The 56562-nt window shown below is 69.0% G+C and carries 53 protein-coding genes and 1 tRNA gene (1 of these 54 only partly in view); 30 read left to right on the plus strand and 24 right to left on the minus strand.

What is annotated here, in order from left to right; genetic code table 11:
* Positions 1-200 precede the first annotated feature (200 nt).
* The gene (locus tag AB0M22_RS05995; RefSeq protein ID WP_364721750.1) at positions 201-668 is read right to left on the minus strand and encodes a hypothetical protein; all 468 of its coding nucleotides are present in this window, start codon (positions 666-668) and stop codon (positions 201-203) included.
* 120 nt (positions 669-788) lie between these two features.
* On the opposite strand from AB0M22_RS05995, the gene AB0M22_RS06000 reads away from it, so the two are divergent.
* Together AB0M22_RS06000 and AB0M22_RS06005 are read left to right on the plus strand one after the other, a co-directional pair.
* Complete coding sequence (locus AB0M22_RS06000; protein WP_364721752.1) at positions 789-1172, plus strand: lipocalin-like domain-containing protein; 384 nt, start codon at positions 789-791, stop codon at positions 1170-1172.
* Between the two features lie 12 nt (positions 1173-1184).
* On the plus strand, positions 1185-1565 hold the full coding sequence (locus tag AB0M22_RS06005) for a hypothetical protein (RefSeq protein WP_364721754.1): 381 nt from the start codon (positions 1185-1187) through the stop codon (positions 1563-1565).
* Here the strand turns inward: AB0M22_RS06005 and AB0M22_RS06010 are convergent.
* Entirely contained in the window at positions 1552-2379 is an 828-nt protein-coding gene (locus AB0M22_RS06010; protein WP_364721756.1) for an amidohydrolase family protein, read from the minus strand. The genes AB0M22_RS06005 and AB0M22_RS06010 overlap by 14 nt on opposite strands.
* A gap of 373 nt (positions 2380-2752) precedes the next feature.
* On the opposite strand from AB0M22_RS06010, the gene AB0M22_RS06015 reads away from it, so the two are divergent.
* Positions 2753-4273 (plus strand): HAMP domain-containing sensor histidine kinase, encoded by a 1521-nt coding sequence (locus AB0M22_RS06015; protein ID WP_364721758.1) that lies wholly within the window; start codon positions 2753-2755, stop codon positions 4271-4273.
* Between the two features lie 48 nt (positions 4274-4321).
* Here the strand turns inward: AB0M22_RS06015 and AB0M22_RS06020 are convergent, their stop codons facing one another.
* From AB0M22_RS06020 to AB0M22_RS06030, 3 genes are all read right to left on the minus strand, one after another.
* Positions 4322-5113, minus strand: coding sequence for a PIG-L family deacetylase (locus tag AB0M22_RS06020; RefSeq protein WP_364721760.1), 792 nt, complete (start codon positions 5111-5113; stop codon positions 4322-4324).
* A 223-nt stretch (positions 5114-5336) separates the two neighbouring features.
* On the minus strand, positions 5337-6662 hold the full coding sequence (locus AB0M22_RS06025; protein ID WP_364721762.1) for a deoxyribodipyrimidine photo-lyase: 1326 nt from the start codon (positions 6660-6662) through the stop codon (positions 5337-5339).
* A gap of 122 nt (positions 6663-6784) precedes the next feature.
* Positions 6785-7402, minus strand: a complete 618-nt coding sequence (locus AB0M22_RS06030) for a lipocalin family protein (RefSeq protein ID WP_364721764.1) — start codon at positions 7400-7402, stop codon at positions 6785-6787.
* A gap of 87 nt (positions 7403-7489) precedes the next feature.
* On the opposite strand from AB0M22_RS06030, the gene AB0M22_RS06035 reads away from it, so the two are divergent.
* The 5 genes from AB0M22_RS06035 to AB0M22_RS06055 all read left to right on the plus strand — a co-directional run bounded on the left by AB0M22_RS06035 (position 7490) and on the right by AB0M22_RS06055 (position 12371).
* A complete protein-coding gene (locus AB0M22_RS06035) occupies positions 7490-7852 on the plus strand; it encodes a hypothetical protein (RefSeq protein WP_364721766.1) in 363 nt (120 codons plus the stop codon).
* Between the two features lie 90 nt (positions 7853-7942).
* Positions 7943-8788, plus strand: coding sequence for a MerR family transcriptional regulator (locus AB0M22_RS06040; protein WP_364721768.1), 846 nt, complete (start codon positions 7943-7945; stop codon positions 8786-8788).
* 291 nt (positions 8789-9079) lie between these two features.
* Positions 9080-10393 (plus strand): FAD-dependent oxidoreductase, encoded by a 1314-nt coding sequence (locus AB0M22_RS06045; RefSeq protein ID WP_364721770.1) that lies wholly within the window; start codon positions 9080-9082, stop codon positions 10391-10393.
* Complete coding sequence (locus tag AB0M22_RS06050; protein WP_364721772.1) at positions 10390-11118, plus strand: DUF1365 domain-containing protein; 729 nt, start codon at positions 10390-10392, stop codon at positions 11116-11118. Before AB0M22_RS06045 ends, AB0M22_RS06050 begins: the two co-directional genes overlap by 4 nt.
* Positions 11115-12371 (plus strand): cyclopropane-fatty-acyl-phospholipid synthase family protein, encoded by a 1257-nt coding sequence (locus tag AB0M22_RS06055; RefSeq protein WP_364721774.1) that lies wholly within the window; start codon positions 11115-11117, stop codon positions 12369-12371. The genes AB0M22_RS06050 and AB0M22_RS06055 overlap by 4 nt, the downstream gene beginning before the upstream one ends.
* Before the next feature lie 9 nt (positions 12372-12380).
* Here the strand turns inward: AB0M22_RS06055 and AB0M22_RS06060 are convergent, their stop codons facing one another.
* Positions 12381-13724, minus strand: coding sequence for a TIGR01777 family oxidoreductase (locus AB0M22_RS06060; protein WP_364721776.1), 1344 nt, complete (start codon positions 13722-13724; stop codon positions 12381-12383).
* Between the two features lie 86 nt (positions 13725-13810).
* Between AB0M22_RS06060 and AB0M22_RS06065 the strand changes: the two genes are divergently transcribed.
* Both AB0M22_RS06065 and AB0M22_RS06070 read left to right on the plus strand, forming a co-directional pair.
* Entirely contained in the window at positions 13811-14788 is a 978-nt protein-coding gene (locus AB0M22_RS06065) for an SDR family NAD(P)-dependent oxidoreductase (protein ID WP_364721778.1), read from the plus strand.
* Between the two features lie 86 nt (positions 14789-14874).
* Positions 14875-15681 (plus strand): nuclear transport factor 2 family protein, encoded by an 807-nt coding sequence (locus AB0M22_RS06070; RefSeq protein ID WP_364721780.1) that lies wholly within the window; start codon positions 14875-14877, stop codon positions 15679-15681.
* A gap of 54 nt (positions 15682-15735) precedes the next feature.
* Here AB0M22_RS06070 and AB0M22_RS06075 read toward each other — a convergent pair whose 3' ends face one another.
* Positions 15736-16632 (minus strand): sterol desaturase family protein, encoded by an 897-nt coding sequence (locus AB0M22_RS06075; protein WP_364721782.1) that lies wholly within the window; start codon positions 16630-16632, stop codon positions 15736-15738.
* 209 nt (positions 16633-16841) lie between these two features.
* Between AB0M22_RS06075 and AB0M22_RS06080 the strand changes: the two genes are divergently transcribed.
* From AB0M22_RS06080 to AB0M22_RS06090, 3 genes are all read left to right on the plus strand, one after another.
* A complete protein-coding gene (locus tag AB0M22_RS06080) occupies positions 16842-18005 on the plus strand; it encodes a histidine kinase (RefSeq protein WP_364723947.1) in 1164 nt (387 codons plus the stop codon).
* Positions 18002-18673, plus strand: coding sequence for a response regulator transcription factor (locus tag AB0M22_RS06085; protein ID WP_364721784.1), 672 nt, complete (start codon positions 18002-18004; stop codon positions 18671-18673). The genes AB0M22_RS06080 and AB0M22_RS06085 overlap by 4 nt, the downstream gene beginning before the upstream one ends.
* Before the next feature lie 122 nt (positions 18674-18795).
* Entirely contained in the window at positions 18796-19365 is a 570-nt protein-coding gene (locus AB0M22_RS06090; RefSeq protein ID WP_364721786.1) for a hypothetical protein, read from the plus strand.
* A gap of 56 nt (positions 19366-19421) precedes the next feature.
* Here the strand turns inward: AB0M22_RS06090 and AB0M22_RS06095 are convergent, their stop codons facing one another.
* Positions 19422-20225 carry a VOC family protein gene (locus tag AB0M22_RS06095; RefSeq protein ID WP_364721788.1) on the minus strand — a complete coding sequence of 268 codons (804 nt, stop codon included), beginning with the start codon at positions 20223-20225 and terminating at the stop codon, positions 19422-19424.
* Positions 20226-20428: 203 nt separating this feature from the next.
* On the opposite strand from AB0M22_RS06095, the gene AB0M22_RS06100 reads away from it, so the two are divergent.
* Entirely contained in the window at positions 20429-21691 is a 1263-nt protein-coding gene (locus tag AB0M22_RS06100) for an MFS transporter (RefSeq protein WP_364721790.1), read from the plus strand.
* A 2-nt stretch (positions 21692-21693) separates the two neighbouring features.
* Here the strand turns inward: AB0M22_RS06100 and AB0M22_RS06105 are convergent, their stop codons facing one another.
* Positions 21694-22314 carry an SDR family oxidoreductase gene (locus tag AB0M22_RS06105; RefSeq protein ID WP_364721792.1) on the minus strand — a complete coding sequence of 207 codons (621 nt, stop codon included), beginning with the start codon at positions 22312-22314 and terminating at the stop codon, positions 21694-21696.
* Positions 22315-22418: 104 nt separating this feature from the next.
* On the opposite strand from AB0M22_RS06105, the gene AB0M22_RS06110 reads away from it, so the two are divergent.
* Together AB0M22_RS06110 and AB0M22_RS06115 are read left to right on the plus strand one after the other, a co-directional pair.
* Entirely contained in the window at positions 22419-23114 is a 696-nt protein-coding gene (locus AB0M22_RS06110; protein WP_364721794.1) for a TetR/AcrR family transcriptional regulator C-terminal domain-containing protein, read from the plus strand.
* 89 nt (positions 23115-23203) lie between these two features.
* Positions 23204-23650, plus strand: coding sequence for a GNAT family N-acetyltransferase (locus AB0M22_RS06115; RefSeq protein WP_364721796.1), 447 nt, complete (start codon positions 23204-23206; stop codon positions 23648-23650).
* A gap of 59 nt (positions 23651-23709) precedes the next feature.
* On the opposite strand, the gene AB0M22_RS06120 is transcribed toward AB0M22_RS06115, so the two are convergent.
* A tRNA-Met gene (locus tag AB0M22_RS06120) sits at positions 23710-23783 on the minus strand.
* A 551-nt stretch (positions 23784-24334) separates the two neighbouring features.
* On the opposite strand from AB0M22_RS06120, the gene AB0M22_RS06125 reads away from it, so the two are divergent.
* Entirely contained in the window at positions 24335-24895 is a 561-nt protein-coding gene (locus tag AB0M22_RS06125) for a transglycosylase family protein (protein WP_364721798.1), read from the plus strand.
* Between the two features lie 268 nt (positions 24896-25163).
* On the opposite strand, the gene AB0M22_RS06130 is transcribed toward AB0M22_RS06125, so the two are convergent.
* Positions 25164-28166, minus strand: coding sequence for a UPF0182 family protein (locus AB0M22_RS06130; protein WP_364721800.1), 3003 nt, complete (start codon positions 28164-28166; stop codon positions 25164-25166).
* 225 nt (positions 28167-28391) lie between these two features.
* On the opposite strand from AB0M22_RS06130, the gene AB0M22_RS06135 reads away from it, so the two are divergent.
* Positions 28392-29000 (plus strand): PPA1309 family protein, encoded by a 609-nt coding sequence (locus AB0M22_RS06135; protein ID WP_364721802.1) that lies wholly within the window; start codon positions 28392-28394, stop codon positions 28998-29000.
* 6 nt (positions 29001-29006) lie between these two features.
* Here AB0M22_RS06135 and AB0M22_RS06140 read toward each other — a convergent pair whose 3' ends face one another.
* The gene (locus AB0M22_RS06140; protein ID WP_191093962.1) at positions 29007-30032 is read right to left on the minus strand and encodes a PDZ domain-containing protein; all 1026 of its coding nucleotides are present in this window, start codon (positions 30030-30032) and stop codon (positions 29007-29009) included.
* Between the two features lie 126 nt (positions 30033-30158).
* Between AB0M22_RS06140 and AB0M22_RS06145 the strand changes: the two genes are divergently transcribed.
* The 4 genes from AB0M22_RS06145 to AB0M22_RS06160 all read left to right on the plus strand — a co-directional run bounded on the left by AB0M22_RS06145 (position 30159) and on the right by AB0M22_RS06160 (position 34492).
* A complete protein-coding gene (locus tag AB0M22_RS06145) occupies positions 30159-31565 on the plus strand; it encodes a zinc-dependent metalloprotease (protein WP_364721805.1) in 1407 nt (468 codons plus the stop codon).
* Positions 31566-31651: 86 nt separating this feature from the next.
* Positions 31652-32557 (plus strand): hypothetical protein, encoded by a 906-nt coding sequence (locus AB0M22_RS06150; RefSeq protein ID WP_364721807.1) that lies wholly within the window; start codon positions 31652-31654, stop codon positions 32555-32557.
* A gap of 77 nt (positions 32558-32634) precedes the next feature.
* On the plus strand, positions 32635-33978 hold the full coding sequence (locus AB0M22_RS06155; RefSeq protein WP_364721809.1) for an AarF/UbiB family protein: 1344 nt from the start codon (positions 32635-32637) through the stop codon (positions 33976-33978).
* A gap of 94 nt (positions 33979-34072) precedes the next feature.
* Positions 34073-34492 (plus strand): SSI family serine proteinase inhibitor, encoded by a 420-nt coding sequence (locus AB0M22_RS06160; RefSeq protein WP_364721811.1) that lies wholly within the window; start codon positions 34073-34075, stop codon positions 34490-34492.
* Here the strand turns inward: AB0M22_RS06160 and AB0M22_RS06165 are convergent.
* Positions 34429-35781 carry a solute carrier family 23 protein gene (locus tag AB0M22_RS06165; RefSeq protein WP_364721813.1) on the minus strand — a complete coding sequence of 451 codons (1353 nt, stop codon included), beginning with the start codon at positions 35779-35781 and terminating at the stop codon, positions 34429-34431. The two genes, AB0M22_RS06160 and AB0M22_RS06165, sit on opposite strands and share 64 nt — an antisense overlap.
* Entirely contained in the window at positions 35772-36866 is a 1095-nt protein-coding gene (locus tag AB0M22_RS06170) for an aryl-sulfate sulfotransferase (protein WP_364721815.1), read from the minus strand. Before AB0M22_RS06170 ends, AB0M22_RS06165 begins: the two co-directional genes overlap by 10 nt.
* Positions 36867-37009: 143 nt before the next feature.
* Between AB0M22_RS06170 and AB0M22_RS06175 the strand changes: the two genes are divergently transcribed.
* Complete coding sequence (locus tag AB0M22_RS06175) at positions 37010-37618, plus strand: helix-turn-helix domain-containing protein (protein WP_364721817.1); 609 nt, start codon at positions 37010-37012, stop codon at positions 37616-37618.
* Between the two features lie 142 nt (positions 37619-37760).
* On the opposite strand, the gene AB0M22_RS06180 is transcribed toward AB0M22_RS06175, so the two are convergent.
* From AB0M22_RS06180 to AB0M22_RS06190, 3 genes are all read right to left on the minus strand, one after another.
* Complete coding sequence (locus AB0M22_RS06180) at positions 37761-38045, minus strand: WhiB family transcriptional regulator (RefSeq protein ID WP_317983923.1); 285 nt, start codon at positions 38043-38045, stop codon at positions 37761-37763.
* A gap of 178 nt (positions 38046-38223) precedes the next feature.
* On the minus strand, positions 38224-38556 hold the full coding sequence (locus AB0M22_RS06185) for a hypothetical protein (protein WP_364721819.1): 333 nt from the start codon (positions 38554-38556) through the stop codon (positions 38224-38226).
* A gap of 111 nt (positions 38557-38667) precedes the next feature.
* Positions 38668-40836, minus strand: coding sequence for an ATP-dependent DNA helicase UvrD2 (locus AB0M22_RS06190; RefSeq protein WP_364723950.1), 2169 nt, complete (start codon positions 40834-40836; stop codon positions 38668-38670).
* A 51-nt stretch (positions 40837-40887) separates the two neighbouring features.
* Here AB0M22_RS06190 and AB0M22_RS06195 point away from each other — a divergent pair, with 51 nt between their 5' ends.
* Positions 40888-42147 carry a low temperature requirement protein A gene (locus AB0M22_RS06195; RefSeq protein WP_364721821.1) on the plus strand — a complete coding sequence of 420 codons (1260 nt, stop codon included), beginning with the start codon at positions 40888-40890 and terminating at the stop codon, positions 42145-42147.
* On the opposite strand, the gene AB0M22_RS06200 is transcribed toward AB0M22_RS06195, so the two are convergent.
* Positions 42142-42594, minus strand: coding sequence for a MarR family transcriptional regulator (locus AB0M22_RS06200; RefSeq protein ID WP_364721823.1), 453 nt, complete (start codon positions 42592-42594; stop codon positions 42142-42144). The two genes, AB0M22_RS06195 and AB0M22_RS06200, sit on opposite strands and share 6 nt — an antisense overlap.
* Before the next feature lie 152 nt (positions 42595-42746).
* Positions 42747-43169 (minus strand): hypothetical protein, encoded by a 423-nt coding sequence (locus AB0M22_RS06205; RefSeq protein ID WP_364721825.1) that lies wholly within the window; start codon positions 43167-43169, stop codon positions 42747-42749.
* A gap of 121 nt (positions 43170-43290) precedes the next feature.
* Here AB0M22_RS06205 and AB0M22_RS06210 point away from each other — a divergent pair, with 121 nt between their 5' ends.
* Positions 43291-43521 (plus strand): mycoredoxin, encoded by a 231-nt coding sequence (locus AB0M22_RS06210; protein ID WP_150402880.1) that lies wholly within the window; start codon positions 43291-43293, stop codon positions 43519-43521.
* A gap of 59 nt (positions 43522-43580) precedes the next feature.
* Here the strand turns inward: AB0M22_RS06210 and nudC are convergent, their stop codons facing one another.
* Both nudC and AB0M22_RS06220 read right to left on the minus strand, forming a co-directional pair.
* On the minus strand, positions 43581-44483 hold the full coding sequence (gene nudC / locus AB0M22_RS06215) for an NAD(+) diphosphatase (RefSeq protein WP_364721827.1): 903 nt from the start codon (positions 44481-44483) through the stop codon (positions 43581-43583).
* 45 nt (positions 44484-44528) lie between these two features.
* The gene (locus tag AB0M22_RS06220; protein WP_150402518.1) at positions 44529-45584 is read right to left on the minus strand and encodes a potassium channel family protein; all 1056 of its coding nucleotides are present in this window, start codon (positions 45582-45584) and stop codon (positions 44529-44531) included.
* Between the two features lie 139 nt (positions 45585-45723).
* Between AB0M22_RS06220 and AB0M22_RS06225 the strand changes: the two genes are divergently transcribed.
* The gene (locus AB0M22_RS06225) at positions 45724-46140 is read left to right on the plus strand and encodes a hypothetical protein (protein WP_364721830.1); all 417 of its coding nucleotides are present in this window, start codon (positions 45724-45726) and stop codon (positions 46138-46140) included.
* Here AB0M22_RS06225 and AB0M22_RS06230 read toward each other — a convergent pair.
* Genes AB0M22_RS06230 through AB0M22_RS06240 form a run of 3 tightly spaced genes read right to left on the minus strand, consistent with a single transcriptional unit; the run spans position 46094 to position 53993 of the window.
* A complete protein-coding gene (locus AB0M22_RS06230; RefSeq protein WP_364721832.1) occupies positions 46094-50011 on the minus strand; it encodes a UvrD-helicase domain-containing protein in 3918 nt (1305 codons plus the stop codon). The genes AB0M22_RS06225 and AB0M22_RS06230 overlap by 47 nt on opposite strands.
* Positions 50008-50193 (minus strand): hypothetical protein, encoded by a 186-nt coding sequence (locus AB0M22_RS06235; RefSeq protein ID WP_364721834.1) that lies wholly within the window; start codon positions 50191-50193, stop codon positions 50008-50010. The genes AB0M22_RS06230 and AB0M22_RS06235 overlap by 4 nt, the downstream gene beginning before the upstream one ends.
* Positions 50190-53993 (minus strand): ATP-dependent DNA helicase, encoded by a 3804-nt coding sequence (locus AB0M22_RS06240; protein ID WP_364723953.1) that lies wholly within the window; start codon positions 53991-53993, stop codon positions 50190-50192. The genes AB0M22_RS06235 and AB0M22_RS06240 overlap by 4 nt, the downstream gene beginning before the upstream one ends.
* 95 nt (positions 53994-54088) lie before the next feature.
* Between AB0M22_RS06240 and AB0M22_RS06245 the strand changes: the two genes are divergently transcribed.
* The 4 genes from AB0M22_RS06245 to AB0M22_RS06260 form a co-directional block, all read left to right on the plus strand.
* Entirely contained in the window at positions 54089-54862 is a 774-nt protein-coding gene (locus AB0M22_RS06245) for an alpha/beta fold hydrolase (protein WP_364721836.1), read from the plus strand.
* Between the two features lie 4 nt (positions 54863-54866).
* Complete coding sequence (locus AB0M22_RS06250) at positions 54867-55163, plus strand: MGMT family protein (RefSeq protein ID WP_150402513.1); 297 nt, start codon at positions 54867-54869, stop codon at positions 55161-55163.
* 40 nt (positions 55164-55203) lie between these two features.
* Positions 55204-55947, plus strand: a complete 744-nt coding sequence (locus AB0M22_RS06255) for a VOC family protein (protein WP_364721839.1) — start codon at positions 55204-55206, stop codon at positions 55945-55947.
* A gap of 112 nt (positions 55948-56059) precedes the next feature.
* Positions 56060-56562, plus strand: the start of a protein-coding gene (locus AB0M22_RS06260) for an NTP transferase domain-containing protein (protein WP_364721841.1). The gene runs 1237 nt beyond the window's last position; only the first 503 of its 1740 coding nucleotides appear in the window; its start codon is at positions 56060-56062; the stop codon falls past the right edge of the window.

Genomic DNA, 56562 nt, shown 5'->3' on the forward strand with positions numbered 1-56562 from the left:
GGTCAACGCCTTCGCGATCACCTTCGCCGACCGCTGGCCCAACGCACAAACCTACTGAGAGAAACCGCCGGAAACACCCTTAGCGAGACAGTCCCACTGTCGATGAAATCTGCACCCGCACTCGGGATTTGCACTTGGAATTGGGCCAGAAAGCCGGTGCGGATCCTGAGAGAGGGTGCGGATCTGGTCGCTGTGGCGGGTCAGTAGAGGATGCTGTAGACGGCGGAGAGGATGAAGCCGTGGGTGCCGGTTTCGCAGTCGACGGTGCCTTGGTAGCCGACGCCGCAGGTGGTGTTGGCGAAGGTTACTTTGTGGCCTTCGGGGAGGATTTTGGCGCCGTTGGGGTGGGTGAAGGTGGGGCGGTCGGCGGTGACGAAGTGGGCGGGTTCGATGATGGAGGCGCGGATTTGGTTGGTGCCGGCGGGGGCGTCGAGGGAGACGGCGTCGCAGCCTACGGGGCCACTGTTCCAGTGAAAGGCGCAGTTGCGGCCGTCGGGGGTGCGGAAGTAGAGGCCGCCGCTGTGTTCGGCGTCGGTGGCGAGGTACTGCGTGTAGTCGACCGGTGTCCATTCGTCGAGGTCGCCGGGTTGCGCGGTGGCGGGGCTCGCGGTGAGGGCCAGCGCGGCGGCGAGTGCCGGTAGGACGAGTAGCTGGGTGCGGTCGAACATGATGGGCCTCCCTAGTCGGCGTCCTGCGGACCTTGCAGGGCAGCGCGGTTGCGGCGCCGGTTAAGTGGACTTTCGCGACGGCGGACGGCGACGTTAACTGGCGGGCAGCATGATGGACCCATGCGTGCGACGGATCTGGTCGGGACCTGGGAACTGGCGTCCTATCTCGACACCGATGAGCAGGGTGTGATCAGCGAAGGGCCGCTGGGCGATGCGCCGCGCGGGCTGCTCATCTACGGCGTAGACGAGCACATGTCGGTGAGCATGATGCGCACCGGCGACGCCGACCCGCGGTACAAGGGATACGCGGGGACGTGGCGGATCACCGATGGGAAGATGGTGCACGGGATCACCGTGTGCACCAATCCCGAGTGGGCGGGCACCGAACAGGTGCGTGAGATGTCGCTGGCCGGCGACGCTTTGACGCTGACCGGGATCGTGCACGTGGGCGGACGTACGCTACGTCGAGCGCTGACCTGGCGACGCATCCCCGCAACCGTGTGAGGAGCCGTCACGATGACCCGGATCGCCCTCGCGGCGCTGCTGACCTTGACCGTCGCGGGATCACTAGCCGTCGGCACTACAACCGCTGTCGCAGAACAGCTTCGGCCCGAACGATTCTCGCTCACCGTCCGCCCGACCGTCCGCGAGACCGGCACCACCTTCACCGTCGACGGCACCGGCTGGGCACACGACGCCACCGTGCACATCTACGTCGACGGCTGGACCCGCGCACCGAGCACCCGCAGCTGGGGCCAGGCCTACACCGACGCCCGCGGCAGCTTCCACCTCAGCCGCTTCGAACCGTTCGACCCCGGCGAACAGGGCAAACTCCAGCTGTCCGTGGTAGATCCGGACACCGGCCATCGGAGCACGACCCCGATCAGCCTGCGCTGACCTCGTCCAACCGGAACACCCGGCGCGCGTTGCCGGACAGGAACAACTCGCGAACCTCGTCGTCCAACTCCAGCTCATCGAGTCCGGCGAGCGCGCGATCCGGCATGATCATCGGGAAGTTGGTGCCGAACAAGACCTTCTCCCGACCGTGCTGCTTCAGGTAGGCCACCAACTCGGGCGGGTATCGACGCACGGCGTAGGCCGAGGTATCGATGTGGACATTCGGGTATTTCGTTGCGACCGCGATCATTTCGGTGGTCCACGGGTAGCCGATGTGGCCGCCGACGATGACCAGTTCGGGGAAGTCCAGGGCCACGTCATCCAGGTACGGGATCGGCCGCCCGGTCTCCGAGCTGCGCAGCGGCCCGGTGTGCCCGACCTGGGTGCAGAACGGGATGCCGAGTTCGGCGCACTCGGCATAGAGCGGATAGTAGCGGCGGTCGTTGGGCGGCAGACCCCACAACCACGGCACGACGCGCAGTGCCTTCATCCCCAATTCGGTTACCGCACGGCGCAACTCGCGGACCGCGGCCATGGGCTTACGCAGATCCACCGACGCGACACCGACGAACCGGCCTGCGGATTCCGCGACGAACGCGGCGACCTCGTCATTGGAGATCAGCGCCCCCTCGGGCCCGTACCAGGCGCTGATCAACGCGGTGTGCACGCCGCCGGCGTCCATCGCGGCCACGGTCGCGGCGACCGGCGGCTGCTCGGTGGGCAGCGGCGCACCCCACCGGCGCAGCGAATCGAACATGTCGTGCTCCACCATCCGCATCGTCGGATGCTGCGCCCACGCATCGATGATCGTCATCGCACTCCCCGCCACTGATCGGTCGGCCAACGCAACTCACGCTAGCCAGACCGGGGGCGCGGCCCGCCGAGATTCGGCGAATTCACCCGCGCGATCGAAGTCGCGAAAAATTCGTGGGGTGACCGGCGCACCGAATGGGTACTTGTTCTCTACGCCGGATCAGCGCCGACCGGCTCGAGCCAACTGGCCCGGGTGTCCGCGGCGCAACGGCGCGGTGCGGACACCCCTGGCCGGGCGCTCACAGCAGATACCCAGCTCGCTCGCAGCTCGGCCAGCGGTAGCGCCGCGATCATGGGCTCATGATCGGCACACCTCTCGCGCGAAACGGGATCGGCGTTGGTCAGCCGCCGGGCGCACGGCAATCGAGCCGGACATGAACGCGCGCGCCAGGCTGTCGCGCCGGGTGGCGTCGGTCCCGCTCCGGATCGGACTGGTGATCGCGCTGCTCGTGCTCACCGCGTCGGCACTCATCGCCTCGGGAGCGGCGGTGACCTCGGCCCTGAGCCAATCGCTGACCCAGCGCACCGACGAGCAACTCTTCGACGCGGCCCGCGGCTGGGCGCAGCCGCGGCAGATGAAACAGGTGCGGACCAACGACGGTGCGCTGCAATGGGTTCCGGCCGATCTGCCCGGACCGCCGCCCCAGCCGCGATCGGTAGCCGAACAACCGCGCCGCTTCTTCGAGCTGCACAAGAGCGCAGGCGGCCAGGTGCTCTTCGAGGTACCCGGCGGCGGAAATGCCTCGGGCATACCGGATCTCAGCGCCCAGTCCGGTGACGCGCCGACGACGGTCGGCTCGGCCGACGACTCGTCCATGCACTGGCGGGTATTGACCACCTCGAACCAATTCGGCTCGACCACCATCGGCTTGCCGCTGACCGACAACCAGGAGACGGTCTCGCGCTTGATCTTCTTCGAGCTCGCCACCGGCACCATCGCGCTGGTCGCGCTGGGCGTGGTCGGTTATCTGGTGATCCAGCGCAGCCTGCGCCCGCTGCGCGAGGTGGAGGACACCGCGGCCGCCATCGCGGGCGGTGATCTGCATCGGCGAGTTCCGGTGCGCGGCGTGGACACCGAGGTCGATCATCTCGCCCGCTCGTTGAACGAGATGCTCGCCCAGATCCAATACGGCGTCGCGGCGACCGAGGCGTCGGAGGAGGCGGCCCGGCGCTCCGAGGCCAAGATGCGCCGGTTCATCGCCGACGCCAGCCATGAGCTGCGCACGCCGCTGACCACCATCCGCGGGTTCGCGGAGCTGTATCGGCAGGGTGCGAGCACCGACGCCGCCATGGTGGTCGGGCGGATCGAGTCCGAGGCCGAGCGGATGGGCTTGCTGGTCGAAGACCTGCTGCTGCTGGCCCGATTGGACGAAAAGCGCCCGCTGGAGCGCAAACCGGTGGATCTGCTGACGCTGGCCGGCGATGTCGTGCACAACGCGCAAGCCATGGCCGCCCGCCAAAAACCAACGCCCACTTCGCCCGAACGCCGCATCGGCGTGGTGGTGGACACGGGCGAGGGCACGATGGACGTGATCGGTGACGAACCACGTTTGCGTCAGGTGCTCACCAACCTGCTCGGCAACGCCGTCGCCCACACCCCGCCCGAGGCGGCGGTAATGGTGCGGCTCAAGCCCTTTCGGGACGAGGTCCGCGTCGATGTGATCGACTCCGGGCCCGGCTTGTCCCCCGATGCGGCTGCCCGGGTCTTCGAGCGCTTCTACCGCACGGATACCTCCAGGACCAGGGCGAGCGGCGGCAGCGGGCTCGGTCTGTCCATCGTGCACGCGCTGGTCGCGGCGCATGGCGGGCGGGTCACGGTGCACAGCGAACCGGGTGAAGGCGCGATCTTCACGGTCGTGCTGCCGCGCGCATTGGCAGTCGATGCGTCAACCTGACTGCTGCACCGTCGATCTCGATGACCGGACGCAGCGGCACGCATCAGGTCAACGACGGGCAGGCACGAAGATATCGTCGAGCGGGTCGCCCATCGGCCGTGCGCCCTCTTCGACGAACCACTCCCAGTGCATGACCCGGCCCAGGACCGGCGTCGGCAGCCGCAGCAGAACTTTGGCGATCGCGGCGAAGGTGCTCGATCCCTCGACGATCGAACGATGCGCGGCGACAGCCGCTTTGCGTTGAGCCGCGAACCGGCGCACATCGATGCGGTGGGTGATCTCGGAGCCCGCGCTGTAGAGCGAGCCGATGTCGGCGATGCCGACCCGGACCCGCAGGAACTCGAGGAACCGCACTATGCGAGCGGCATTTTCGCGCGGCATGGTGGCATCGAGCACCCGCGGCACGCCGGCCAGTTCGGCGGCGCGGATGCCGACCTCGTGCACTCGCACGTGATCGCGATGTCCGTAACCACCGTTGCGGTCGTAGCTCAGCAGGATTTCGGCGTTCTCCTCGCGCAGGATCGCGGCCAGCCGTTCGGCGGCCTCGTCCAGCTCGGCCCGCAGAAACCGCATGCGGTCCGGCGGATCCGCGAACAGCACGGCACCGTGGCCGCTGTCCGCGTACCCGAGATGCACCACCCTGGCGACGCCCAACGCCGCGGCACTCGCCTCCAACTCGTTCAGCCGCAAGGCTTTCCGGCCGTCGAGCGCGGCCATGTGCCCGTCGGTGGCCACGACGATCACCGTCCGGTGCCCGGCCGCGGCCGCGGCCGCCAAGGTCCCGCCGGTCAGCAGAGTTTCGTCATCCGGGTGCGCGTGGAACGCGACAACGGTTGCCATCGGACCAGTCTGGCACCCGGTGGCAAGCTCAGCCGCCCAGGACGAGCAGGAACAGCGCTTTCTGCAATGTGTCCAATACGCGACCGATGGTGATCGCGAAATCGACGGTGCCCAGCATGACAGGCCCCTTTCCTCGAGCACGGCAAAGCCTCGATGCATCGATTCAAGACCCGGCGGCCGGGATTAGGAAGGGCAACGCTTCATCTGCGGCGAAATCGGTGCGCTACATGCCGACGCACTCGATGATCGGCGCGGGATAATCGGCGGGATCGACGTTCTCGCGCCACGGGGTGTGCACCGCGGCACCGGGAATGTGCGCCAGCTCGGGCAGCCAGCGGCGCACGTATTCGCCGTCCGGGTCGTAGCGCTTGGCCTGGCGCAGCGGGTTGAGCACCCGGTTCGGCCGGGTATCGGTGCCGGTGCCTGCCACCCACTGCCAGTTGAGCTGGTTGTTCGCCAGGTCCGCGTCGACCAGCCAGCGCAGGAAGTGTTCGGCGCCGACGCGCCAGTCCACCCGCAGCGATTTGGCCAGGAAGCTGGCGGCGATCAGCCTGGCGCGTCCCGGCATCCAGCCTTCGGCGAGCAATTGCCGCATGGCCGCGTCGATGACCGGGTAGCCGGTGCGGCCGTCCTTCCAGGCTTCGACGGCTTGGGGATCATCGCGCCACGTGATCGACCGTGGCCGATAGTCCGACCACGCCGCGTCCGGCCGGGCGGCGAGCAGTTGGTGATGGAAGTCGCGCCACGCCAGCTGCCGGGCGAAGGCGTGACCGCCCGGCGTCGACATGTCGACCCGATTCACCAGGTCCACCGGCGACACGCAACCGAAGTGCAGATATGGCGACAGATGCGAGGTGGCGTCGGCGGCGAGGTCGTCGTTGTTCTCTTCATATCCCTCGATCGGTCCGGAAAGCCAGTCCCGCAGCAACTTTCGCCCGGTCGTCTCGCCGCCGACGGCGAGCTGCGGCGAGGTCGGACCCGCGCAGAGCTGCTCGGCGTCCGGCAGCGGATCGCTGTCCACCGGCGGCATGGTCAGCTCGCGCGGCTTGCCGAACGGTTTGCGCTGATGCGTCTCGGCCCAGCGCCGGAAGTACGGGGTGAAGACGGCGAAATGGTCTCTCCCGGTGGATGGTACGAGTTCCGCGGGATCGGCGGCCGTGATCGAGGAAGCATGGGTGTGCAGCAGGCAACCGCGCTGATCGAGCCGTTCCCGCAAAGCTTGTTCACGCTTGCTGGAATACCGGCTTACGTCGGCGGCGATGTGCACGCTGTCGGCATGCACTTGCGCCGCAACCCGTTCCACCTCCGTGACCACATCGCCGCGGCGCACCACCAGGCGGCCACCGATCGCGCGTAGCTCGGCGTCCAGCTCGCTCAGCGCGGCGGCGAGGAAGCGGGCCCGGTTCGGGGACGCGAAACGACCCGCCGCGATGGCGTCGTCGACGACGAAAAGCGGTACCACCGAGGCGCCTTCGCGATGCGCCGCCCGGAGCACGGGGTTGTCGTGCACCCGCAGGTCACGGGTGAACAGAGCGATGGTGACGGTCATCTACTCCTCTTCACAGGGTGGGTCGACTACCTCTCGGCGTCCATGAGGGCGGCGCCACGGCACCGTCGGGCGGCTCAAGCCCGGCACCGTCGACGCGACCCTCACAGGCGCCGCAGGCGTGGTCAGAGTGTGCAGAGCGGGGCGATATCCGCTAGACCACCGGTGGTCGGCGAGGTCAGGTAGAAGCACGGATCCTGGCCTGCGGCAACGATTCCCGCGCGCACCTCCTGCCATGCGGCCGCGTCGAGCATCGGCGCGCGAGCGAGGACGAAGCCGGAGGTCCGGCCGGGATCGGTGACCAGCGCCCACGAGTAGTCCGGGCCGAGGGCGGTCACGATGTAGTTGGTCGGCCCGTCGATCCGCTCCTGCGTGGGCACGCCGGGGAAGCTGACGTGCAGCTGCGCGCCGGTCATCCGGTCGTTGATCGTTGCGGTGCCGGTGATTTCGTTGTTCATGTTCGACCAGGTGGTGCAGGTGTTGCGCACCGAGACGTTGCCCTGCGGGTCGAGTGCATAGTTCGCCTGGGTATCGCGGGCGCAGACCAGGTTGAAGTACTGCGGCACCGCCGCGAGCTGATTCCAGGTGCCGAGGTACCGGTTCAGGTCGAGCGAGGACACCGGCGCGGGCGCGGCGACCGGGGTGGGGGCTGCTTGGGCGCTACCTGTCGCCAGCAGTGCGACGGCCGATCCGGCCAGAGCAACCAGCAGGCGAACGGGAAACCGCTTCGTTCGAGATGTCACGCGAACTCCTCGGAAATCGACGATACTGGCCATGCTAACCGATAACGATGCATGATTGATGCAGACCCCCGATTTCAAGGAGAACCCGTGACCTTCCCCTGGCTGCCCCGGCTCGCAGGCGCGCTGACCGCGGGATACGGCGTCGCGGTCGCGGCCCGGCCCGCGGTCATGCTCGGACCGTGCGGCTGGTCCGACGACGACCCCGCCCTGCGCGCGGTGGCCAGGATGGTGGCGATGCGCGACGTCGCGTCCGGTCTGGCCATGCTGGCGGCCCCGACCACGAACGCGCTCCGGCTGGCCATCGCCGCCCGAGTCACGGCCGATCTGTCCGATGCCACGGTGCTCGGGCTCGCGCTGCGCGGGCGACCACAGCGCGGCAAGGCGATCGCCGTCGCGGCGGGCTGGGGCCTGCTGTGCGGCGCCACCGCGGCCACCACCGTGCGGAGCTGATCGCCGTGGCCCGGGCGCCGGACACCCCGCGCGACGCGCGACCGCCCGGGCATGGCGAACCAGGCGAACCGGAACAGGCAGAATAGGGCGATGTCCGCCGGTTCCGCTCCCGTTTCCGACGCGGCCGGCTACACGGTCCGCGCGGTCGCCGAGCGCCTCGGCATCCCCACCGCGACCCTGCGGAGCTGGAACCGCCGCTACAACATCGGCCCGCCGCAGCACCGGCCCGGCAAGCACCGGCTCTACACCGAGGCCGACATCGCGCTGCTCGGACAGATGCTGACGCTCATCCAGGATGGCGCGAGCCCGGCGGGTGCGGCGGCCGCGGTGCGTGGACCGACGCCTCGGCTGGGCGACCGATTCCCCCTGCTCGCCGCGGCATTCACGCTCGAGACGCGCGCGGTCTCCGATTATCTGGAGGCGCATTTCCGCGCCTACGGCGTGGTGGACACGTGGGATCGGTTGTGCCGCCCGGCATTCGGCGACATCGTCGCCCGCCAAGGCGCGGGCGAGGGCTGCATCGATGTCGAGCACATGCTGTCCTGGTGCATCACCTCGGTGCTGCATCGCACCAATCCACCGCCCGACGCACCCGCCCCGCTGCCGGTGGTGCTGGCCTGCACCAGCGGCGAGACGCACGCCCTTCCGCTCGAGGTGCTGCGCGCGGCCCTGGCCGAGCGCGACGTCAGCGCGCACATGCTCGGCGCGGACGTGCCGACCGGCGCATTGACCGACAGCCTCGCGCGACAGGATCGGCCCGCCGCGGTGATGCTGTGGTCGCAGCAGGAATCGACGGCGCTGAGCTCGGCGGTGCGGGCCTGCCTCGACGCGGGGTCGCGGGTGCTCGTCGGCGGACCGGGCTGGGATGCGGTGATCCTGCCCGAGGCGGCCGAACGGGTCGCGAGCCTCGCGGACGCCGTCGATCTCCTGAGCTGACCCGGCCGCGCGTATCCACGCCGGAGCCGAATTCTCTCTGCGCGAGCAATCCGCCGATGACACCGAGGCGAAGTCCTTCCCGAGGTCGACGACACCCTGACGGCCTGCGGTCGTGCCACCGCTGTCCGTGAGACGGATCGTACGTTGCCCTTGCCATGAAACGATGCATAATCGAGGCAACACACGAAACGGCACGGCGTGGCGGAACAGGCAACGCCGGCCCGGTCGCTTGACCGCGGTGGCAATCCGCCAGCCACCCACCTGCGGGTGACCGGCGACGAGGAGGAACACATGGGCGAGCACACCGAGCCGGGCGTCCGGCGGGTCGCGGTGATCGGCAGCGGCGTGGCCGGGCTGACCGCGGCCTGGGTGCTGTCGGGGTCCGCCGAGGTGACGCTCTACGAGGCCGACCACCGGCTCGGCGGTCATGCCGATACGCACGAGGTCGCCGGCCGCGACGGCCGGTCGATCGGCGTGGACACCGGGTTCATCGTGCACAACGACCGCACCTATCCGACGCTGCTGCGGCTGTTCGGCGAGCTGGGCATCGCGACGCAGGAATCGGATATGAGCATGTCGGTGCGCTGCGATGGCTGCGGCCTGGAATACGCGGGCGCGCGCGGCGCCGGCGGATTGTTCGCCGCGCCGCGGTCGTTGGCGCGTGGACGCTATCTGCGCCTGCTCACCGAGGTGCCGCGATTCCATCGCCTGGCCCGCGCCGAACTGGCGCACGAAACCGAAACCGGCCGTACCTTAGCGGAATTCGTGTTCGCGAACGGCTTCTCCGACTACTTCGTCACGCACTTCCTCACCCCGCTCGTCGCGGCGGTGTGGTCCTGCGATCCGGGCACCGCGCTGCAATATCCGGCGCGGTACCTGTTCACCTTCCTCGACCATCACGGCATGCTGACGGTGTTCGACTCCCCCACCTGGCGCACCGTCGTCGGCGGTTCGGCCACCTACGTTCGCGCGGTCGCCGAGCGACTCGACACCGTGCGGGTCGGCACCCCGGTGCGGGCCGTGCACCGGCTCCCCGACGGCGTCGCGGTGCGCGACGACACGGACGAGGTGACAGTGTTCGATGCCGTGGTCATCGCCACCCATCCGGATCAGGCGCTGCGAATGCTCGCCGAGCCGACCGAGGCGGAAGCCGAAATCCTTTCCGCCGTGCCGTATTCGGTGAATCACACGGTGCTGCACACCGACGTGTCGGTGCTGCCGCGCGCCGCTCGGGCTCGGGCGTCCTGGAACTACCGGCTGCCGTCCTGCACAGCGCAGACGGATCGAGTGCTGGTCAGCTACGACCTGACCCGGTTGCAGCGGCTCGACGACGAGCCGCGATTCCTGGTCACCCTCGGCGACGGGGATCGGGTCGATCCGGAGCTGGTCATCGATCGGATGGTCTATCAGCATCCGCGCTACACCCCGAGTTCGGTGGCGGCGCAGCGCAGGCTCGGCGAGATCGGTGATGCGCGAGTGGCATTCGCCGGCGCGTATCACGGCTGGGGGTTCCACGAGGACGGCGCGCTGTCCGGGTTGCGCGCCGCCGAACGACTCGGTGCGCGATGGACGGCCAAACCTGTTGCGGCAGTGCGTACCTCGTGAATACGACCGCGCAGATCGTTCGCACGCGGATCCACCACGTGCGCCTCACGCCGTTGCGGCACGAGTTCGACTACCGCAGCTACAGCTGGCTGGTCGATCTCGACGACATGCCGAGACTGCCGCGCTGGTTGCGCCCACTCGCCGGGTTCCGCGCGGCCGATCATCTCGGCGATCCGGACCGCACCTTGCGCGAGAACATCGACGGTTACCTCGCCGAACAGGGCATCGACCTACATGGCGGCCGCGTGCTGATGCTCACGAACGCGCGGGTGTTCGGTTACGTGTTCAACCCGCTGACCCTGTTCTGGTGCCGCGACGACAGCGGCGACCTGGTCTGCGTCATCGCCGAGGTGCACAACACCTACGGCGGACGGCACCGCTACCTGGTGCGCACCGACGCCCGCGGCGTCGCGGCCACGGAGAAGAGCTTCTACGTCTCCCCGTTCAACGAGGTCCGCGGCGAATACCGGATGCGCCTGCCCGAACCCACCGATCGGCTGCGGGTCGCCATCACCCTCATCGATCACCAGCCGATTTTCGCCGCCTCGATGACCGGACGTTGCCATTCGGCCACCGTCCGTACCATCCTGCGCGCGACAGTGGCGGTACCCCTTGCCCCACTTGTGGTCTCGGCGCTCATTCGCTGGCACGGCGTGCAGCTCTGGGCGCGCGGCCTGCCTCTCGTTCCCCGGCCCGCCAAGCACTTCGAGGAGTATTCGCGGTGAGTATTCAAACGCATGTCACGGCACCATCCTCGTCGTATTGGCCCGATGTCGAGCGGGTGCCGTCCGGTACCCGTGCCTCGATCGCTGCGGCGGTGGCGGACCGGTTGTTCCGGCGGGCCGTCCGCACGCTGCCGATTCGGGTGGAGTATCCGGACGGGACGGTGCTCGGCAGCGGCGCGGAGGACGCGCCGCGGCTGATCCTGCACCGCCCGGCCGACTTCACCGCCCGGCTCGGAGTGGGCGGGCTGATCGGCTTCGGCGAGTCCTATATGGCGGGCGACTGGTCGGCACCCGATCCGGCCGCCACGCTGACCGTGTTCGCCGCGCACATCGACACACTCGTGCCCGCGCCGTTACGCGCGCTACGCCGGCTCTATGTCTCGAGGCACCCCGCCGCCGAACGCAACAGCGAGTCGAACAGCCGAAGCAATATCGCCCGGCACTACGACCTGTCGAACAATCTCTTCGAGCTGTTCCTGGACGAGACGCTGACCTACTCCAGCGCGTTGTTCCCGGCCACCGCGCCGCCGCCGCGCTGGGCCGATCTGGCCGCTGCTCAGCAGGCCAAGATCGATCGGATACTCGACCGCGCCGGTGTCGGTCCGGGCACTCGCCTGCTCGAAATCGGCACCGGCTGGGGCGAATTGGCTCTGCGCGCGGCCGCTCGCGGCGCGACGGTGCGTTCGGTGACGCTGTCCACGGAGCAGCGCGCGCTCGCGCTGAATCGCATTGCCGCCGCCGGGCTTTCCGAACAAGTCACCATCGATCTGCTCGATTATCGCCAGGTGACCGGCGAATTCGACGCGGTGGTCTCGGTGGAGATGATCGAGGCGGTCGGCTACGAGTACCTGGAGACGTTCTTCGAGACCATCGACCAGGTGCTGGCGCCCGGCGGCCGCGCGGTGATCCAGGCGATCACCATGCCGCACCACCGCATGCTGGCCACCCGCTACACCTACACCTGGGTGCAGAAGTACATCTTCCCCGGCGGCTTCCTGCCGTCCACCCGGCTGCTCGCCGACGTGGCCGGGCGGCGCACCGAACTCGTTGTCCGCGAACAACTGTCGATGGGCGAGCACTACGCGCACACGCTGCGGCTGTGGCAGCAGCGGTTCAACGCGCGCGCGGACCGGGTCGCGGAACTGGGCTTCGATCCGATCTTCCGGCGGATGTGGCGGTTGTATCTGGCGCACGCCGAGGCCGGATTCCGGTGCGGTTACCTCGATGTGCACCAGATCCTGCTCACCCGCTGACCGCGCGGGTCAGCGGCGCGCGCGGCCGAGCAGATGACGCAGCGCCGAGGCGAGATCCGGTGTGCGGAAACGATGTCCGGCCTTGTCCAGCACGGCGGGCACTACCCGCTGACTCGCGGCGGCCAATTCGCGCGCACCTTGTTCACCGAGCAGCAACGCCGGACCGAACTCGGGCACCGGGACCAACGCGGGCCTGCGCAGCACTCCGGCCAGGATGTGGGTGTATTCGCTGTTGCGAACGGGTTGCGGGGCAACGGCATTCACCGGACCGGACAGGGTGCTGTCCCACAGCGCGCGATGGTAGATGTCCACCAGGTCGTCGATGCCGATCCAGGACAGCCACTGCTCGCCGTCGCCGATCCGGCCGCCGAGGCCGGTCGCGAACAACGGCCGCAGCAGGCGCAGGGTGCCGCCGCGCGGCGATTGCACGATGCCGGTGCGGATCTTGACGACTCGGACCCCCTGTGCGGCGTCGGCGGCGGATTCCCACGCGTCGACCACGTCGGCGAGGAAACCGTCACCGCGCGAAGCGTCTTCGAGCAGTCGCTCGTCGCCGCGGTCGTAGCCGTAGTAACCGACCGCGGACGCGCTGACGAAGGTAGGAACTCCGGCGCGGGCGGCCAGTGCGGCGAGCCGCTCGGTCGGCCCGACGCGGCTGTCGAGGACGGCCTGCATGTGTTCGTCGGTGAAGCGGCCGGCGATCGACGCGCCTGCCAGATGCACCACCGCGTCCACCCCGTCGAGCAGGTCGGGCGCGGGATCGTCCGGGTTCCATTGCCGTTCACCGGGTTTCGGTGCGTGCCGGACCATGGAGAGCACGGTGTGCCCGCCGGTCGTCAGGAACGCGGTCAAGGCCGAGCCGACGAGTCCGGACGCGCCGGTCACCGCGATTGTCTTGGCCGTGAAGCCCGCTCGGGCCGCGTCGGCGTGGGCGGCCAGATCGTCGGCGAGCTGGCGGTAGCGGTAGTCGAACATCGGGCGCAGCACGAAGCCGGGCACCGGCGTCTCGACCCGGTCGAGCACCCGGGTGTGCGTGTCGTCGACGACCTCGAAGTCGTGAATATGCCGCCAGCGCAGCAGCAGGCCGGCGGGCAGCGAGCCGAGACCGTCGATCGCGATCTGATCGACGAATCGTTGCGGTGGGTCGTAGCGAGTGGGATCGTGTTCGGCCACCCAGCGCAGCCCGCCCGGCAGGCCGAGCACGGCCTTGCCGTCGGCCAGCGAGCTGGCCTCGGCGACCACCGACGCGGGCTGCCACGGCGGCGCGAGCCGCGCGAACGCGCCTGGCCGGGTGTGCCACTCGAAAACCTCGGACCGGGGTGCCGCGACGACGCTCGAACACTCGATGCCCATGCCTCGACTCTAGCGAGGTACCGGGCCAATGCAACGTTCATGCATCGTTATTCCCCTGCCATGCCGACACACAGGAGAATTGCTCCATGACCGATGCGTCCAGCACGCCCACGTTCCTCGACACGCTGCTCGACCGGACGATCGTGCCGGGTTACAGCCGTCTCGGTCTGAAGCTGCGCCGCCGCGGCTGGCCCGCGGACGACCCGCAGCCGGACGCCCTGCGCGGACGCACGGCGTTGGTCACCGGCTCGAATTCCGGTATCGGTAAGGCCATCGCGGCCGGATTGGCCGGGCTCGGCGGCACGGTGTTGCTCGCCGTGCGCGACCGCGAGCGTGGCGAACAAGCCTGCCGGGAGATTCGGGAAGCCGATCCGGCGGCCGACGTCTCCGTGACGGTGTGCGATGTGTCCGACCCGAGTTCGGTGCGGGCCTGCGCGAACGAACTCACCGATCGACTACCGAGCCTGGATGTGCTGATTCACAACGCGGGCCTGCTGCCGCCCCGGCGGATCGAGACCGCCGAGGGACACGAGATCACCTTGGCCACGCACGTCCTCGGCCCACTGCTGCTCACCGAGCGACTCGCCCCGCTGCTCGACGCCGCCGACGGATCGCGCGTCATCCTGATGTCCTCCGGCGGGATGTACGCCCAACCGCTCGCGGTCGACGATCCCGAATACCGGCAGGGCCGATACTCTGGCACCACCGCCTACGCGCGCACCAAACGCATGCAGGTCGCGCTGACTCCGTTGCTGGCCGAACACTATGCACCGCAGCGAATTTCGGTGCACAGCATGCACCCCGGCTGGGCCGACACCCCCGGCGTCACCTCGTCGCTCCCCGGCTTCCATAGACTCATGCGGCCGCTGCTGCGCACTCCCGAAGAGGGCGCCGACACCGCGATCTGGCTCGCCGCGACCGCCGCCACCCTGCCCGCCGGCCGGTTCTGGGCCGACCGAAAGGTGCGCCCCGAGCACTACCTGCGCCGCACGCACTACACCCCCGACGAGGCCTGGCGGCTCTGGCTGTTCTGCCGGGAAGCCGCCGGAATCACTGTCGGCTAGGCCGATCGGGCGGCCGCGGCCGCGGTCCGGCAATTGGAACTTGTTCTACCATGGGACGAGTCATCGTCGACATCGGAGGATTTGTCATGCCGCTGGAACCCTCGGCCGCCGAGCTGCTGACGGCCGTCCAGGCGTCCCCGCGCGCGGTCGCCGTGCACGACAAGTCCGCGTGGGTCGACCTTTTCACCGCCGACGCCGAGGTCAACGACCCGGTCGGCGCCCGACCGCACGTCGGCCGCACCGCCATCGAGGCCTTCTACGACACCTTCATCGGCCCCAACGGCATCGTCTTCCGGGTCGAGCGCGACATCGTCGCGCCGCCGACCGTGGTGCGCGATCTGACCATCGAGACCACGATGTCGACCGGCGCCAGGGTCTCGGTCCCGATGCACCTGCGCTACCAGCTGACCGAGCAGGACGGCGACTGGAAGATCGCGCACCTGGCCGCGCACTGGGAGCTGGGCCCGATGATCGTGCAGCTCTTGCGCACCGGACCCAGCGGAATCGGCGCCGCGCTGCGCCTCGGGCCGCAGCTGATCAGCAATCAGGGCTTCGACGGCGCACTCGGAATGCTGCGGGCGCTCGGCGGAATCGGCCGAACCGGCCGTCGGGTGACCTCACGACTGTTCGCCGCCGCGGGCAGCACCGACATCGTCCGGGTCCGCGGGCTGCTCGGCCACTACGCCGTCGTCGAATTGCCCGCAGGCACACAGGTTTCGGTGGAGGAGTTCACCAACCGGGCCCGAAACATGCGCTGGGGCAAACTGATCGCCGCCGGCCGCACGGTGACCGCGTCCGTCCGCTTCGGCGACACCCGCGGTGTCGCGTTCGTCGAATTCGCCGAGGGCTCGCCGAACATCGCCGGTCTGCGCTTCTTCCTCGACAACGCCTGAGATCTTCCACCGGACAAGCGAATCCGGGCGATGCCGAACATCGCCCGGTCACGCTCAGGTGAGCTGGACCGACTTGATCTGCGGTGCCGGTTCCGGCGCGGGTTCCCGGTGTTCGGTCCAGCCGGGCGGGCCGAAGACGTAGCCGAGGCGGCCGCGCCAGGTGTCGGCGCCGCGAACGTCGCGGACGAGTCCGGCGAGCTCGTGGTAGTTGACCTTGAGCGGGTTGTCGGTGCCGATGTTCTTGGTGAGGCCGTAGCGGATGGGTTCGGATTCCGCGGCGAAGCTGCCGAACATGCGGTCCCAGATGATCAGGATGCCGCCGTAGTTGCGATCGATGTAGGGCTGGTTGGAGCCGTGATGGATGCGGTGATGCGCGGGGGTGTTGAACAGGAACTCGATCGGGCGGCCCAGCGTGCGGACGCGCTGGGTGTGGATCGGGAACTGGTAGAGCAGGCCGATGCTCTGCAACAGGAAGATCATCCACACCGGGAAGCCGAGCAAAGCCGCTGGCACCCAAGCCATTCCGCGCAGGACATTGGCGACCGGGTGCACCCAGGGCAGGCGGATCGCGGTGGACAGGTTGAAGTGCTCACTGGAGTGGTGCACGCTGTGCGAGGTCCACAGCAGCCGGACCCGATGGTCGGCGCGATGCGCCCAGTAATAGCAGAAATCGGTGACCACCAGGCCGAGCACCCACACCCACCACGACGACGCGGACAGGTGCAGCGGCGTGATCGCGGCGGCCGCGACCACGGCGGAGAACGGAATCAGGTACTGCGTCAACGGTTTCGCGAGCCGGCCGAGGGTGAAGGTCGCGATGTTGGACGCGGTGTCGCGGCCCGATCCGCCGTTCTTCGGCCGGTCCGGATCGCGGCGATAGGCGATCCACTCCACCAGCATGAAAAACGCGAAGGCGGGCAACGCGTAGGTCAGCAGTTCCACTCGGTCCATGTGATCTCCTCGGATCGTCCGGCGTCGGATGTCGACGCTACGGGCGATGGCCTGCGCAAACATCGCGCCGCCGAGGGATTCGGCGTCCCCCGCGCGGGGGACGCGGTCGGCCGCGGCGGCGGGCAGAGTTGGCGGCAGCCCGGCGGCCGATCTCGCTAGGATCGCCGCGACGGCTCCGACAACCCGAAGGCGGTGGCGAACTGTTGGATGTGAGCAGGTCGCTGGCCCGCCAGTCGCTGGTGGTCGCGGCGGTGGCGGCGCTGATCGACGCCGTGGCGATCGGCGTGTGCGGGATCTTCGGCGTCGCGCCGTGGCAGACCGTCGCGGCGCTGGCGGGCATCGTGGTCGTCGATCTGGCCTTGGCCGCGCCGCCGCGCACAGCCGGTGTGGTGGCGGTGGCTCAGGTGCTGGTCCGGCTGGTGGTCACCGGCCTGCTGCAACGGCACGGCTTCGACGGGCAGTTCTCCGGTGTCGGGCTGCTGGTCGCCGGGTATCGCACCGGCGCGTGGCTCGCCGGGCCGAAATCGGTGCTGACCATGCTCGTGTTGTGCGGCGGTGTCGCGGCCGCGCATCTGTTCGCGCGCGATCACGCCGGGCACGATTGGCGACTGCTGATCGCCTCGACGATGGCGGCGGGCTGCGTGCCGTGGCTGGTCGGCCGGTACACCGCGGCGCGCGGGGCCTACATCGCCGACTTGGAGCAACGGGAACGATTGCGCAGGCAGGAACATCAGGTCGCGGTGGAGCGGGCGGTAACCGACGAGCGGGCGGCGATCGCGCGGGACCTGCACGATGTGATCTCCCATCACGTCAGCGCCATCGGCATCCACGCGGGTGCGGCGCGAATGGCCATGGCGGACACCGCGAATGGCGCGGCGACCCGGTCGCTGGCCGCGGTGGAGTCGAGCAGCCGGGCCGCGATGGTGGATCTGCGGCGACAGCTCGATCTGCTGCACGGGCGCGACGACGAGGGACAGCGGCAGCCCGGGCTGGCCGATATCGATGGGCTGGTCGAACACGTACGGGCTGCCGGGTTGAATGTCGAAGTGGCCGTGCGAGGTTCGGTGATCGAGTTGCCGGAGTCGTTGGACGTCACGGTGTATCGGATCGTGCAGGAGATGCTGACCAACGCCTTGCGCCACGGAGACGGCGAACATGCCCGGCTCGCGGTGGACTACCAGCCGAATCGGGTGGTTTTGCGGGCGACCAATCCGATTCCGCCGATACCGTCGGTCAGCGATACCACGGTGCCGCGTGGGCTCGGCGGAATCCGGCGGCGCACCGAGCTCTACGACGGTGAACTCGACTACGGTCCCGATGCGGCCGGAACCTCGTGGCACACCACGGTTTCCGTGCCGATCGGCGGGTCGTGAGCATGCCGATCCGGGTGCTGATCGCGGACGATCACAGCATGTTCCGCTCCGGGCTGCGGGCGGTGCTCGACAGCCAGGCCGATCTCGACTGCGTCGCCGAGGTCAGCGACGGGCGCACGGCCATCGCCGAAACCGCAAGGCTGCGACCGGATGTCGCGATCCTCGACGTGCGGATGCCCAAGCTGGACGGGCTCGCCGCCACCGAAGCTATCGTTGCCGCGGGCGGCACGCATGTCCTGGTGCTCACCACCTATGACAGCGATGCCAATCTCTATCGCGCGTTGCAGGCGGGCGCGAGCGGATTTCTGCTGAAGAGCCTGCCGCCGGAAGAACTCGTCGCCGCCATTCGCATCGCGGCGCGGGGCGACGCTCTGATCGATCCGTCGATGACCCGCCGCCTGGCCGCCCGCTTCGCCACCACCCTCGCACCGCCGCACACCCCGCCCGAGGTCGAACACCTCACCGCGCGTGAGTTGGAAGTGTTGCTCTTGCTCGCCGACGCCCGCAGCAATGCCGAGATCGCCGCGCAGCTCGGTGTCGGAGAGGAAACCGTGAAAACCCACGTCTCCCGCGTCCTCGCCAAACTCGGTGTGCGCGACCGTATCCATGCGGTCGTCTACGCCCATCAGCACGGTCTGATTGCCCGTACACCGCCCGGTTATCGCTGATCAGCGGGCTGCGGCCACCCTGGAAAAGAACGCGGCACGCCAGGCCGAGGTCTGACCGGATCCGACCAATTGGACGTACGGTTAACCAGACTGGCTGGTCTTCTTCCATGGATGGAGCGCTTATGCGTAGGGATCGCCCCCGATTCGTGGTCCTGGTTGCCGCGTGTGCGGCTCTGGTTTTGTCCGGAGCCGGCGTCGCGGGCGCACAGGACGTCGGCGGTCAGGCGCCCGGCGCTCGTTCGATCGAGAAGCCCATGCAGCAGGCCCTGGTCCAGCAGGCACGGCAGCGGGCGGCGAGTGCTCGCGATCGCGCCGCGGCCGCCGAGCGCGCCCCGTCCCCCGGCGCGAAGACCGATCGCAAGGCGAAGGCAGGCAGCCCGCGCGCCACCATCCACACGGGGATCGACAGCGCGACGAAGGCCGCCGAGGCCGCCTCGACGGCCGCCACCGCCGCGCAGGCCGCGGCCGACGCCGCTCGGGCCGCCTTGGCCGCGGTGCTCGCCACCGAGGAGGCCACCGACAGCTTCCTCGGTGCCTTCGAAGCCGATCAAGCGGTGCGGGCCGCGGACAAGGCCGCCGCCGCGCCCGAGGACGTCGAACTGGCCAACGCCGCCGCGGCGGCGGAGAACAAAGCCGTCAAAGTGAGCACCCGACGAACCGATCTGGCCGTTCCCCCGATCAAGCGGCGATAAGAAAAGGGCCGGCGCCGAAACGCCAGCCCTTCCTTTATCTTTCGTCTTGATCCGGACTACGCGCCGGCCTGTGGTTCACCGACGGTCGACGGGTCGATGACGCCGAACGCCTCACCCTGCGGGCCTTGCAGAACGCTCATCCGGCCGAATGGGCTGTCGTGCACGCCCATCAGTACCGTCGCACCCAACTCGGTGGCCTTGGCGACGGACGCGTCGGTGTTGTCCACCTGGAACCAGGTCAGCCAGAACGACGGAGCGTCGCCGGGCGTCTTGCTCGCGTCGTTGACGCCGCCGACCGGCGCACCCTCCTGGGTCAGGCCGAAGGTGGAGTAGACGAAGTTCTCGCCGTCGCCGATTTCGGTGTAGTGCCAACCGAATACGGCCGCGTAGAACTCCTGGGCCTGCTTGTACTGATCGGTGTGCAGTTCGTTCCAGCAGTACGCGCCGTCCTCGTTGTAGATGCCGGCGCCGTTGTGTGCCTTGGCTTCCCACACGCCGAAGATCGCGCCGATCGGATCGGCGGCGATGCACATCCGGCCGACGTCGAGCACGTCGAACGGCGCCATCAGCACCGAACCGCCTGCCGCCGTGACCTTCTCGGCGGTCGCGTCGGCGCTGTCGGCGGCGAAGTAGGTGGTCCACACCGACGGCATGGCCATGCCGTCGGGCTTGGGCCCGATCCCCGCGGCCGGCCTGCCGTGACGTAGCGCCATCAGATAGCCGCCCGCGTCCGGCGGACTATCCAAGATTTCCCAGCCGAATAGGTCCGCGTAGAACTCACGGGCCCGCGCGGTGTCGTCGACCTGACTGTCGACCCAGCAGGGCGTTCCCTGCGGCCAGCTTCCGTCGTGAGTAGCCATATCCGTGGCCTCCTGACCTCGGTGTACTGAAGTGCGGCCGGACGCGGCCGGCACGCGGCCAAGTCAACCACCGCGCCTCCCCGGACAGGGCGGAATCGGCGTTCCGGACGGGCACGTTCCGGCAACGGACGGGCAAGCGACACGAACCGGACACACCACGCTGATTTGTTGCCGGAAGGGGGCTTGATCAGGAGTATGGCGGGATGACCACAACATCCGACGTCGGCCGGGAACGGCTGCGGCTGGACGAGCTTCCGGTTCGTCCCATTCATCGCAAGCTGGTCGCGCTGGTCGGTGCCGGACTGTTCTTCGATCTCTACGAACTGTTCCTCGCCGGGACGATCACCGGGGTGCTGAAGCAGGAGATGCACCTGTCCACGTTCCAGCTCAGCGGGATCCTCGCGTCGGCGTTCGCCGGGCAGTTCCTCGGCGCGCTGGTGATCGGCCGGTTGTCGGATGTGTTCGGGCGACGGCGCATGTTCATGGTGAATATCGCGTTGTACTCCGGGTTCACCCTGCTCGGCGCGTTCAGCCCGAACATCACCTTTCTGATGGCGACGCGATTCCTGGCGGGGCTCGGGATCGGCGCCGAGATGACGGTGTCGGACACCTATCTGTCGGAAGTGGTTCCGCCGCAGGTGCGTGGGCGGATGATCGCCATGGCCTACACGATCGGCTTCTGCGCGGTGCCGACCGTCGGGTTCCTCGCCAAGTGGCTGGTTCCGTTGCAGCCCTTCGGGATCGACGGCTGGCGGTGGCTGTTCGTGATCGGCGGGCTCGGCGCCGCGGTGGTGGTCGTCGCGCGGCGGGACATGCCGGAATCGCCGCATTGGCTTGCGCGGCAGGCGAACAAGACGAAGGGCCTGCCGTTCAGCGCGATCGTCAAGCCGCCGTACCGGGCCAAGACGACGCTGTTCTCCGCGGTGATGATCCTGCAAGTGTTCGGTTACTACGGGTTCGGCACGCTGGCCGTACTCGTGTTGGACCGCAAGGGATTCGAGGTGGTCACCTCGCTGAGTTACTTGGCCATCACCTATCTCGGCTATCCGCTGGGGTCGCTGCTGGCGATTCCGCTGATGGAGCGAATCGAACGCAAATATCTGGTCATGGGAACCGCGACCCTGATGGCGCTGTTCGGCCTGACCTTCGGCTTCGCCACCAGCGTGCCGCTGATCCTGTTGTCGGGCGGGTTGTTCACCATTGCCAGCAATGTCTTCTCCGACGCCATCCACGCGTATCTGCCGGAGTCGTTCCCGACCGCGGTGCGCGGCACCGCCTCCGGCGCGACCTATTCGCTGTCGAAGGTGAGTACCGCGCTGCTGCCGTTCCTGCTGCTGCCGCTGCTCGACCGGGCGAACGGGCCGGGGCTGGTGTTCTCGGTGATCACCGTCGCGCTGCTCACCATGGTCGCGCTGGTCTGGGTGTGGGGGCCGGTGACCGGTCGGCGGGCGCTGGACGAGGTGTGAGGTTATTGCGCGAGGGTCGGGGCGGCGTGTGACCAGCGGTGGCCGTCCAGTTCTTCGACGATGAAGCGGGCCACGTCGGTTACGGGCACTTTCCAACCGCCGCTCGGGGTTTCGCCGTCCTGGACGCGGTAGGTCGCGGTCGGCGGGTCGTCGGTCAGGCGGGTGGGGCGGACGAAGGTCCAGTCCACGGTGGATTCGCTGATGCGGGATTCCATCAGCCGCATGTCGCCGTAGAGCTCGTTCATCAGAGTTCGGGCGAGGCAGCGGTACCAGAGGGCGTGGTTCGGGTCGTCGCGGCGGACGCCGCTGGAGGTGATGGCGATCAGGCGGGGCACGCCCGCTGATTCCATCGCGGGAATGACGGCGCGCGCGGCGTCGGAATAGAGGCCGTTCGCGTGGCGACCCGCGGGGCCGATCGCGCTGATCACCGCGTCGTGACCGGCGACGACCGCGCGCACGCTGTCCGGGTCGCGGACGTCGGCGCGGGCCACGGTGAGCCGGTCGACCGGTGGCAGCTTTGCCGGGTCGCGGACCGCGGCGGTGACATCGTGGCCGGCGGCCAGCGCCTCGGTCACGATGGCTCGACCCGCCCGGCCTGCGGCACCGAAGATGATCACCTTCATGGGAACTCCTCTGCATAGTATTCACGATCAGTGATCGTAACGATCACTGATCGTTCAGAACGATGCTCGCGCCGAGCTCTGTTTGTCAAGCTAGGATTCGGCGCATGCCCGGCTCTCCCCGCCCCAATCCACGCACCAGTCCCGCGAAGGCTCCGCTGAGTCTCGACGCGATCGTGGCCGCGTCCCTCGACCTGGTCGACGAACTGGGCTGCGCCGCGGTGAGCATGCGCCGAGTGGCTCAGGTGCTCGATACCGGCTCGGCGTCGCTCTATGTCTATGTGCACGACCGGCGCGAGCTGATGCTGCTGACCCACGACCTCGCCGTGGCCGCCGTCGAACTGCCGGCCGAAGCGGACGGTGACTGGCGCGCCCGCCTGGAACTGCTCGTCGAACGCACCGTCGCCGCCCTCGCCACCCACCGTGACCTCGCCGCCGTCGCGTTCACCGAGGCCCCCACCGGCCCGCACATCCTGCGACTGGTCGAGGAGATGCTGCGCCTGCTCCGCGTCGGCGGGATCCAGGACGCCGCCTGCGCCTGGGCCGTCGACCTACTGGGCCAATACATCGCCTCAGCCGCCTTGGAAGCCGCCGCACGGACAGCAACCGACGAACCCGCCGAATCCCTGGCCGACACGACCGCTCGCCTCGACGCCGTCTACCAAGCCCTCCCCGCCGACGACTACCCCACGATCCGCGAACTCGCCCCGCTGCTGACGGTGGGCGGCAGTGCGCGAGAGACGTGGAAGCTGCGGGTCATCTTGGATGGGATCCTGGCGCGCGGCGCGAACGAGGTCACCTAGCCATCACCCGCGCGCTGAGCAGTGGTCTGGCGGAGTTGAGGCGAAGTGGACCTCGGCCGGGGCGGTGCGGCGGCGCTAGCGTCGGTTCCGTGACCGAGATTCGTGAAATCAGTGCAGATCAGACCAAGTTGGCGGCGGCGACACTGCTCGAGCTGCGACCCCGGTGGGGCACGGTGGACGCGCTGATCGACTTCGTCGACACCGACCTGCGGCCGCGCGGCTACCGACTCGTCGGGGTGTTCACCGGGAAGGACGACTCGGCGGTCTTGGTGCTGGGTTTCCGCGAGGCATGGCACAGCGCGTGGGGACATCATCTGTACGTAGACGACCTGATCACCGCGTCCACCGCCCGTGGTCACGGCTACGCCGATCTACTGATGGCCTGGGCCAAGCAGGAAGCTCTGCGCCTGAACTGCGAATCCGTCCACCTCGACTCCGGCGTCGGCCCCGACCGCGCCGCCGCCCACCGCCTCTACATGCGCCACCACCTGCACATCACCGCCCACCACTTCACCGTGCAGATGGACAGTCACTGAGCGGACTCAGAGAAAAGAAGAACGGCCCGGAACTGTGCGTTCCGGGCCGTTCTTCGTTGTAGCGGGGACAGGATTTGAACCTGCGACCTCTGGGTTATGAGCCCAGCGAGCTACCGAGCTGCTCCACCCCGCGTCGGTAAACACAACATTACACACGGGTTCGCGTGGACGCCAAATCGGCTGGTCAACGGCGGATTCGAGACCCTTGGACACTGGCTTGGACGTGGGCCCCACGGGCCGGGAATCGGACCTGGAGAGCAGGGTCACACAAGCCCGGAGGCGGCAGAGTGAGCGCGCGGCGGCCGGATTCGCGATGCGGATGGGCCTATCACCGTCCGCGGCAACCGGTTAAACGTGATCCGGGTCACAATATCGTAGTGATCTCGAACACATAACGTTGCTATAACAGACCGTCCAGAATGCGTGTCGGCAGCATTTGCGACCTGCACAAAGGGCCATATTCGGGTTATTCGCATCATGGAATGCGAGTGTTATCAAGACGTGATCTGCCGAGATTTCTTCGTTACCGTGCGTTCACGGCCCGGATCATCCGTGAAGGGCTCGAACTCGAACCGTTCGAATACCGGCGACCCTGCCCCGCGGTTCGAGGATCCCCGACAACCTGGGGGCAGGGACCGGCGGCTATTTCGCCGAGTTGGTAGGCGCAGGGAGGGAAATGCACTTATGACTGAGAACCGGAAGTTCAACGCCCGCGCCCTCGGCTTTGCCGCTGTTACCGGCGCCCTTGTTGCCGTCCCGTTCGCACTCTCCACCGCGACCGCATCGGCCGCGCCTGCCCACAACTGGGACGGCGTCGCGCAGTGCGAGAGCGGCGGCAACTGGGGCATCGCCACCGGCAACGGCTACTACGGCGGCCTGCAGTTCTCGCAGAGCACCTGGGCCGCCAACGGTGGCCACGGCTCCGCCAACAACGCCAGCAAGGAAGAGCAGATCCGGGTCGCGGAGAACGTGCTCGCCACGCAGGGCCAAGGCGCCTGGCCGGTGTGCGGCCAGTACCTGAAGCCGGGCACCTCCGAGCCGGAGCCCCAGGCCGTGCAGGAGCCGGAGCAGGCTCCCGAGGCCGCCGCACCCGCCCTCCCCGCCGTCCCCGGCAGCCCCAAGGCCATGGTCGAGCAGGCCAAGTCCGTCGGCAGCGACCTGGCCAAGCAGCACGGCCTGGACGCGCAGTTCCAGCAGATCCTGGACCAGAACAGCTCGCTGATCGAGTCGATCGCCGGCCGCTGAGTTCTCGGCCGAACTCGAATCGGCGCTGCTGTCCCGCACGGGGTGGCAGCGCCGATTCGTTTATGCAGACCGCTGTATGGCGATGCCGCCTTCGACATCCAGCAAACATTCCGGACGCAAACATCCCCGAATTAGTTTGCTACGAAGTTCTGCGCACCAGGTACTACAACTACGTCATCAATAGCCTTCCGGGACGTAATTGCCTTTACCGTAACGAAATACGCCGCCATCTCCGTGATGGCGGCGTATTTCGTTCAGTTGCTTACGGCTAGCGCCCTGCGTCCTGGTACGCCTTGACCGCAGCGTCCAGCTCGTCGAGTGCCCGACCGAAGTCCTGGAAGTTGCCTGTGCGCATGGCATTTCGCACGTTTTCGATCTTCTGGTTCAGCGCTGCCGCCGCGGCGTCCTTGGCCGCGGACGAACCGGTCGGCGGCGGGGTGGTGCCCGGGTTCGGCGGCTGCGTCTCGGGGTTCGGCGGCGGGGTGCTCTGATCCACCGGCGGCGGCACGCTACCCGGGCGAGGCCGGATACCCGAGTCGCCGCCGAACGGCGTCGCCAGCGCCCCGCTTCCGGGCAGCACCTGGTTCAACGCTTCGGCCAGTGTGGACGCGTAGCCGACTTTCACGCTTCCCGCGTTGTCCCGATAACTGACCAGCACGCGCAGCAACTGCGGGAAGGTCGCGGTGTTCGCTCCGGTATTGCGTTCGTTGTAGAACGGCTCCACGTAGAGGATGCCGCCGTCGGCGATCGGCAGGGTCAGCAGGTTGCCGTATTTGATCTTGTTCGAGTTGGACAGCAGCGTTTTCTCCCGGGAAACCTCCGGTGCCGTCGTCATTCGGTTCTGCGTCTGCTGTGGGCCGAGCGTCTGCGTGTCGGTCGGCAATTGCAGGATCGTGAACTTCCCGTAATCGTCCGGATCCGACCGCACCGAGATGTACGCCGACAGGAACTGCCGGTTGTAGCCGACCATCGCGCTGGTCAGATTGAAGACGGGCTTGTTCCCGCCTTTCGGGTCACCGAGCAGCACGTAGTAGGGCGGCTGGTTGGCGGGTGCCCCACCGTCGATCGTCGGGTCGGCCGCCACCGACCAGAACGCGTTGTTGGTGAAGAACTCTCGCGGGTCGTCGACGTGGTACTTCGTCAACATCTCGCGCTGAACCTTGAACAGATCTTCTGGATAGCGGAAGTGCGCGCGCAGCTCCGGGCTGATCGCACTCTCCGGCTCTACCGCCCCCGGGAATACGCCGCGCCACGCCTTCAGCACCGGATCCTTCGAGTCCACCTCGTACAGCTTCACCGTGCCGTCGTAGGCATCCACGGTCGCCTTCACTGAGTTGCGGATGTAACTGACCTGCTTACGCGGCAGCAGCCTGCCGGTCTTCTTGTCGATGCTGTCCTCGACGCCGTCCAGCGAGGTCTTCTGCGCGTACGGGTAGTCGTCCAGCGTGGTGTAGGCGTCGACGATCCACTGGATCCGCCCGTTGACCACCGCCGGGTAGGCGTTGCCGTCGGTGGTCAGCCACGGCGCGACCTTCTGCACCCGGTCGCGCGGATCGCGGTTGAAGATGATCTTGGAGTCGTCGCCGATGGCCGAGGAGAACAGGATGTTGCGCTCGGCGTACTTGGCGGCGAAGGCGAGCCGGTTGAACCAGTTGCCGATCGGCACGCCGCCCTGGCCGTCATAGGTGAATTGCGCGGTGTCGGAATCGTATTCGCGCGGACGCTGGGCGTCCTTCGCGCCGACGATCGCGTAGTCGGGGCTGGCCTGCGAGATCACCTCGCCGAAGTAGATGCGCGGCTGGTCGACCTTGATCCGCTGCTTGTCCTTCGGCGTGAACAGGTCGCTGACCACGAAGATCGGGTAGCCGCTATCGCTGCTGCCACCGGTAGCGTTCGGGTCGTCGGTCTGTGCCTTGTTCACCCGGTTCGCGGGAGCGGCGACGAAACCGTTGCCGTGCGTGTAGACCGTGTGCTGGTTGATCCAGTCCTTCTGGTTACCGCTCAACGCGGCCGGCGACAGCTCGCGGGCCGCGACGATGTAGTCCTGCACATCGCCGTCGAGGTTGTAGCGGTCGATGTCCAGCGACTCCGGGAAGCCGTAGAAGTTCTTCAGCTGGCGCAGCTGAGTGAACGTGGGCGACAAGATGTTCGGGTCGAGCAACCGGGCATTGCCGATGGTCTGCGCGTCGACCGGAACCTGAAGCGGGCTCTTGTTGCTCTCGCCCTTGTAGTCCTGATACGTGATCTTGTCGTCGGTGATGCCGAACGCCTGCCTGGTCGCGGCGATATTGCGCTGGATGTATTCGCTTTCCTTGTCCGCGGCGTTCGGGCGCACGGAGAACTGCTCGACCACCAGCGGCCAGACCGCGCCGACCAGGATCGAGGACAACACCAGCAGCGCGGCGGCCATGGCGGGCACCCGCAGATCGCGCAGCACGATGCCGGCGAAGAAGGCGAGCGCGCAGATCACCGCGATGGACAACAGGATCAGCTTGGCCGGCAGCACCGCGTTGATATCGGTGAACGAGCCACCGGTGAAGGTGGGCTCCTTGCGGCTGCTCATCAGCAACTCGTAGCGGTCGAACCAGTACGCGATCGCCTTGAGCAACACGAAAAGCCCGGCGATGACGGCCAACTGGATGCGCGCGGCGCGGGTCAGCGTGCCCTCGCGGCCGCTGAGCCGCAGCCCGCCGAAGACGTAGTGCGTCACCAGGCTGGCGAAGAACGCGATGACCACCGCGACGAACAACCAGTTCAGGATCGTCCGGTAGAACGGCAGCTCGAACGCGTAGAAGCTGACGTCGAGATGGAACTGCGGGTCCTGCTGGCCGAACGAGCTGCTGTTCAGGAACAGATTGACGGTGATCCAATTCGATTGCGCCACCAGGCCGGACAGCAGGCCGAGCAGCACCGGGATGCCGACGCCGAACAGCCGCAGCCTGCTCATCACCGTGGTGCGGTAGCGCGCGATCGGATCGTTCGGACCGGCCACCGGCACGAACACCGGCCGGGATCGATAGGCGAGCAGCAACGCCAGCCACACGACCACACCGACGAAGAGGGCGACGCCGAGGAACAACAGGATCCGGGTCCGCAACACCGTGAGATACACGTTGCGGAAACCGACCTCGCCGAACCACAACCAGTTCGTATAGGTGTCGGTCAGTCGTGGACCGAGTAGCAGCAACGCCGCGAGGGCGATGGCCGCCAGCAGCAGTACGCGGCTGCGTCGGGAAAGCGAAGGTAAGCCGGTGGGGGGCCGCATGCCCACGATGCCACTCTCCAAGGTCCGGCGGCACTCGCGCCGATACGTCCGGCCGAGATGCCGCAGTCCGATGTTGCGGGTGGTCCTTTCGGACCGTTCGGCCCCACTCTACGGAATCGGACACCGATGACACGCCCTGCCTATAGTTCGACGCCGCAAAACTTCCGTGTGGTGGTCAGCGAAGTGTGAAGCAGCGGGTTTGTGGATTGCCCGCGCGGTTCGTTTGATTGGATGTTCACCGTGACCCCCGCAGATCTGCACGCCGAACTCGTCCTCGCCCGCTCCGTCCGCGAGGTCGCCGAATTCGTCGACGCCGAAGGATGGGGCAGACCGCCGCAGATGTTCGCGCTGGTGCCCACCGCCGACCTGGTCGCGGCCCAGCCCGAGCTGGTCGACGAGGTCGACGAGGCGGCCGAGCTGACTCCCGTTGCCCAGGAACTGTTTCCGGACGACATCACCGGCGGCTCGGTGGCCCTCGACGACTTCCTCGCGACCACCAGCTGGCCGCCCGCCGTGCAGGGCTGCGTGCTGGTGCAGGAGATCGTGGTGCTGCCGCCGGACGCCGAATCCACCCTGGACGAGGCGCTGGTGCCGCTGCTCGCCGATCACGAGGCGGCCGACGCCGCCGCGCGCGCCGCCGCCGAGGCGCACCCGGATCGGCGCGAGGCCCGCCTGTTCGCGGCGGTGCTGCGCGAGGGCGCGTCGCTGTGCCTGTTGCAGCTGCGTCCGGCGGAGGACGCCGACGACTTCGGCGATATGGAGCTGCGCACCTACCCGAACCTGGCGCCCAACCTCATCGACGCACTGCACGCGACGCTGGAGTGGTCCGGGCTCGACTGATCCGGGTCAGCCGCAGCTGACGGGTTCCTTGCCCGCGTTGATGTCGTTGAGCGATTGCACCGCGCCGGTGAGGTTTTCGACCTTCACCAGGCGCAGGCCGTCGGGCGTGCGCTGCTTGGCCTCGTTGCAGTTGGCGGCGGGGACCATGAAGGTCTCCGCGCCGGCCTCGCGCGCGGCCATCATCTTGTACTGGATGCCGCCGATCGGTCCGACCTTGCCGTCCTGATCGATGGTGCCGGTGCCCGCGACGAACTTGCCGCCGTCCAGCTCGCCGGGGGTGAGCTTGTCGATCAGCGCGAGGCTGAACATCAGCCCGGCGGACGGGCCGCCGATGTCGGCGAGGTTGAAGTCCACCTGCAACGGCGGGCGCGCGCCCTCGCCCGGGGTCACGCCGAGGTAGCCCTTGTCCTTGTCGTCGGGCCGGGCGCCGAGGGTCACCTGCACGGTCTGCTCGGCGCTCTCCCGGCGCAGCTGCACGGTCAGCTGAGCGCCGGGCGGCTGCGCCGATACGGCCGTCACCACGTCTTTCGGCGCGGCGATCGGTGCGCCGTTGATGCTGATGATCTCGTCGCCGGCCTTCAGCGCGTCCTTGGCCGGGCCGTCCTCGGCCACCTTGCGCAGCAGCACCACGGTCGGCATGTTCAGGTAGTGCAGCGAGGCGACCTCGGCGTTGCTCTCGGAATCCTTGAAGTCCTGCTGGTTGGACTTGTCGATCTCGTCCCGCGACACCCCGGGCGGGTAGACCTCGGCGCGCGGCACCAGGCCGTGCTTGCCGCTCACCCAGAAGCCGAACGCCTCGAAGATGCTCAACCCGTCGCGCACCGACACGGTGGTCATGTTGAGGTGGCCGGTGGTCTGGTCCACCTCGGCGCCGCGGACGTCCACGACCTCCTTGCCGTCGACCTTGCCGAGCGTGTTGAAGGTGGGGCCGGGGCCGAGTGCGACGAACGGCACAGTGAGCACGGTGCCGAGCGCGCCGAGCACGAGCACCGGGATCAGAGCGGCCACCAGGGTGAGGATCCGACGATTCACCTGGACCACAGTAGTGATGGCCGCCGCGCGCGGACGGCAGAGGCGGACATTCGGCGCTCCCGCGCGTCCCCGGTTTCGCGCCGCGCGAACATCAACTGCCTGCACTACACGCGTAACGTGAAGCATATGAGTGACGTCCCCTTCGGATTTTCGAACCGCGACGACGACGACCGCAAGCGCGGTGACGAGCCGGGCGGTCCCGAGTCGAACAACCCGTTCGGAGTGGGTGGACCCGGCGGCGGTTTCGATCCGTCACAGCTCGGCCAGATGCTGACCTCGCTCGGTCAGATGCTCAGCGGCATCGGACAGCCGGGCTCGGCGCAGTCCGGCCCGGTGAACTACGACGTCGCCAAGCGATTGGCCCGCCAGCAGCTCGGTGCGAGCGTGACCCCGGTGTCGGCGAAGACCGCGAGCGCGGTCACCGACGCCGCGCACCTCGCCGAGCTGTGGCTCGACGGCGCGACCACGCTGCCCGCGGGCGCGAGCAAGACCGTCGCGTGGACCGCCAACGACTGGATCGAAGAGACCCTGTCCACCTGGCAGCGGCTGTGCGACCCGGTGGCCCAGCAGATCTCGGGCATGTGGACCGCGTCGCTGCCCGAGGAAGCCAAGGAGTTCGCGGCGCCGATGGTCGGCATGCTCGGGCAGATGGGCGGGCTCGCCTTCGGTTCGCAGCTCGGCCAGGCGCTCGGCCAGCTCGCCAAGGAGGTGCTGACCTCCACCGATATCGGCCTGCCGCTCGGTCCGTCCGGCACCGCCGCCCTGCTGCCCGCGGCGATCGCGGACTTCAGCGCGGGCCTGGAGCAGCCGGAGAGCGAGATCATGGTGTTCCTCGCGGCCAGGGAGGCCGCGCATCAGCGGCTGTTCGGGCACGTGCCGTGGCTGCGCCAGCAGGTGCTGGCCGCGGTCGAGGACTACGCGCGCGGCATCCGGATGGACTTCTCCGCGCTGGAGGAGGCCGCCCAGGGCATCGATCCGTCGGCGCTGACCGATCCGGGCAAGCTCGAGGAGATCCTGTCCCAGGGCGCGTTCGAGCCGCAGACCACGCCGGAGCAGAAGCAGGCGCTGGAACGGCTGGAGACCTTGCTCGCGCTGATCGAGGGCTGGGTGGAGGTCGTGGTCACCGATGCCGTCGGCGATCGGCTGCCCGGTGCGGGCGCGCTGGCCGAGACGTTGCGCCGGCGCCGCGCCACCGGCGGACCCGCCGAGCAGACCTTCGCGACCCTGGTCGGGCTGGAGCTGCGGCCGCGCAAGCTGCGCGAGGCCGCGGCGCTGTGGCGCAGGCTCACCAGCGACGCGGGCATGGAGAAGCGCGACGGCGTCTGGGCACACCCGGACCTGCTGCCCGACTCCAACGACCTGGACTCCCCCGCCGGCTTCATCGACTCGGTGATCGGCGGCGGCACCACCGCGTTCGACGATCCGCTGGCGCAGTTGGCGGAGACCGAGGCGCGGGAGAAGGCCGAACGCGACAAGGCAGGCGGCGAGCAGTCCGGTCCCGACCTGGGTAAGGACAGCGGCACGTCCGCCTGATTGTCCTGTTGGTGGCGACGAATCCCTGTGGATAACTACGGGATTCGTCGCTTTTTCACTTTTCCGGTTTCCGCATACTGCCCGGCATGACATCACTGTGCCGTGGTCCGATGCTGCCCCCGCAGCTCACCGTGCTGGTGCGCCCGTCCGGCGTCGTGCAACTCGGCTGGCATCCCGAGACCGCGGTGCTCCTCGACGCCGCCGGGCTCGACGCCGACACCGTGCTCGCCTTCCTGCGCCTGCTGGACGGAACCCAGACCCGGCCTCAGATCGTCTGGCGCGCAGGCGAATGCGGCATCGAGCCGGACCACGCGATGGCGCTGCTCGACGTGCTGGACGAGGCCGGGCTGCTCGACCACCCCGACGATCGCAGCGGGCGGATCCGGTCGGTGCGGGTGCACGGGCTCGGCCCGCTGTCCGACGCGATCGCCACCGGCGTGCGCAAACTCGGTATCCGGCCGAGCCGTTCGCGCGACTATCGGCCGCACGCGGCGCCGGTGTCGGGCTGGCGGGCCGACCTGGTGGTGCTGGCCGACACGATGGTCACCGATCCGCGCCTGATCGACGATCTGGTGCAGCACCGGATCGCGCATCTGCCGGTGCGGATCCGCGACGGTCGCGGGGTGATCGGCCCGCTCGTGCTGCCCGGCGCGACCAGCTGCCTGCGCTGCGCCGATCTGCTGCGCGCGGATCACGACGCGGACTGGCCGCATCTGGCCGCGCAGTTGCTGGGGCGGGTCGGGCACGCCTCGCCGGCCAAGATCGCGGCCATCGCCGCCCTCGCGGTCAGTGAGGTGGACGACATCCTCGCGCTGTCCACCCGCCGGTCACTGGCCACCCTGGACACGACGCTCGAGTTCGATCCGGCCGCGCACCGGCTCGGCCGGCGGCAGTGGCCGCGGCACGCGGACTGCGGCTGCCGGCGAATTCCGGCCGGGCTCAGCGCATGTCGAGCCCGCCCGCGCAGCGCGGCGCCGGCGCGGGACAAGTGATCGGGGTCACTCCCCTCGGCGGCGTCGATTCAAGATTGCCATGGCTAAGCACCGGCATCTTCCGCCATGATGGGTACGTGTCTGAGATTGTGCGCCGCCGCTCATCCCGTAACGCCAAGTTGGCCAAGATTCCGCTCGGCATCGCCGGTCGGGCCGCCGTGGGGTTCGGGAAGAAGCTGGCCGGCGGCGACAAGTCCGAGATCAACGCACAGCTGAACCAAAAGGCCGCTGAGCAGCTGTTCACCGTGCTCGGTGAGCTCAAGGGCGGCGCGATGAAGTTCGGGCAGGCGCTCAGCGTGATGGAGGCCGCGGTCCCCGAGGAGTTCGGCGAGCACTACCGCGAGGCGCTGACCAAGTTGCAGGCCGCCGCGCCGCCGATGCCGGCCGAGACCGTGCACCGGGTGCTGGACCAGCAGCTGGGCACCCAGTGGCGGCAGCGGTTCCAGGAGTTCGACGACACTCCGGCCGCGTCGGCCAGCATCGGCCAGGTGCACAAGGCGGTGTGGTCGGACGGGCGCACGGTCGCGGTGAAGGTGCAGTACCCCGGCGCGGACGAGGCGCTGCGCGCCGACCTCAAGACGCTGAACCGGATGACCGGACTGCTTGCCTCGGTCATCCCCGGCGCCGACGTGAAGCCGATCCTCGCCGAGATCACCGAACGCACCGAGGAGGAGCTGGACTACCGCAACGAGGCGACCAACCAGCGTGCCTTCGCCAAGGGCTTCGACGGGCACCAGGAGATCGTGGTGCCCAAGGTGGTGGCCAGCGCGCCGAAGGTGATCGTCACCGAATGGCTGGACGGCACCGCGGTGTCCTCGATCATCAAGGCCGGCGCCGAGGATCCGGAGGGCACTCGGGATCTGCGCAACCGGGTCGCGGGCCTGATGGGCCGCTTCCACTTCTCCTCCCCCGAGACCGTCGGCCTGCTGCACGCCGACCCGCACCCGGGCAACTTCATGATGCTGGCCGACGGCAAGCTCGCCGTCATCGACTTCGGCGCCTGCGCGCCCATGCCGAACGGCTTCCCCGTCGTGCTCGGCCGGATGCTCGCGCTCTCGGTCGAGGAGCGGTTCGAGGAGCTCACCGAGCTCATGTACGACAACGGCTGGGTCATCCCCGGCCGCACGGTCACGCACCAGGAGATCGCCGACTACCTGCGGCCGTTCACCGATCCGATCAAGTCCGACTCGTTCCACTTCACCCGCCGGTGGATGCAGCGGGTCGCGGGCAAGGCCTCCGACATCTCCAGCCAGGAGATGAAAACCGCACGCGCCCTGCAACTCCCGGCCGAGTACGTGATGATCTTCCGGGTGCTCGGCGGTTCGGTCGGCATCCTGGCCCAGCTCGACGCCGAACTTCCCTTCATGGAACTGGTCCGCACCTGGATGCCGGGCTTCCGCGAGGAGCGCACCGCCAGCTGACCGAGCCGCATGACCCCAATTGCGGAGGGCGGGGCGATCGGTCGACTACCCTCGCCTGAGGTCGGATCGACTCCGTCTACGAAGGGTGATGGCCATGTCGTGCACCGGTCGGCTTATCGGTGTTTCGATCAGCGCGGCGGTTGTGTTCGGGGCATCGATGGTCGCGCCGGTCGGTGCGACGGCCGGGGTGGACGGGCAGTCCGTGGTGTCGCTATCGGTGGGGCCCGGGGTGTCGGTCGAGGTGGTGGACAAGCGGACCGTCAGCTTGATCTGCGCGCCCACGGTCGGCGGGACACATCCGAAGGCCGAGGAAGCCTGTAAGAACCTGGTGGCGGCGGACGGCAATATCCGGTCGCTGGCCGATTTCACCGTGCCGCCGCTCTGCTCGGACGACTTCGATCCGGTGGTCGCGACCATCGACGGGGTGTGGCGGGGCAAGCCGATCTCCGATCACGGCTTCTTCTCCAATGTCTGTGTGTTGCGGGCCACCACGGTGTCGGTATTCGACTTCTGACGCCGGCGGGTGGCGAACACCAGGTGCACGAGCACGCCGACGACGGCGGTCATCGTCACCCCGCTGCCGAGCAGCAGGCGTAGATCCGTGGGGAATCCGCGGTAGATGCCGGGGATGAGGATCGGGAGCAGACCTGCGGTCAAAGCCGCTGTGGCGGTGAGGAGTACGGGGTCGGAAGTCAGGTCGACCTCGCGGAACATGCCGAGGCCCGCGGTGATGATCATGGCGAAGGTGATCGCCGCGGTACCGCCGATGACCGGGCCCGGCAGCGAATTCACCAGGCGGCCGATCGGCGCGAGGAAGGCCGCGACGATCAGCAGCGCGCCGGTGATGGTCGTGACGTAGCGGCTGCGGATGTTGGTGAGACGGATCAGGCCGATGTTCTCGCCGCTGGTGACCATGGTCGGCCCGCCGAAAAGTCCGGACAGCAGCGAAGTTACGGCGTCCCCACGTATAGTGCGGCCGACGGTGATCGGGGTGTCGATCTGCTTGTCCACGATCTTCGCGTTGAGCACGGTCTGGCCGGTCGCTTCGGCCATCGAACCAATGCTGAACACCAGCAACGGAATTGCCGCGAGCAGATCGAAATGCGGTGTGCCGAACAGGAACAGGTCGGGCGCCTGAGCGAGCGCCGAACCCGATTGCAGATGGAACTGCCCCAGGCTCGCCGCGACCGCGCTGCCGACCGCCATGCCGAGCAGCACGGACAACCGCCGCCAGCCGGTCGGCAGCACTCGATAGGCGAGCACGGTCGCCGCAATGGTGATGGCGGCCAAGCCAACCGAACGCACCGGCGACGGATCGTCGGGCGTGGTGATCAGATTGCCCGCGACCTTCACCAGGTTGATCCCGATGACCACGATCATGCTGGCGATGACCACGGCGGGCAGGCGGGTGACCAGCCGCCGGGCCAGCGGCACCAGCACGATCCCGGCCAGCGCGGTGATGATCACCGCGCCGCTCGCGGTGGCCGGATCCGATTCCTGCGCGATCTGGATGAACAGCACGACGGCCGCACCACCGGGCAGCATGACGAACGGCAGACCCGCGCCGAGGCCGAACCGCCCACTGGATTGCAGAATCGTCCCGATACCGCTGAAAAGCAAAGTGGCGCAGAGCAAGGCGCGCGACTGCGAGTCGTCCAGATGCAGGCTGCGGCTGATCAGCAAGACCGAGGTGATCGGCGTCGCGACCATCACGACCAGATGCTGCACCGCCGACGCGAGGGCGCGGCCGGGCGGCGGGACCTCGTCGACCGGATGCACGGTCGGCCCATCCGTCACAGCCACGGAACGTCCGGATAGCGATAGGCGCGGAAGATGGCGTTGGAGATCCCCGGAAAGACCTGTGCGGTATCGGCATCCGGGTACTCGGTGAACGACGGCACCACGTATTCCCAGCAGATCCGTTGCGCCGGAGTCACTTCGAAGATACGACCGAACGCCGCCTCGGTGATCAGCGTGTTGCCGTTGGGCAGCCGCTGCGCGCCACCCATGAACGGGGTGAAGAACGCCTCGCGCGGGGAATCCTGGTAGCTCCATGCGATTTCGCCGGTGGCGCGGTCGATTTCGACGATCCGGCTGTAGGTGACCGACTCCCCGGTGCGGAAGGTGCCGTTGTCGAACAGCAGGATATTGCCGTCGCCGACCGGCGTCGCGTGATGCTGCTGAGCGACGGTCGAACGGTCGGCGAGGGTCGACACCGCGCCGGTCTGCCGATCGATGGTGATCACGGCGGACACGCTGCGCAGGCTCGCCACAATGGCGCCGTCGTCGAGCGGATGCACGCTGTTGATCAGCGGCCAATGCTCCCGCCAGTAATGCGGTTGCAGCGCAAAGTCTTCCGGCGTCAAATGCTCGACCGCACGCCACTCCCACAGCAGGCTGCCGTCCGGCGCGACCTCCCGGATGACGTCCGACCAGACGATCCCGTCGGCCTCGGTGCCGGGCACGCCGCCCTGAATGCGCGCCGCGGCGGCACCGGTCAACGGCTCGACCCCCGTATAGAGGATGCGCCCGTCGTCGTAATGATGCGCGTCATGATGCTGGAAGTCGTCGCGATGCTCCGAAAGCAGCGCGCCGTCCTGGTCATAACGCCCCATCGATCCGCCGCTGTACTTGCGCCACATCGCGAACAGCGGGGGTCGAGCCAGCGTCGCGCCGTTGTAGGCGAGCGATCCGTCGGCGAGCAGCCGCGCATGCCGGCCCGGCCGGTACGGCAGATTCCAGCGATGCACCACCTCGCCCGCGAGATCGACCAACTCGACCAGACCGCGCCCGGCCAACGGCGCATACAACGTGTAACCCGGCGACGCCGACGCCGCATCGATACCGATCAGCCCGGTACCCCGGCGCTTGAGGGTGTTCTGCTCCACCGATCCTCCTGAATATTCAGCTCCACTGAATATTCAGTACGCTAGAAGGCCCTGGAAGCATTGCGATCACCGTGATGTAAACACGAGGATTCAGTACCCGGCTGCTGAGAAGGTGCTGAAGCAACGAGAGAGGTTTTGGGTAGGTGCATCAGAACGGAAGCGACGACCAGGCGCGCTGGCCCGGGCTCGGCAACGTCGTGCACGACCGCAGGCGGGCGGCGCGATTGACGCTGGCTCAGCTGGCTGCGAAGACCGAATTGTCGCAGTCGTTTCTGAGCCAACTGGAAAACGGGCGGACCAACACGAGCCTGCGCTCGCTGCAACGCATCGCGGACGCGCTCAGCACCACGGCGACGGAACTCTTGGCGGCGGCCGACAGCACGCCGGGCTCGGCGATCGTGCGGGCCGGCGAGGGCGCGCTCGAACAGGCCGAGCAGAACAACGACGGTTCGGTGCGCTCGCTGGTCCACGGACCGCGGGATCTGCGCGCACTCGAGTTCACCGGTGGAACCGGGCGGAGCGAGCGCGAATTCACGCATGAGAACGATGAATTGATCTATGTGGTCTCCGGGACCATCACGGTCGCCGCCAACGGCGAGCAGGTGACGCTGTCCACCGGAGACTCCTATTACTGCCCGTCGGGCGTGCGCCACCGCTGGTGGGCGCACGCCGACGACACCAGAACACTACTGCTCGCCGTTGCCGACGGGCTGACGGTCCGCCGGGCACCCCACGGGCCACGACGAACCTGATTTTCCTTGCACGACAACGCAAACGAGCCGCTCACCGGGCGACGGTGAGCGGTTCGTCTGCTTTCTCGTTCGTTGGCTCGGCCCGTGTCAGGACCAACCGAATCGAGCACATCGACCGGAGGGAGGGAAGTCACTCCCGGTTTCATGCCGGGACCGCGACCTTGCGCGGACGTCCGCGCGGGCGCTTACGGGCGATGACGACCCCCTGGTCGAAGATCTCGCCACCCCAGACACCCCACGGCTCACGCCGATCCATGGCCGCGGTCAAGCAGCCCTTCCGGATGGGGCAGCTGGCGCACAGCGCCTTGGCCTGCTCCAACTGGTTGGGGCTCTCGGCGAACCAGAGATCGGGATCTCCGGCTCGACAAGGCACGGACTTGTTGCCCTCCCGGGTCCGAGTGGTCGGCGCCACGGTTCCGCATGTCACGTCAGTAGTGGCCGGTGGCCATTCCTGGGCGGTGAACACGTCGTTCTCCTTCAGCTCGTTGCAGCGGTTCGTTGTGTTGTCCGCGAAACCGGGGCCGGCTGGCTGAAGGGCCGAAAAAAGATTGGCCACGGTTTCGCGTCGTGCGATCCGTGGCCAGGAGGTCTGGGAGGGAAGTTCCCTACCTAGGTATTCGACATCTCTGTCGAGTCCTGATCACGATCGCTTGGTATGCGGGACGGAGGCGTGTTGCCTGCAGGTCCGCCGGCTCATAACCGGCAGCTGCGGCGACGTTGACGTCTGCCGTTTCGACGACAGACGGGTGCCAGCCACCCGCACTGGGCTTGTCCAAAATGGCGGTGCACATCGGGGCATGCGTGGGCGCGAGTTGCGCCTGCGTGCCGTACACACCGATTTCGGACAGACCGATCCCCTGCAAGGCGAGGATCCCCCGGGAGGCCGACATGGGTGAATTCACCGCAACGTCGATCGCATTGAAGAATTTGATGTTCACGTCTGCCTCCCTCCTAACTCGTTGTGTGTGTTTGAACTCTGCGCGCCGGGATAACCTCCCGGTGCGTAAAACCCACCATAGGCAAGTTCGCCGGGTGGTACAACCTATTTTCTACCTGCGGTTTTGGGGTCTTGCGCGCAACCGCGAAGCGATGATCGCGAGCACCTCGCCGCCGTACTGTTCGAGCTTCTTCTGCCCGATGCCCGCGATCGAGCCCAGCGCAGCGTCGTCACCTGGGAGTTGTTCGGCGATCGCGGTCAACGTGGTGTCGGTGAACACCACGAATTCGCGCACCTGCAACGCCTCCGCCTTCTCCGCGCGCCACTCCTGCAAGGCGACCAGAAGTTCGGCATCGAGTTCGGCGGGGCAACGACGACAGCGGCCAAGCATAGTCGCATAGGTACCGATCAGTGGTTTCGCACACACTCGGCAGGTCGGGCGCATGCCTTTCGCCTCGACGACCGGCGTCGCGATCCTGGACGCGGGCGAATCGTCGGGCACGAGTCCGTTGAGGAACCGGGACCGGCGGCGCGTGCGGCGCCTGCCCTCGGCGCGGGCCAGCGCCCAGGACAGCTGGAGATGTTCGCGCGCCCGGGTCACCCCGACGTACAGCAGCCGCCGCTCCTCCTCCAGCTTCGCCTCGTCGGCGACCGAGCCGTCGTCGGCCAGCACGTGCTGGATCGGCAGCGTGCCGTCGGCCACGCCGACCAGGAAGACCGCGTCCCACTCCAGACCCTTGGCGGCGTGCAGCGAGGCGAGCGTGACGCCCTGCACGGTCGGTGGGTGCCGTGCCTCGGTGCGGGCGGCCAGCTCGCGCAGCAGGCCGGGCAGGTCGAGTTTGTCGTCGTGCTCGACCAGGTCTTCGGTCAGGGTGACCAGCGCGACGAGCGAGGCCCATTTCTCCCGCGCCTGCGCGCCGGCGGGTTCCTCCTTGGTCAGTCCGACCGGTGCCAGCACCGCGCGGACCAGGGTGACCAACGCGGTGCCGCTGCGGGCCTCGCCGGGCAGGTCGTCGCGGGACGCGGCCTGACGCAACGCCGAAACGGCCTGCCTGACCTCGGCTCGCGAGAAGAACCCCTCGCCGCCGCGCACCTGATAGGCGATGCCCCGCTCGGTGAGCGCCTGCTCGTAACTCTCCGACTGCGCGTTGATCCGATAGAGCACGGCGATCTCGGCGGCCGGCGTGCCCGCCTCGATCAGCCGCTTGATCGACTTGGCCACCGCGGCCGCCTCGGCGGGTCCGTCGTCGTATTCGGCGAACACCGGCTCCGGCCCGTCCGGCCGCTGGCCGATCAGCTGCAACCGGGTGCCCGCGATCCGGCCGCGCGCCACCCCGATCACCCGATTGGCCAGCGAGACCACCTGCGGCGTCGAGCGGTAGTCGCGTTCCAGCCGGATCACGGTGGCGTCGGGGAAGCGGCGGGAGAAGTCGAGCAGGTAGCCGGGGGTCGCGCCGGTGAACGAGTAGATGGTCTGGTTGGCGTCGCCGACCACGGTCAGGTCGTCGCGCTCGCCGAGCCAGGCGTCGAGCACGCGCTGCTGCAACGGCGTGACGTCCTGGTACTCGTCGACCACGAAGCTGCGGTAGCGGCCGCGGAACTCGTCGGCGACCGCCGGATAGTCCTCCAGCGCCGCGGCGGTGTGCAGCAGCAGATCGTCGAAGTCGAGCAGCAGGCCGTCCGGGGTGGCCTTGAGTTTCTCGTAGCCCGCGTACACCTCGGCGACCCGCAGCGCGTCGTACGGCGTCTCGCGGCGCTGCTTGGCCACCGCCGCCGGATAGTCCTCGGGCGCGATGAGCGAGGCCTTCGCCCATTCGATCTCGCTGAGCAGGTCGCGCACGCTGTCGGTGGCCGAGGAGAGCCCGGCCCGGTTCGCCGCCTGCGCGACGATCGGGAACTTGCCGTCGATCAACCGCCACGGCACGTCGCCGACGATCTGCGGCCAGAAGTATTTGAGCTGCCGCAGCGCGGCCGCGTGGAAGGTGCGCGCCTGCACCTGGGCCGCGTCGCCGCCCAGACCGAGCGCGCGCAACCGGTTGCGCAGCTCCCCCGCCGCCCGCGCGGTGAAGGTGACCGCGAGTACCTGATCGGCCTTCACGTGTCCGGTGGACACCAGATGCGCGATGCGATGGGTGATCGTCCTGGTCTTGCCGGTGCCCGCGCCCGCGAGTACACACACCGGACCCCGTGGCGCGCGCACGGCGGCGGCCTGTTCGGGGTCGAGCAAATCCAGCTCGAGGCCGGTCGGTCGGTGTGTACTGGGTGACGACACGGCACCCATCATGACAGTGCCCGCCGACAACTCTCGCCGCGCGCGCAATACTGTCGCCTCGTGGCACACGACACGCCGTCAACCGACGCTCGACCCGCCGACCGGCACGCGACCTGGATGGAGTTGTTCTTCGACCTCGTCGCGGTGGCCGGCATCGGCCAGCTCACCCACCTGCTGCACCGGGGCCCCTCGCTCGGCGACTTCGCTCTGTATATCCTGCTCTACCTGGCCTTTTGGACGGTCTGGGCGTGCATCATGCTCTACGGCAATATCGCCCGAGACCACACCAGGATCTATCTGATGCTCGGGGCGATGCTCGGCCTCGGCGTGATGGCCGCGGCGGTGGCCGGGATCCCGGACCGGCACGCGACCACGTTCGCCGCGGTGTACGTGCTCGTGCGCATGGTCGCCGCGCAGGTCTGGGGCCGCGGCAGGCTGGTGGTCGATTGGCCGATCGCCCAGTTGTCCGTCGGCGTGCTGCCCTGGATCGCCTCGCTCTGGGTGCCCGAACCGTGGAAGTACTACCTGTGGGCGCTCGGCCTGGTCATCGATCTGTGGCTGATGTTCGCGGTGAGCGGCGACCGGATGATGGTGGGCGCGCAGGAGGCGATCGATCGCCGGATCCGCGACTCGCGCCGGTTCAAGGGTGTCGAGCCGCCGAAAGTCCAGGCGCTGCACGCGGATTCGGTGCATCTCGGCGAGCGGCTCGGGCTGTACGTGATCATCGTGCTCGGCGAGGGGGTCATCGCGGTGATCACCGCGGTGGGCGGGGTGATGTGGCACCCGCGGGTGCTCGCCCTCGGCTTCGGCGCGTTCGTCGTGCTGGCCGGCCTGTGGGCGTTGACCCTGATGTACGGCTTCGTGCCGCGTCTGATGACCGGCGACGATCCGGACGGCGCGCTGCCGCGGCAATACGTGATGGCGATGCACTGCTGGATCACCGCCGCGATCGCCACCATCACCGCCGGCCTCGGCCTGGCCGTCGAACACGCGGAGGGGCACGTGTCCACCGGCATCGGCTGGGCGCTCGGCGGCGGGGCCGCGGCGTATTTCGTCATCACCGGACTCGGTGGTGCGCGCAGCGAGGCGGGCTGGCGCTGGCTGCTGTCCTGGCCGTTGCCGTGTGCGGTGCTCGCCGTGGTGCTCGGCGCCCTCGGCCCGCACATCGGCGCGCTCGGGCTCGTGTACGGCGTTGTCGCCCTGTGCGTCTGGGCGCTGCTGTGCCAGACGCACGCCGCAGGCCGGTGGGGAGCCGGGTCCGGTCCCGACCGCCCGCGCCGGAAGCCGCATCACGGCCTCGGGATCGACGAGGTCCTATAGCCGCCGCAGGCTGCGCAGGTCGGTAGCGAATTGCTCGGCCCGCAGCCCGAGCGGGCCGAAGAACTCGCGGTCGCATTCCTCCACCACGACGACCGCCCGATTCGCCAGCGCCGCACCGGCTTCGGTGGGCACCAGCGATTTCGCCCGCCGATCGCTCGGGTGGTCGCGCCGCTCGACCAGGCCCTTCTGCTCGAGCGCGCGCACCACCTGCGAGGTCATCATCGGGTCGGTGGCGGCCTGCGCGGCCAGGTCGCGCTGCATCACCGGGTCGCCGGCCACCGCGAGGTAGGTCAGCGAGGCGAGCAGCACGAACTGCACGTGGGTCAGGTCGAACGGGGCGAGCGCCGCGCGCTGCGCCGCCTGCCACCGATTGGTCACCTGCCAGAGCAGCAACCCGGGACTCTCGTCGGCCTGCTCGAATTCGGTGTGTAGCCCTTCATTGCTCATCGGCCTCCCTCACTCGCCCGACATCGCTTTCGCGATCACCGCATGATCGTGTGCGGTGAGTTCTATCAGGCCCGCGCCGCAATACCATTCCCCAGTTCGGTGAGCTGGTCAGATCGCGCGGATCGCCGATCGCGGCCTGCCCATCGACGCGGTCAGGCCGGTAATCCCTCGGCGACCGTGATCAGCGCGTCCAGGTCGGGGCGCACGGACTTGGCGAGGTCGCGGCCCATGATCTTGGTCCACAGCCAGCGCAGGGGTCCGTCGATCGAGACGGTGACGCTGATCGTCGTGCGGCCGTCGGCCGCGGAGATCTGGTGGTCGAAGGTCAGGCGGGCGCCGAGGAGCTTGGAGACGTCGACGAATTCGGTGTCGTCGAGCCGCTCTACGACGAACGGCACCTTCGGTCCGCCCTTCGGCTTCAGCACGCCGGTCGCGCCTTGCACGAACGGGCCGTCGAGGCGGACCCATTCGGTGTCGTTGTTCCACTCCGGCCAGGTGGCCATGGCCGCCCATCTGGCGAAGAAGGCGGCGGGAGCGGCGGTCGAGGTGGCATGCGCGGTGGCGATGATCGTCATAGATTTAGTATGCGCGCTTACTAAATGCAGCGCAAGGGGTGGTGAAAAAGGACTTGACTGGAACACCGAAGGCCTGCCCGGCGTTGCACAATCCGTGACTGACGCGACGCCCGACCTGACGATGTACTCGACCACCTGGTGCGGCTACTGCCGCAGGCTGAAGAAGCAGCTGGACGAGTCCGGTATCAGCTATATCGAGATCGACATCGAACAAGATCCGGCATCGGCCGAGTTCGTCGGCAGCGTGAACGGCGGCAACCACGTGGTGCCGACCGTGAAATTCGCCGACGGCTCGACGGCGACCAACCCGACGCTGGTGGCCGTCAAGCAGGCCCTCGCCGCACTGGCCTGATCACCACGCAAGACCGAATCCGCGCGGGCCATCCCGGCCCGCGCTGATTTCGCGCGCGCTCAGTCGAGCGCGGCCCAGGATTCCATGATGGTGCGGGCGATGGAGATCGAACCCGGCAGCAACAGCCGCGCGCCCGTCCCCTGCGCCGACCAGTCACCGGCGGACAGCGCCTCGCGCACCTCCGCGCGGGTGAACCAGTGCGCCTCGGCGATCTCACCGTCGGAGAAGACCAGCGGCTGCTCCGGATCGCCGAGCGCGGAGAACCCGAGCATCAGCGAGCGCGGGAACGGCCAGGGCTGGCTGCCGAGGTAGCTGATGTCGCGGACATCGACGCCGACCTCTTCCTTCACCTCGCGCTCGACGCAGCGTTCCAGCGACTCGCCCGCCTCGACGAAACCGGCGAGCAGCGAGAACAACGTCTCCGGCCAGCTGTGCTGACGGGCGAGCAGCACCCGGTCGCCGCCGTCGTGGATCAGGCAGATGACCGCGGGATCGATCCGCGGGAACTCCTCGTAACCGCCCTCGGTCGTGCGCGACCAACCGGCCTTGCTCGACGTGGTCACCGTGCCGTCGGCGCTGTTGAAGCCGGCCTTGTCGTGCCAGTTCAGCAGCGCGACCGCGGTGGAGAGCACGCCGGCGGTGAGATCGTCGACCGTGTTCGACATGCCGCGCAGGTCGGTCAGCGAGCCCTCGATGTCCCGGTCACGCACCGCCCACAGGTGCACGCCGCCATCGATGCCGAGGAACACCGCCGCGGGGCTCGGCTCGGGCGACAGTTCGATCGCCTTGTCCAGCACGAGCGCGCCTTCGTCGAATCGGACCTGGCCGCGGGCGTTCACCCGGAGCAGCTTCGCCTCGCTCCAGCCCTCCTGTAAGGCCTGGGCGTCGCCCCGCGTCTCCTCGGCGCGATCGAGCACGGAACGGGACAGCAGGGGAACACCATTGAGCTGAAAGACCGGCACCCATCGAGACTATCGCGCCGAGTGCCCGGGTCCCCGCACGCGGCCTTACTTGGCCGCGCGGCGGATGTAGAGCAGCTTGTCCCCCGCCTCGAGCGAATCCACCTCCGGCTCGCCGACCCGGGCGAGCACGCCGCTGCGCACCACGCCGAGCACGATGTCGCCCAGATGCCGCGGCGAGCCGCCGATCTCCGCGGACTCCACCTCGCGCTCGGCGATCGCGAACCCCTCCTCCGGGGTGAGCAGATCTTCCATCATCTCCACCACCGACGGCGTGGTCGTCGCGATGCCGAGCAGCCGGCCCGCGGTCTCCGAGGACACCACCACCGAGTCGGCGCCGGACTGGCGGACCAGGTGGGTGTTCTCCGCCTCGCGGATCGAGACCACGATCTTCGCGCTCTTGGTCAGCTCGCGGGCGGTCAGCGTGACCAGCACCGCGGTGTCGTCCCGGTTGGTCGCGACCACCACCGAGGATGCGTTCTGCACGCCGGCCAGCCGCTGCACGTCGGACTGGGTCGCCGAACCGTGCACCGTGACCAGGCCCGAGTTCGCGGCGGCCTCCAGCGCGACCATGTCGGTGTCGACCACCACGATGTCGGCGGGCTGCACGTTGTCGCCGAGCATGGCGTCGATCGCGGTACGGCCCTTCGTGCCGTAACCGACGACCACGGTGTGATTGCGCACGCTGTGCCTCCATCGCTGAATCTTGAAAGCCTGCCGGGACCGTTCGGTCAGCACGCCGAGGGTGGTACCGACGAGAACGATGAGGAAGAGGATGCGCAGCGGGGTGATGATGACGATGTTCACCAGCCGCGCCTCGGCCGTCACCGGGGCGATATCGCCGTAGCCGGTAGTGGACAGCGACACGGTCGCGTAATAGAACGCGTCCAGGAAGCCGAGCGGATCACCCGCGTTGTCGTGGTAGCCGTCCCGGCCGATGTAGACCACCAGAGCCGCGGCGAACAGCAACCCGACCGCGAACAGCACCCGGCGGGAGAGCGAAATCCACGGGCTGGTCTGCACTTCCGGAATGCGCAGCACCCCGACCAGCGCGAAATGCGGGCGATTCGACAACCCCAGCGAGCGCGCGCGATCACCGAACATGGGACGCACCCGCCCTGCTATACCTCGCGTCGGATGTCTCCGGCACTGCTTGTCCCTCCGGCACAGCACGGGAGCCTACCTGCTGCCCGCGCTACCGCCCGGCCTCGACGCGAACACCCGATGAATGCAAAGGTGCCTCATGGCAGAAAACGCACTCGCCCCCGATCGCCCCTCCGCGCGCAGGCCCGCCCTGGTCCTGGCCGCCCTGCTGTTCCCCATGGGGGTGCTGCATTTCGTGATGCCCAAGCCCTTCGACGCGATCGTGCCCAAGGCGCTCCCCGGCGAACCGCGCAACTACACCTACGCCTCGGGCGTGGCCGAACTCGGCGTCGCCGCGGCGCTGGTAATCCCGCGCACCCGTAGCCTCGGCGGGCGGCTGGCCGCGCTGCTGTTCCTCGCGGTCCTGCCGGCGAACGTACAGATGACCGCCGATGCCCTCGGCAACAAGAAGGCCTCGCAGGTGTTCAAGGTCGGTACGGTGCTGCGGCTGCCGTTGCAGATCCCGCTGATCAGGCAGGCGCTGAAGGTGAGCCGGCTGGCGCGGAATTCCGGATAAGCTCGGCCAATTCGGCCGGCCCGGCCAGGTCGGCGGGCGCGATGGTGCGCCCGGTGCGCACGTAATGGAAAGCGGCGCCGATGCGTTCGAGCATCTCCTGCTCGGGCCTGCCTTCCCTGGACGCCATCAGCCTGGCCCAGGCCAGCCGGTAGACGGCCAGCTGCATGGCGACCGCGGGCTCCTCCGCGGGAGTCGGCTCGGCGCCGGTCTTCCAGTCGACCACGATCCAGCCGCCGCCCGGCTCGGCGAACACCGCGTCCATCCGGCCGCGAATCACGGTGCCCGCCAACGACGTTTCGAACGGGACCTCCACGTCGAGCGGGCTGCGGTTGGCCCAGGAGGAATTGAGGAACGCGTTCTGCATCGCGGTCAGTTCGTCGTCGACGCTCGCGTCCGCGGCGGTGGTGTCGGCCGCGCCGGGGAGTTCGTCGAGGCCGAGCAGCCGGGTCGACCCGAACCAGCGCTGCACCCAGGCGTGGAACGCGGTGCCGCGGCGGGCCAGCGGGCTCGGCGGGAACGGGAGCGGACGACGCAGGCGCGCAGCGAGTTTCGCCGGATCGGCGCGCATCTCGACCAGCGCGGTCGCGGCGATCTGGCCCGGGAGTTCGACCTCCTCGGCGGCGGCCTGCTCGGATTCGAATTCGGCAAGTAGGGCGTCTACATCGGCGGCCCAGCCGTCTGGGTCGTCGGGGTCGACGGGTGGGGTGAGCGGGTCGAGGTCGGCGAATTCGGCTGCGGCGAAGGCGATGTCCTCGTCGGAGATGAATTCGTGCAGGGGGTCGGGTGGGATGTCGCTGAAATGCGGGGTGCTGGGGGGCGTGGGGGCGTGAGGGGTGGAGTCCATGGGATCCGGTGGCAGCTCGTCGAATTCGGCCGGTGGCTCGAAAGCGTCGTCCGGCGGTTCGAAGGATTCGGACGGCGGTTCGAAGGCGAAGGTGTCGTCGAAGAGGCCTTCGGGCATGCTCTCGGGTGCGGTGGACGGTTGTTCTTTCGCCTGGGTTGGCTTCGCCTCTCGCGGAGCCGGCGGCTTGGCGCGGAGTTCGGCCAGAGCGGCGCGGACCAACGCGGCGCCCTGTTCGATGGGGTCGCGGCGGTTGCCGAGCGGGTCGCGTGGCCATTCGGCGGTGGCGGGGTTGTCGGTGAACGGGTTCACCGCGTCGTGTTCCGGCGGGTCGTCCCAGCGGGCGATGTCGACGACGCCGTTGGCGGGACTGTCGGCGGCCTCACTGGCCTGCTTCAGTTCGAGCAGGAAGTCGGAGGGGCCCTTGGGCGAGGTTCCGGTTTCGGCCCAGTGGTGCGACGAAACCAGCAGCACACGTTCGGTTCTGGTGAGGGCGACATAGAACAGCCGGCGCTCTTCGTCGATGCGGCGCCGCTCCAGGGCTTCCTTGTGCGATTTGATCGCGCGTTCCAGGTCGGCGCGGTCGTACAGGTCGGTGAGGTCGAGCACGGGGACACCCTCGGTCGAGTCGTCCTGTTGCCGGTCGCCGCGCAGCTTGGTCGGGAGTTCGGCGAGGGCGCCGAGCCAGGTGCCCGACGCGGTGCCGGACGGGAACACGCCGCGCACCACATGCGGTACCGCGACGATCTCCCACTCCAGGCCCTTTGCCGCGTGCACGGTCAACACCTGCACCCGGTCCTTGGCCACCTCGACTTCGCCCGGCTCCAAACCGTTTTCGACCGATTCGGCGGCGGCGAGGAAGGACAGCAGGCCGCTCAGCGCCGCACCGGAGTCGGCGGCGTAACCGGCGACCACCTCGGCGAAGGCGTCCAGGTGCTCGCGGCCGGCGCCGGTGCCCGACATGGCGCGACGGGCCTGGGTTTCCACGCCGACGCCGATGGTGCGCTCCACGTCGGCGACCAGTTCGGTGAGCAACTGGCCGCTGCGTTCACGCAGGGCGGCCAGCTCTCTGCTCAGTGCCTCGATGCGGGCGAAACCCGACTCCGAATACTGGTCGCGGGGACCGGGATCGGCGATCGCGTCGGCCAGGCCCGCCTGTTCGGCGGGTTCCGGGGCCACCTCGCGCAGGGCCGCGGCCAGCGTGCTTCCGTCGGTGATCTCCGGTGCGTCACTGTTGCTGAAGCGGCTGATCGACAGGGTGCGGGCACGGCGGGCCAGCGCCGCGATGTCGGCCACGCCGATGCGCCAGCGGGCGCCGGTGAGCACGCGCATCGCCGCGCTGCCCGAGCCCGGTTCGGCGATCAGGCGCAGGGTGGCGACGATATCGGCGACCTCGGGGGTGGCGAGCAGGCCGCCGAGTCCGACGATTTCGACCGGTAGCCCCTGTGCGCGAAGGGCTTCGGCGAGCGGGGACGCGTCGGCGTTGCGGCGGACCAGTACGGCCGAGGTGGGTGGCGGTTCGCCGGCGGCGCGGCGGGCAGCCCATTCCTCGGCGATCCGGATGGCCAGCCAATCGCGTTCCTCGGCGACGGTCTCGGTCAGCGCCAGCGCGACCACGCCCTGCCCCGCATTCGGTTTCGCGCGCAAGGCGTCGACCGTCACGCCGCCGCCTTCGATGGCCTTGCGGCGCAACGGGTCCGCGACCAGGTTCGCCAGCGCCAAGGCCTCGGGCGGGTTGCGCCAACTGGTCAGCAGCGGCAGCGTCGGCGCGGGAACGCCGGGCGCGGTGGGGAAGTCGGTGGCGAAGCGGGGCAGGTTCGCCGCGGACGCGCCGCGCCAGCCGTAGATCGATTGCATCGGATCGCCGACGGCCGTCACCGCCAAGCGTTGGCGGCTGCGCGATTCGGCTTCCTCCGCACCGGTATTCGCGGGCTTGGCGGCCCGCTGCCTGCCCGATCGCTGCCGCCCGGACTCCTCGTTCGCCGGTCTGACGTACCGCGGCTCCTGCGCACGTGGCGTCGGCACGGTCTCCGCCGGCCGTCCACGATCTGCGTGCTCGTCACTCGATGGTTGTGCTGACGCCGATTCGGCGCGGGGAGCTGAACCAGCCTCGGGCGCACCGCCGAACAGCGCGGCCAGCAGGACGCGCTGGGCGTGGCCGGTGTCCTGGTATTCGTCGAGCAGGACGAGGCGGAAGCGGGTGCGTTCGGCGGCGGCGACCTCGGGGTGTTCGGCGGCGAGGCGGGCGGCCAGGGACATCTGCGCGCCGAAATCCAAAGCGCCACGGCGGCGTAACGCGTCGGCGAGCTGCTGCACCAGCGGGAGCAGGGCGATGCGTTCGCGCTGGACCTGGAGGATGCCGAGCAGGGTCTGGCTCGGCCCGCCGCGCTGACGTGGGCCGGGCGGCAGCGTGTGCACCAGCTTCTCCAGGTCGGTGTGCGCCTCGGCCAGCTGCTCGGGCTCGACCAGATGCTCGGCGAGCTGGCCGGACAGGGCGAGGATCGCCTCGGTGACCGAGACCGGGGTGCGGTCGGTGTCCAGGTCGCCGTCCCAGGTGCGCACCACCTGGTGCGCGAGCTGCCAGAGCTGGGTCTGGGTGAGCAACGTCGCCGAGGGTTCCACCGGCAGCAGCAGGCCGTGTTCGGTGAGCAGCCGGCCCGCGTACGAGTGGTAGGTGCTGATCTCCGGCTCGGCGCCGGACAGCTGGGCGCGCAGCTGACCGGACGGGTCGAGGTCCCGCAGCAGCGGCGCGCCGGCCAACCGCGCCAGCCGGGTGCGGATGCGAGCGGTCAACTGCTGCGCGGCTTTTCGGGTGAAGGTCAGCCCGAGCACCTCGTCGGGCAGCACGAGCCGGTTGGCCACCATCCACACCACGCGGGCGGCCATCGTCTCGGTCTTGCCCGCGCCCGCACCCGCGACGACCAGCGTCGGGCCGGGCGGCGCGGCGATCACCGCCGCCTGTTCGTCGGTCGGCGGCGGCAGGCCGAGCGCGTCGGCCAGCTGATGCGGGGTGACCCGGGCGACGGTCACGGTTGGGCCTCATCGGGGCCGGACGCGGGCTTGCCCGTCGGCTTCGGTCGCGCACGCACCGCACGGTGCCGGCCGACCGACGCATGCGCCGCACCATCGATGGCCCGCTCGGGAATGACCCCGCAGCACAGGCATTCAGGCCCGCAGATCGGCAGCGGTACGCGGAAACGCTTGTCGCTCACTCGTCGGTCACCTGCCTGCCGGTGTCCTGGACGGGGCAGCTGCCGGAGACCGGGCAGTGCCGGCAGCCGTCGTTGCGCATGGCGAGGTAGCTGGGACCCTGGGTGGCGGCGGCCGCGTCGTGAATGGTGTTGCGCCACTTGTCGAGGGCCTCGGGGTCGAGCGGCGGTTGCATGCGCTGGGTGGCGCCCTCTTTGGTGCTGGGCTTGGCGACGTACACCAGGCGAGCGCCGCCGGGCTCGCCGAGTTCGACTGTGCCCGAGTCCGGTTCGCCTGCTTCGGCGTCCGGCCCAGCTTGGTCCGCTTCCGATTCACCTTCGGCGGAACCGGATTCGCCCGCCTCGGCGCGCGCCTCCTCGGTGGCCGCGTCCAGCGCACCCATCGCCGCGGCCACCTGATACGTCGCCAGCTGCGCGTGGTCGACCGCCGCCTGCTTGGTCACCGGCGACTTCCCGGTCTTCACGTCCACGATCACGAAGCGGCCCAGCGCATCCCGCTCCAGCCGGTCCACCCGGCCGCGAATCCGCACCGCCCGTTCGTCTTCCGTGCGCGGCGGCAGCACACAGTCGACCGGCACCTCGACGCCGGCCTGGGTCAGTTCGCCGCGGGTGTTGCGCACCCACGACATGAACGTTTCCAGCATGGCCTCGGTGCGGCGCAGCTCCTGCCGGGAATGCCAGCCGGACCCGGGATCGACCGACTGCCAGGCCTTGTCGAGCGCGGCCCGCACCTGCGCCTCGGGCACCTGCCCGGCCAGCGCCTGCACCAGCGTGTGCACCAGGTTGCCCTTGACCGCGTGCGGGTTGTCGCCGTCGGTGCCGCCGTGCCGTTCCAGCGCCCAGCGCAGCGGGCAGGTGCGCAGCAGCTCCACGGTGGACGGCGACAGGCCGACCGCGCTGTCGTCTTCCTCCCACAGGGTCCGCTGCGAGCTCAACTCCGCGGTGCCGTACCAGTCGTCGGGATGGGTGCCGGGCACGCCGGCCCGGGCCAGCCGCGCCAATTGATGCGCGGCGCGTTGCCTGCGGTCCGGCTCGGACTCGGGATCGCAGACGGCGCCGCGTAATTCGGCCACCAGCGAATGCATCACCAGCGCGCGACCCGGATCGGCGATCGGCAATGCCCCGGGTTCACCGTCCTCGTCGTGCCCGAGCAACTCGGCGAGGAACCGCGAGGGCACCAGATCCCGTTCTCCCGAAACGGATTCCACCGCCGTGACCAGCAGCGAACGCCGCGCCCGGCTGCACGCGACCAGCAGTAGCCTGCGCTCCTCGGCGAGGATCGGCGCCGCGCGGCTCACCTGTTCGCCGCCATCGATGACCCCGGCGGTCAAGTCCACCAGGTCCTCGGTGTTCAGCAGCGTGCCGCGCGCCCGCGGGTTCGGCCAGATCCCTTCCTGCACAGCGGCGACCGCGACGACGTCCCACTCCCGGCCCGCCGCGGCGTGCGCGCTGAGCAGCGCGACGGCCTCCTTGGGCGCGGTGCGCGGCGCGGAACCGTTCGGAATCTCCTGTTGCGTCAGGTATTCCACGAAGCCTTCGATGCTCGCGCGCGGCAGCCGATCCACGTAACCCGCGGCGGCATCGAACAATCCGACGGCCGCATCGAGATCCCGATCGGCCTGCATGCCGACCGCGCCACCGCGTTCGGACTGCCCGACCCAGCGTCGCTCCAGCCGCGACGCGGTCCACAGCGCCCACAGCACGTCCTCGAGCCCCGCCCCGCGCCGCCGGGCCTTGCGGGCCCGTGCCAACGCGTCGAGCACCCGGCGCAGCGGCGCCGCCTCGACATCGGTCAGCCGATCCAGGATGCGCGGATCCCCGGCCCCGATCAGCAGATCCCGCAGCACCTCCGCGGAGGATTGATCGATCCCGTGCAGCAGTTCGACGTTCTCGCCGCTCTCGGCGGGTTTCGCGGAATCGGCCGCGTCCGGGTCAGAGCTCTCGGCCTCGGCATCCCCCGCCGGGCCGGCGACCTCGGTCGAGCGGGCGCTCTTCTCAGCAGCCGCGTTGCTCTCCTCGGCCTCGCCACTCTCCGCTGCCTCGCTATTCTGCTCGGCCGCGCTACCCCGCCATTCCGAGTCCTCCGGAGTCCACTCCGGCTCCACGCCATACCAATCGGCGTCATCGGCCGCCCGCTCGAGACTCCCGATAGACGGCTCGGGCAATCCCGAACTCCGTTCCGAACTCTCGATAGCCCGATCGGGCTCATCCGCGGCCCGCTCGGAGTACTCGCTCTCCGGAACCTCCCGGCCCGATCGCGCCCGGCTCCGCTCGGACTCCAGCACGCTGCGCCGCACACCACGCCGCAACCGCCGCAGCGTGATCTGATCGGCACCGCCCAGCGGACCCGCGAGCAGGTCCAGCGCGTCCTCCGGCTCGAACGCCGACCCCTTCTCCCCCGCGAGCAGCGCCCGCAACGACAGCAGCATCCAGGCCGCACCCCGCCGCCGCGCCAACGGCGTGTCCAGCGCGGGCTGCTGCACCGGCACCCCCGCCGCCAGCAGCGCCCGCCGCAGCGGCGGCAACGACAGCGGCACCGAACGAACGATCACCGCCATCCGCGACCACGGCACACCCCCGGTCAGGTGCGCCCGCCGCAAGTGATCGGCAATGAGCGCGGCCTCCTTGGCCGGTGTGGCGAGCACCCGCACCCGAACCTCGGTGCCGTCGTCGACCGGTTGATCGGCCCGCTTGGGCAACGAAAAGCGTTGCGGCGCACTGCCCGGCAACTTGGCCGCGACCCTGGCGACCGCCAGCTGCACCGGCCCACCGGCCCGATGGTTGTCCCGCAACACAATTCGCTGCCCGTCCGGCGCGGGCAGGTCGGCGACGAACCTGGCGTCCGCGCCGCGGAAGGCGAAGATCCCCTGATCGGGATCGCCGGCGACGACCGTGGTGTGCGCGCTGTGCCCGATCGCCCGGACCAGGATCGCGGCCTGCGGATCGAGGTGCTGTGCGTCATCGACCAGCAGGTACCGAATCCGCGCCCGCTCGGCGGCGAGCAGCTCGGCGTCACCGGCCAGCGCGTCCAGCGCGGCGCCAATCAGCTCGGCGGCATCGAGCGCGGGCGCGGTCGCCTCCGGCGCCTCGACGCCGACCGACCAGCGCAGCAGCATCGTCTGCTCGTACCGCACCGCGAACTTGCCCGCCGCCACCCACTCCGGTTTACCGTGCTCGCGCCCGAGGTGCACCAGATCCTCCGGCCCGAGCCCGCGTTCGGTGGCGCGCAGCATCAGGTCGCGCAACTGTTCGGCGAACCCGCCGAGCGCCAGCGCGGGTTGCAGGCGTTCCGGCCACAGCGCGTCCGCGCCCGCCGCGATGTCGGTCAGGTCACCGCGGAGCATTTCGCGCAGCACCGCATCCTGCTCGGCACCGGTCAGCAAACGCGGCGGCGGGTTGCCGTGCGCGGTCGCGTGCCTGCGCAGCACCGAGAAGGCGTAGGAGTGCAAGGTGCGGGCCAGCGGCTCGCGGGTGGCGCCGGGTACACCGCCCTCTGCGTCAGGTCCGGCGAGCCGGGCGGTGATGGCGTCGCGGGCGGCACTGGCCGCCTGCTTCGAATGGGCAAGGACCAGCACGGATTCGGGGTCGTCACCCGCCGCGATGCGCTCGGCGGCGAGATCGACGAGCAGGGCCGTCTTGCCCGTGCCGGGACCGCCGAGCACCTGCCAGGGCCGCCAGCCCGGGCGCGTCGGCCCCGCCGCGGCCGCGGCGTCGAACAGCGCGCGAACGTCGGCACCCCAGCCGCGCGGCCGGGGTGCCGCCACGTTCCGGCGAACAAGTCGCACCGCGCTATCCGATCGCACCACGCGGGCTATTGCAACAGACACGACCGACACGCCGACGGCCCCCTCACGCGACTCGCCCAACAGCGGTTGCGCGCACCGGTCAGAATGGACCGGTGTCTGCTCTGAATGTCTATCGCTTCGGCCCCGCCGCCGGACCGGCCGTGCTGGTCCTGCACGGCGTCACCGGCCACGGCAAACGCTGGGAAGACCTGGCGGCCAACCACCTCCCCGATGTCCGGATCATTGCACCTGACCTGCGTGGACACGGACGGTCGAGCACGTTGCCGCCGTGGACCTTCGAGGCCGTCGTCGACGATCTGATCGAATTGCTCGACGCCGAGACCACCGAGGCGGTGACTGTGGTCGGGCACTCGTTCGGCGGCGCGTGTGCGTTGTATCTCGCGCGACGACGCCCGGATCTGGTCCGGCAGCTGATCCTGCTGGATCCCGCCCTCGGGCTGGAACCCGATCTGGCCGGCGAGGTCGCCGACTCGATCCTGGCCGAGCCGGACTACGAATCCGTGGCGCACGCACGCGCGGACAAGCTCGATTCCGCCTGGGCCGACGCCGAGCCACACATCCTGGAAGCCGAACTCGCCGAGCATCTGGTGCGCACCGAGCAGGGGCGTTATGGCTGGCGGATGAGTCTTCCCGCGATCATCTCCTACTGGGGACAGATGGCCCGCCCGTTCGTGCTGCCGCCGAACCTGCCGATGGTGCTCGTGCAGGCGCTGAAGGTGCAGCCGCCGTTCGTCACCCCGGCGTTCCGCGCCGCACTCGCCGAGCACCTCGGCGAACGCCTCACCGTGCACGAATGGGAGTGCGATCACATGATCCCGCAAGCCCTTCCGGCCGAGACCGCCGCGCTGATCCGATCGGTACTCTGACCCGGTGCCGACCACAGACGATCAGGTCGAGCGGGTCCGGGCCCTCGTCGCGTCCATCCCGCCCGGCAAGGTGGCGACCTATGGGGACATCGCCGCGGCGGCCGGATTGTCCACCCCGCGCACGGTCGGCTGGATCATGCGCACCGACGCCGCCGACCTGCCGTGGCACCGGGTGATCGGCGCGGGCGGCAAGCCGGCCGCGCATCTGGCCGACCGGCAGCTGCGGCTGCTAGCGACCGAGGGCGTGCCGATCAACGAGGGGCGAGTGAACCTGCGCGCGGCGCGTTTTCCGTTTCCGTAAACGCGCACCCGCCGGGCCGCGCGCCGGTTACCGTTGAAACATGTCCACCCGCCTGGCGTGTGTCGTGTTCGATGCAGACCGGCCGCGGTTCATCGCGGACTTCTGGGCCGAGCTGCTCGGTTGGGGCGTGACCATCGATCGCCCCGAGGAAGTAGATGTGGCGGCGCCCGATCCCGACGGCGCCGAGGTCGCCTTGGCGTTCCTGCCTGCCGCGCGAGCCAAGCACGGCAAGAACCGGATTCACCTCGATCTGGCCAGCCGCTCGATCGATCATCAACGGGTGCAGGTGGATCGCGCGCTCTCGCTCGGCGCCCGCCGCATCGACATCGGGCAGGGCGCCGTGCCGTGGGTGGTGCTGGCCGATCCCGAGGGCAACGAGTTCTGTGTGCTGGAGCCGCGCGAGGAGTATGTGGACACCGGCGCGGTCGCGGCCATCGTGATGGACACCCGAGATCCGCTGCGGCTGGCCGAATTCTGGGCCGCCGCGTCCGGCTGGCCGGTCACGCACGGCGGCGAGCAGGTGGCCGGGCTGCGCTCGGCGACCGGGCTCGGCTCGTGGCTGGAGTTCGTCCGCACGCCCGAGGTGAAGTCGGGCCGCAATCTGCTGCATCTGAATCTGGCCTCGTTCGACGAACAGTCCGTCGAGCTGGACCGGCTGCGCGCGGCCGGCGCCACGCCGATCGATCGCGACGGCGTGCACCCGCCGACGGGCCTGGCCCTGGCCGATCCGGAGACCAACGAGTTCTGCCTACTCCGGCCGGTCCGCGACTGCTCCACCGTCTGAACCGTCCGCTCAGCGCGCTTGCGCGAGCGAAGGCTCGCGGCCGCCTCCCGGGTTCGCGGCGGCGACGAATTAGCATGTCCGCCATGTTGTACCTAGCTCGAGGTCGCGCTCGGTGACCACCGCCGACGCGATCGTGCTCGCCGGTGGGCGGGCCAGCCGGATGGGCGGCGTGGACAAACCCGCGATCGTCATCGGCGGCCGCTCCATGCTCGACGCCGCCCTGGCCGCCGTCGCCAAGTGCGCGCACACGGTCGTGGTCGGCCCGCATCGGCCCGAGCTGGCGCCGGAGATCAAGCAGACCCGCGAGGTGCCGCCGGGCTCCGGACCGGTGGCGGCGATCGGGGCCGGCCTGCACACCCTCGGCTCGGCGGCGCCGCTGGTGGTGGTGCTCGCCGCCGATCTGCCGTTCCTGTCGCCCTGGTCGATCACCGAATTGATCAGGCACACCTGCGAATCCGGGGCCGACGCGGTGTTCGCGGCGGACGAGTCGGGGCGGCCGCAGTATCTGATCGGGGTGTGGCGGCGGACCGCGCTGCTGGCCGCGCTCGATCGGCTGGATTCGCTGATCAATCAGCCGATGAAGGCGCTGATCCCGGCCGACTCGGCGATCATCGC

Source organism: Nocardia sp. NPDC051756 (genome assembly GCF_040681495.1).
GTDB lineage: Bacteria > Actinomycetota > Actinomycetes > Mycobacteriales > Mycobacteriaceae > Nocardia.

Bases quoted from the DNA above. Each gene is read 5' to 3' on its own strand.
- AB0M22_RS05995 (WP_364721750.1), bottom strand. From the start codon at position 668: ATGTTCGACCGCACCCAGCTACTCGTCCTACCGGCACTCGCCGCCGCG.
- AB0M22_RS06000 (WP_364721752.1), top strand. From the start codon at position 789: ATGCGTGCGACGGATCTGGTCGGGACCTGGGAACTGGCGTCCTATCTC.
- AB0M22_RS06005 (WP_364721754.1), top strand. From the start codon at position 1,185: ATGACCCGGATCGCCCTCGCGGCGCTGCTGACCTTGACCGTCGCGGGA.
- AB0M22_RS06010 (WP_364721756.1), bottom strand. From the start codon at position 2,379: ATGACGATCATCGATGCGTGGGCGCAGCATCCGACGATGCGGATGGTG.
- AB0M22_RS06015 (WP_364721758.1), top strand. From the start codon at position 2,753: ATGAACGCGCGCGCCAGGCTGTCGCGCCGGGTGGCGTCGGTCCCGCTC.
- AB0M22_RS06020 (WP_364721760.1), bottom strand. From the start codon at position 5,113: ATGGCAACCGTTGTCGCGTTCCACGCGCACCCGGATGACGAAACTCTG.
- AB0M22_RS06025 (WP_364721762.1), bottom strand. From the start codon at position 6,662: ATGACCGTCACCATCGCTCTGTTCACCCGTGACCTGCGGGTGCACGAC.
- AB0M22_RS06040 (WP_364721768.1), top strand. From the start codon at position 7,943: ATGTCCGCCGGTTCCGCTCCCGTTTCCGACGCGGCCGGCTACACGGTC.
- AB0M22_RS06045 (WP_364721770.1), top strand. From the start codon at position 9,080: ATGGGCGAGCACACCGAGCCGGGCGTCCGGCGGGTCGCGGTGATCGGC.
- AB0M22_RS06060 (WP_364721776.1), bottom strand. From the start codon at position 13,724: ATGGGCATCGAGTGTTCGAGCGTCGTCGCGGCACCCCGGTCCGAGGTT.
- AB0M22_RS06065 (WP_364721778.1), top strand. From the start codon at position 13,811: ATGACCGATGCGTCCAGCACGCCCACGTTCCTCGACACGCTGCTCGAC.
- AB0M22_RS06070 (WP_364721780.1), top strand. From the start codon at position 14,875: ATGCCGCTGGAACCCTCGGCCGCCGAGCTGCTGACGGCCGTCCAGGCG.
- AB0M22_RS06075 (WP_364721782.1), bottom strand. From the start codon at position 16,632: ATGGACCGAGTGGAACTGCTGACCTACGCGTTGCCCGCCTTCGCGTTT.
- AB0M22_RS06090 (WP_364721786.1), top strand. From the start codon at position 18,796: ATGCGTAGGGATCGCCCCCGATTCGTGGTCCTGGTTGCCGCGTGTGCG.
- AB0M22_RS06095 (WP_364721788.1), bottom strand. From the start codon at position 20,225: ATGGCTACTCACGACGGAAGCTGGCCGCAGGGAACGCCCTGCTGGGTC.
- AB0M22_RS06100 (WP_364721790.1), top strand. From the start codon at position 20,429: ATGACCACAACATCCGACGTCGGCCGGGAACGGCTGCGGCTGGACGAG.
- AB0M22_RS06105 (WP_364721792.1), bottom strand. From the start codon at position 22,314: ATGAAGGTGATCATCTTCGGTGCCGCAGGCCGGGCGGGTCGAGCCATC.
- AB0M22_RS06110 (WP_364721794.1), top strand. From the start codon at position 22,419: ATGCCCGGCTCTCCCCGCCCCAATCCACGCACCAGTCCCGCGAAGGCT.
- AB0M22_RS06125 (WP_364721798.1), top strand. From the start codon at position 24,335: ATGACTGAGAACCGGAAGTTCAACGCCCGCGCCCTCGGCTTTGCCGCT.
- AB0M22_RS06135 (WP_364721802.1), top strand. From the start codon at position 28,392: ATGTTCACCGTGACCCCCGCAGATCTGCACGCCGAACTCGTCCTCGCC.
- AB0M22_RS06145 (WP_364721805.1), top strand. From the start codon at position 30,159: ATGAGTGACGTCCCCTTCGGATTTTCGAACCGCGACGACGACGACCGC.
- AB0M22_RS06150 (WP_364721807.1), top strand. From the start codon at position 31,652: ATGACATCACTGTGCCGTGGTCCGATGCTGCCCCCGCAGCTCACCGTG.
- AB0M22_RS06160 (WP_364721811.1), top strand. From the start codon at position 34,073: ATGTCGTGCACCGGTCGGCTTATCGGTGTTTCGATCAGCGCGGCGGTT.
- AB0M22_RS06190 (WP_364723950.1), bottom strand. From the start codon at position 40,836: ATGGGTGCCGTGTCGTCACCCAGTACACACCGACCGACCGGCCTCGAG.
- AB0M22_RS06200 (WP_364721823.1), bottom strand. From the start codon at position 42,594: ATGAGCAATGAAGGGCTACACACCGAATTCGAGCAGGCCGACGAGAGT.
- AB0M22_RS06205 (WP_364721825.1), bottom strand. From the start codon at position 43,169: ATGACGATCATCGCCACCGCGCATGCCACCTCGACCGCCGCTCCCGCC.
- AB0M22_RS06210 (WP_150402880.1), top strand. From the start codon at position 43,291: ATGTACTCGACCACCTGGTGCGGCTACTGCCGCAGGCTGAAGAAGCAG.
- AB0M22_RS06220 (WP_150402518.1), bottom strand. From the start codon at position 45,584: ATGTTCGGTGATCGCGCGCGCTCGCTGGGGTTGTCGAATCGCCCGCAT.
- AB0M22_RS06225 (WP_364721830.1), top strand. From the start codon at position 45,724: ATGGCAGAAAACGCACTCGCCCCCGATCGCCCCTCCGCGCGCAGGCCC.
- AB0M22_RS06255 (WP_364721839.1), top strand. From the start codon at position 55,204: ATGTCCACCCGCCTGGCGTGTGTCGTGTTCGATGCAGACCGGCCGCGG.